The organism is Aminobacter anthyllidis, from assembly GCF_018555685.1.
In the GTDB taxonomy this organism is placed as follows: domain Bacteria; phylum Pseudomonadota; class Alphaproteobacteria; order Rhizobiales; family Rhizobiaceae; genus Aminobacter; species Aminobacter anthyllidis.
On sequence record NZ_JAFLWW010000003.1, the window covers coordinates 1 to 55,669 of the forward strand.

Below are 55,669 nucleotides of genomic sequence, written 5' to 3' on the forward strand. Positions count from 1 at the left end.
TGGGTAGCTCCTCTCTTTGATGGTCGTTCCCTGGCGCCTTGAAACTTCCGCTGCGGAAATTAGCGCTCACTTGTATAGACATATCATTCTAGGCATGTATACAATGTTACGTCAATATCGTATTTTTTGAAAGGAAATTTCGCGGGAACATAGGGCTGCATCGCACGCCTAATGGAGGGGCCCCGATTCATCACTGAGACGGACCCAACAGAGCATGGAGGAATGGCCGCCTCCGGGCTGGTGCCAATACTTGGCCTGAACTCGGCCGAATTCGTGCGCGTTGCCGTGTCCGAATAGAGCCGGGCTCAGCCCCGAAAGTGAATTCGAAAGCGAACACTCTCATGCCGATATGAATCCATATCGTTCGCAATTTTGTATACTTTAATGGAGGAAATAATGCGAATTAAGCTGATAAATCCCAATACCACTGCATCAATGACCGAGCTTATGGGCGAAGCGGCCCGTGCGGTCGCTGCGCCCGGTACTGAGGTTGTTCTTGCGACGTCTCGATCCGGCGCGGCATCGATCGAAGGGCACTACGACGAAGCTTTGAGCGTCCTGGGCACCATTGACGAGATACTCGAAGGCAGTGTTGCCGACGCATATGTGATCGGTTGCTTCGGCGATCCGGGACTTCTCGCCGCGCGGGAGATTACGGGTGCTCCCGTGCTTGGGATTGCCGAGGCCGCGATGCATGCCGCGACATTCGTCGCCACCAGCTTCTCGATCGTCACGACACTTGAACGCACGCGCGTGATTTCAGAGCAGTTGGTGAACAACTATGGGATGCAAAATCATTGCCGTCGGGTCAGGGCTACCAACGTGCCGGTGCTGGAACTTGAAAAGCCAGGGTCAAGCGCCCGCGCAATCATCCTCGATGAGTGCGAGGAAGCGCTTCGCGACGATCGCGCAGAAGCGATCGTGCTTGGCTGTGCCGGCATGGCGGATCTGGCGAAGTACCTCGAAGAGAGGCTGCACGTGCCGGTGATCGACGGTGTGGCCGCTGCGATCAAGTTTGCCGAGGCAATCGTCGGCATGCGGCTGCGCACGTCCAAGGTTGGCGATCTGGCATATCCGCTTCCCAAACCTTACCTGGGCAAGCTCTCTGGCTATGCGCCGGCCAAACTGTTTCCAGCCAGTGAGCGCGAGCGCACCGCCTGCATGGCGATCCGGCGGAGCTGATCATGGATTTCGATTTCGCCGAACTGCCCGAGAAAGACCGCTACCGCCTGCTCTCCAACTTCGTCGGGCCGCGCCCGATCGCGCTCGTCACCACCATCGACGAGCACGGTTGCAACAATGCCGCCCCGATGAGCTTCTTCAACGTCTTCTCGCACGAGCCGCCGCTGCTCATCTTGGGCATGCAGACCCGCCCCGACGGCACTGCCAAGGACACCGTCGCCAACATCCGCCGCTCCGGCGAATTCGTCGTCCACATGGTCGACATGGCGATCGCCAAAGAGATGATCGTCACCGGCATCAACTTCCCCAGCGACGTCGACGAGATCGAGGTCGCCGGGCTGACCAGCACGCCATCGGTCAAGGTTGCGGCGCCCCGCATCGAGGAATCGCCCTGCGCGATGGAGTGCCAGGTGTCGCAGATCCTCGACTATGGCCGCCGCACCATCGTCATCGGCGAGGTTGTGCAGATGTATGTCCGCGACGAATGCTTGGACGAGCGCGGCCGCTACGTCCGGCCGGAGGTCTATCAGCCGATCGCCCGCCTGCATGCCGACAACTACATCGTCGCCGACAACCAGTTCGTGCTGAAGAAGCCAGATGAACTGCTGCAACACGAGACCTGGGTGCACGGCGGCCGCCGCCGACCCGCATAGGGAGGGTGACTGATCGTGTGGCTGGTAAGAATCCTCGACGATTTCGGCCAATTCATCTTTGCTTCACCAAAGTCTGGTTTACTTGAACGCGATGATGCGGATCGTACTGGCTCTACTGCTGGCGGTGTTACTGGCCACTCACGTGGCAACGCCTTTGTTTGCCTGGGTGGACGACGCTTCGTTTGAAATCGCAGACTTGGGCGTGACAGCTCAGCCCGGCGACGCTGACAGCAGCGATGGCAGCACCGGTCCGGCGCTCCAACATATTCCGGCCTGCCAGGATCATTGCGCAGGATCGCTTGTCGGGGTCGCCGCACAAAACGTCCCGTCGCATGACCGAGGCAAGATCGTAGTTGCTCAGGTTCGACACGCATCCACCTGCCTGGCGGTTTCTGTACCTCCTCCCCAATCCACCTGATCAGCGGCGTAGCGGTACAGCGGTAGCCTAGCGCTCCCGACTGTCGGGCTACTTAGGCAAATTCGCGTTGAATGCAGCGTCAGTCGAACGCGCGGCACGCGAGAATATCCGCCATTCGCCACCCTATTCATGATCGCTTCCCAAGTGAAGCGACTGTCGTCATCCTTGTTTTAGAGTTTCGCCTTGAGCACGAATTTTCGTCCACAGTTCGCCATACACCGCAGAGACTTATTGGCGATGGCCGCAACCGCTGGAGCTTTCGCTCTCGCGGGATGCACCACGGTTAGAACTGATGATCCCGAGCCCGCAGAACGTGCGCCCGAGCCGTCATTCATCTCTATGTATGGCGCGATGCCAAATGAGGATTTTCCGATTCCGCCGGTCGATCTGACGAAGGTGGACGAGAAGTTCTACCGCCGGCTCGTCGACGATCCGACTGGAGCGGCGCCGGGTACGATCGTTGTCGATACGAGCAAATATTTCCTCTATCTCGTGCGTCCCGGGGGCAAGGCGATGCGCTATGGCGTGGGTCTTGGCCGCCAAGGTTTCACATGGTCTGGCGAGGGTGTGATTGCTTGGAAACAGCGCTGGCCGAAATGGACGCCACCAGCGGAGATGATCGCCCGTCAGCCAAAACTGGCAAAATACGGCGCGGAAAATGGTGGCATGCCACCCGGACTCGACAATCCGCTTGGCTCCCGGGCTCTTTACATCTTCCAGAATGGTCAAGACACGCTTTTTCGCCTGCACGGGACGCCGGAGTACGCGACGATTGGTAAAGCGGTATCCAGCGGATGCGTCCGCTTGATGAATCAAGACATCATCGATCTATACGACCGCGTGCCAAGCCAAACTCCCATTATCGTCCGCAGGGGAGTTGGCCTTGATGTCTGACACGAAAATCCCGCTGTCTCTCCATCCCCTAGAGATCCTATCCCTCGCCTTTGGCAAACGGAGCCGCCCCGCTCCAGCCTTCGACACCGTCTCCGATCAGATCCGGCAATCACTTCAAGCCGCGGAAGAGAAGCGGGTCGTTGATACTCTACGCGCCAATGCCAAGGTCGAAAAACTAGTGCCGGACGTGGCGCCACCTGCGGGCGCCGACGACGGACACGACCACTGAGACCATCATGATGATCAAATTGATCGACCGCCGTTCGTTGCTTCTTTCATTCGTCGGCACACTCGCGGCGGGGAGATTAGCGTCCGCTCAGACGGCAAAGCCCGGCAAGAAGCCTTTCCAGATCGACCCGCGCTTCCTGCCCCAGGTCGTCGCGTTTCCATATGAATATGCTGTTGGCACAGTCGTGGTCGATCCGGCAAACCGTTTCCTCTATCTCGTTGAAGCCGCTGGGTTAGCCCGCCGCTACGGCATAGGTGTCGGGAAGGCTGGGCTGGCCTTCCGCGGGACCGCGGAAGTGGGGCGCAAGGCAAAGTGGCCAAGCTGGCGACCGACGGACAACATGATCCGACGCGACCCCAAGAAATATGCCAAGTATGCTGGTGGCGTGCATGGCGGTCGAAACAACCCTCTCGGCGCCCGGGCACTTTATCTCTATCGGAATGGGCAGGATACGCTTTACCGCATTCACGGAACGACCGAGCCATGGACGATCGGAAAAGCGGTCTCCAACGGCTGCGTACGCATGGTGAATGATCATGTGACGGACTTGTACGAGCGCGTCCCAGTCGGCGCGCGGGTCGTCGTGATCGGCTGATGACCTTCGTTCTCGTCATCGGTGCCGGTCAGGCGGGACTTGCGACCGGCTGTCATCTGCGCCGGTCCAGTCTCGACTTTCTTATCGTCGACAGTGCCTGCCATGTTGGAAACAGCTGGCGCAAACGCTACGAATCTCTGACTCTTTTCACGCCACGGCAGTTCAGCGCCCTCCCCGGGCTTCCACTGGTGGGAAATCGGGAGCTCTACGCCACTCGGGAAGAATTTGCGGACTATCTCCAGACCTACGCGACACGCTGCGGCCTTCCGGTACGCCTGAATTCTCGTGTGGTTCGCCTCGCCCGGATCGGCGGCAACGCTTTCGAGGCGACGCTGCAGAACGGTAAACGGCTCCAGGCTACGCATGTTGTTGTCGCGACCGGCGGCTTTCAGAAGTCAGTGGTTCCACCCATCTCGGCGAAATTCGATGCGGAGGTGGTTCAGCTAAACGCGGAAACGTACCGCAACATCCACCAGATTCCGGGAGGGCGTGCGCTTGTGGTCGGCGATGGGGCGAGCGGCCGCGACATCGCGGTCGAACTTTCTTCGCGCGGTCCGACCGCACTGGCCGCCGGCAAACCACGACGGCTGTTTCCGGAGCGAGTACTCGGCAAGAGCGTGTGGTGGTGGCTGAGCAAATCGGGTGTGTTGAAGGCGCCGCCTAACTCGACAATGGGGCAGTTCCTCAGGCGCTCCGATGCATTTCCTGATCGTGATCGAAGCATTGGTAGTTTGACACGTAAAAACATCGCGATCATGCCGCGGCTGGTCGACGCCGCAGGCGACAAGGCAATTTTCTCGGACGGTTCCAGCATCCCCGTAGCGGCGGTGATCTGGGCCGTTGGCTACGTCGACGACAGTTCGTGGCTCGGCGTGCCTGAAGCCACGGCAGCTGATGGATCATTTCTCCACACCGAGGGCGTGTCGCCGGTCCATGGATTGTTTTTCGTTGGAAAACCGTGGCAACGCAATCGTACATCGGCCCTCATTATGGGTGTAGGGGACGACGCACGGTTGATTGTGCAGCGGATCGCAGCAGAAGGATCAGGTCAGACAGCAAGAGGTTGATAGGCTTCCTGCTTGCGAAGCGATCGGCCCTCTCGGGCCTGTCTACGCTGAACAGGCCTCCGCACGTCCGAACATCACGACCAACATCGATCCCATGACCATCCGAGCCCCCAAGCGCTGGCCGGATCGGGCTCTACGGCGCTTCTATGGGTTCATTCGTCGCTGGAAGCGGGAGCGGAGCCAGAAAACATCAAAGAACGCCCCCACCAATGCCGCCGCGAACAGCGCTGCGGCGATGGTCGAGATTTCTCCAATTGCTATCATCATGCGGGGCATGAAATAGAAAGCGAGACCGAAGCCGGCCATGATTGCGAAAGCCGCGATCATGGACGGGCCAGACTTCCGATCGATCATCTGAGCCGCCGTTCCCTACCTTGATAGGCCATCAGCACAATAACTGCTCCATCGCAGTCGCGTGCGGTCTTGATTGCGTCTTGCAACGCGGAAACACCGACCGCGCCTTTGATGATGTTGCTGCCGATGACAATGGATGGTGCTCCATCGGTCCCAACTCCTGGGCGAGTGCAGGATCCTGTCGATTACCGCCTGAACCAAGGGATCTTCCAAAGCTATTACGAGCTTTTGATGTCGAAGCCCATCTCCTGAGCGATCTTCAGTGCCCTGCTACATTGACCTGACCTTGCGTTTCGAGCACGGCGATGCTGGTGGATGATAGGAATCCGTCGCCGCGTAAGCGGTGGCAAGAATATCGGCCCCGTCATTGGTCACAAGTTCCGCAAGAGCCGACGGTACACCCACCAACCGATCATCTTCCTTGCTATGGCATGGTGCCGCGACCTGAGGTTCGTCATTCCATCGACCGGCAGGAATGAATGAACCTGCGCCGTCGAGCGATAACCGCAACGAAGCCATTTGAAGGCTTAGTCAGGAAGGTAGCCCGCCCTGCGCTATCGGCCTTATCAGATACGGCGCCTGCACTGCGGTCGGCGACGCTGCCCCGATGACACCCCACAACGCCAAGAATAGCGGAGCGATCGAAAAACGTCGCGCACGAGTCGATAGCGCTGGTAGGCTTCGGCCCATCCCTCTCACTTTCCCCAAGTTCGTTCTGAAATGAACGTTAATCGTTAACCTTGATGAATGGTTAACTCAAAACGGCCATCTCGCCGCGCGTCGAAAAGCCACGTTAGCCGCACAAAAAGCCTCTTGCCTCTCTAGCCACTAGAGGAATTATGATGCTTCATTGATTTGAGCGAAAGGCACCATTGATGAGCACGTCTATGTTGCAAAGCCGTTTCCGCGTCGAGGGGATGGATTGCGCCGGCTGCGCCAAAAAGATTGATACGGCTGCCAGACGCGTCGACGGCGTCGATGACGTTTCCGTGTCCGTAACCGCCGGAACGATGACCGTGACGCATCAACCCGCCACCGACCTTGCAAGCCTGTCGAAGCGTATCGAAAGCCTTGGCTATAAGGTCACTCCTGCCGCGGCGAGATCGTCGGCGGCAGCGTTGACGGGGCGGGCCGAGGCTGTTTCTCAGGATCACTCCGGGCATGACCATTCAGGGCATGACCACGCAGGACACGATCACTCCGGGCACGAACACTCGGGGCATGACCATTCAAAGCACGATCACTCGGGGCATGATCATGGCGATGACGCGCAGGATCAAATACCGGGTCGCGATGAGAGTCTCGCGCAAAGCCGATATCGCGTCGAAGGGATGGATTGCGCGAGTTGCGCGCAGAAGATCGACACGGCGGTAAGGCGGATCGAAGGGATCAAAGAGGTTTCGGTTTCGGCGACCGCCGGAACGATGACCGTGACGCATGGAACGGACGTCGATTTGTCCGAGATCAAGAAGCGCGTTGAAAGCCTAGGGTACAAGGTTTCGCCCGCTGCGGCGACCAGAAGCAAGGCTGCTGTGGGAGCCGCCTCCCACGAGGACCACGATCACAAGGACAAAAAGGGCGTTGCTGGGCTTCATGGTCATGACCACGGCAATGAGGAAGGACCGTGGTGGAAGTCGAAAAAGGCAAAGCTAACGATTGTTTGCGGCCTTGCGCTGGTGGCTGCATTCATCGTCGGCAAGCTTGTGCCTGCTTACGAGACATGGGCATTCATTGCTGCAATGGCTGTCGGCCTCATTCCGATTGCGCGACGCGCGATGATGGCCGCAGTCAATGGCTCTCCCTTCACCATAGAAACGTTGATGACAGTCGCCGCGGTCGGCGCCGTCATCATCGACGCCAGCGAGGAAGCGGCAGCCGTTGTTTTCCTGTTCCTGGTCGGCGAGTTGTTGGAAGGTGTCGCCGCGGGTCGCGCGCGTGCCAGTATCAAGGCCCTGGCCACGCTTGTTCCGAAAACCGCTCTGGTTGAAGACGGTGGCAAGACGACGGAGGTGGCTGCGGAAAGCCTCGCCGTTGGATCGACCATTCTGGTGCGGCCCGGCGACCGTGTACCGGCGGATGGCGTCATCCTCTCAGGCAACACGTCCATCGATGAAGCCCCGGTAACTGGCGAGTCCGTTCCCAAGGCGAAGGGCCCTGAGGATCAGGTCTTTGCGGGCACCATCAACCAGGACGCCGCCATTCGCGTCAAGGTTACGGCAGCAGCAGCCGACAATACCATCTCTAGAATTATTGAATTGGTGGAACAGGCGCAGGAATCCAAGGCGCCGACCGAGCGCTTCATCGACCGGTTCTCTACCTACTACACGCCTGGGGTGATGGTCGTGGCCACCCTTGTCGCAGTTGTTCCGCCGCTGGCTTTCGGGGGCGACTGGTCGGAGTGGATCTACAAGGGCTTGGCGATCCTACTCATCGGCTGCCCATGTGCACTCGTTATCTCCACGCCCGCAGCAATCGCTGCCAGCCTGTCGGCAGGCGCGCGCAGGGGCCTGCTCATGAAGGGCGGCGCGGTTCTGGAATCCTTCAGAAAAGTGACCAAGGTGGCTTTCGACAAGACGGGCACTCTCACCGAAGGAAAACCAAAGGTCACGGACGTGGTTGGCGCATCCCGTTCGGAAAAAGAAACCATGGAACTGGCAGCCAACCTCGAAATCGGCTCAAGCCACCCACTCGCCGTAGCCATTCTGGCGAAGGCACGAGAGAACGGATATGAGCCGACGTCGGCGAATGACGCGAAGGCAATAGGCGGCGAAGGAGTCATCGGCACGGTGAACGGCGCTTCGCTGTTTCTGGGCTCGCCGCAAGCCGCTGAGAAGCGAGTTCCCCTCAGTCAGGAGCTCCGCGAACAGATCACTCGCTTCAACGATAAGGGGAAGACCGTTTCGGTGCTGCTTGTCGGCAACGAGGTCGCAGGCTTGCTAGCGATGCGTGACGAACCGCGAGCTGACGCGGCGGCGGGCATTGCCGCGCTCAAGGAACTCGGCATTTCTGCTGTTATGCTTACGGGTGACAACAAGAGGACAGCCGCGGCTATCGCGGCATCGCTCGGAATAGAGCCGCGCGCGGAGTTGATGCCTCAGGACAAGCAGCGGATCGTCGGCGAGATGCAGAAGGCTGGCGAGATCGTCGCAAAAGTCGGTGATGGCATCAACGACGCGCCTGCCTTGGCGGCCGCGGACGTCGGCATTGCCATGGGCGGCGGTACCGATGTCGCTCTCGAGACCGCCGACGCGGCGGTTCTTCATGGGCGGGTGATGGACGTGGCCAACATGGTCGCATTGTCGCGCGCTACGATGAGCAACATCTTCCAGAACATAACTATCTCGCTCGGGTTGAAGGCCGTCTTCCTGGTGACCACAGTTCTCGGCATCACCGGACTCTGGCCAGCGATCCTTGCCGATACCGGGGCCACTGTTCTCGTGACAGCGAATGCGATGCGCCTGCTCGGCTGGCGCGGCATCAAATAGCGCTTTTGCATTCAAGGCAATCTGCCATATGAGTGTTGGCTGGAGAAATGATGTTGATTGAAATGTCGGCAGTCGGATTGGCGACTGCTGTGGTAGCGGGCGCCATTTCGTTTGTATCGCCATGCGTTCTTCCCTTGGTGCCCGGATACCTTTCCTTCGTCTCGAGCGGAATTGACCCGGCTTCGACACGCATGATCGACCGTCTGCGCGTTGCATGGCCCGCTTTGTTCTTCGTTCTGGGCTTCACAACAGTCTTCGTGATGCTGGGCCTCGGCGCGCAGGCGCTTGGTGGGCTCCTCCTGAGATACAGTTTCGAGGCGAACCTCATCGGTGGGCTGCTGGTTGCGGCCTTCGGCCTCATAATGACTGGCTTGGTACGCTTACCGTTCCTCATGCAGGAGTTCCGGACGATGGGGCCAACTTCGGTGTCGGGTCCCACCGGAGCCTATCTCCTTGGTCTAGCCTTTGCCTTCGGTTGGACGCCCTGCATCGGACCGGTGCTTGGATCGATCCTCACAGTATCCGCCCTCTCGGCTGGAAGCGGCGCCATTCTGCTCGCCGCCTACGGACTAGGACTGGGTGTGCCATTCCTGGTGGTGGCTTTGACGTTCGGACATTTCGCCGGTTCCCTGAAGCGCCTCCGCTATGTGGGTCACATCCTCAACGTCGTTGCCGGTAGCATCATGATCGTGATGGGCGTTCTGATGATGACCGGCCGCTTGCAGCTCATCGCTTTTTGGCTGCTGGAGCGCTTTCCTGGACTTGGGACAATCGGGTGAATGCCGGCTGACGTTTCAGCAGGCCAGCCCGCTCCGAGTCCGAGAATCTTGAAGCCCTGCGATGCAGGGGTGCCGTCTCCATCCGGTCGATTCTGAAGCTACGTTGTTTCCGTCGCATTGGCTGCTGGCTTGGGAAGTCTGGCGGCACTCGCCTTCGCGCCATATTTCATTCTGCCCTTCACGTTCGTAGATTTCGCAGGCTTCCTGATCTTGCTTCGGCGCGCCAGGTCCTGGCGATCGGGCTTTCTCCTCGGCTAGAGCGCCGGACGCTCAGATTGACTCAAGAGGGATTCCGGTGAGGCAAGGTTCGTGATTCACTTCCGGCAGGAGGTGATTTGCGATGCCCAAGCCCTATTCGATCGATCTGCGTGAACGCGTTGTCGGTTATGTCGAAGCTGGCCGTTCCCGCCGCGCGGCCGCTGCCCATTTTGGAGTATCGGTGTCGTTCGTGGTGATCCTGATGAGGAACTATCGTCGGACCGAGAGCCTGGCGCCCAAGGCCAGCGGTGGCCGGCGCCATTCCAAGCTTGACCCGCATCGTGCATTTCTGCTTGGCCATGTGGTCGAGAAGGACGACATCACCATGCCGGAGCTTGCCGCCGAACTGCTCGCGGCTGCAGGCGTCCAGGTCGCTCCCGCCTCGATCTCGCGTTGGCTCATCAGGAACGGCTACCGTTTTAAAAAAAACGCTGCTGGCCAGCGAGCAAGATCGTCCCGACGTCTCCAAGGCGCGGCAGGAGTGGCAGGCCAAGCGCCAGCCGCGGATGCGACTTGAGCCGCATCGGCTGGTGTTCATCGACGAGACCGGAACCACGACGAAGATGACACGCTTGCGTGGCCGCTGCCTGAAGGGCAAACGGTTGCGCTCAAAGGCGCCGTTCGGGCATTGGAAGACGCAGACCTTCATCGCCGGGCTGCGGTGTCACGGGCTCACCGCCCCTTTCGTCGTCGACACGCCGATGAACCGGCGCATCTTCGAGACCTATGTCGAAACCCAACTCGCTCCGACGCTGGCAAAGGGCGATGTCGTCATTCTCGACAATCTCGCTGCCCACAAGAGCCCAGCCGCCGAGGCAGCGGTCCGGGCCAAAGGCGCATGGCTCCTCTTCCTGCCGCCCTACAGCCCGGACCTCAACCCGATCGAAATGGCCTTCGCCAAGCTCAAGGCGCATCTGCGCGCAAGGGCCATCAGAACCGTTGACGCTCTCTGGCAAGCCATCGGCGATATCTGCAATCTCTTCTCTCCAACAGAATGCAGAAACTACTTCAAAGCCGCAGGATATGGACTCACGTGAACGTCCGACGCTCTAGGCATTCGGCCTTGGAAATTCCCTGGTCGGCCTCAATTGGATCACTGAAAGTTCCAAAGTCGAGGCTGGGACAATTGGCGCTTTGGCGTGGCCGGCCGTTGTTGGTCTATGTGAATTCCTGACGATCTTCCCCGCCGCCGCATCAACAACGCGCGCCTTTAGCGCGGCAGGTCCAGCCCCCGTTGTCGCTTTGCAACATTGTGGGCTCTCGCCGAGATGGCCCGTGGACGGTTCTGTCGGGTCTCCGTGGCATCTCGTCGGGTCTATGTGGGGTATCTCGGACGATACGCTGCAGCTCGCCTCGCTGCTTGGCATCTATGGCTCAGCCTCATTGCGGTGAGCCTCTTCGGCTTCCGTTGCCTCCGTAAGGCGCGCTTGCTGTCGGCGCGGTTAGACAGGCGCAAGGACGGCCGGACCAGGAACCGGCCCTACTCAACAGTCACTCGTGCTCGACCAGGAGGGAAGGCTTTCGGCTGCCTATGACAAGATCAGGCTGGTCCCATTTGGTGATATTATGCCGACGGCAGGCTCAATCGATTTCGTTCCGGGTGAAGGTCCGCAGCTGCTCGACATTCCGGGACTTCCCGCAGCGATACCTTTTGATCTGCTATGAAGCAATCTTCCCGGATCCAGGTGACCGGCGTGCACAATGGATCCTGAATGCAACGACGCCTGGTTTGGAACATCCTCGGGCCCTATCAGCACTTCCTCAGGGCGATCGAGCTGCCTGCCGTGCGCATGGCGAACATTGGAATAAATGCCGTCGTGGACGCCTACGGACGCACCGTGGACTCGCGGCTTTGGGCACAGCAGGCGTGAGCTCGACGTTCACCTCGCGGCGTCGATCAGGTTACTGAACCGACCCGACCAGCGGCTCCTGTGCGCCCTCGAGGATTGTAACCCAACGTCCGGTGTGATCGTTTGCCTGTCTTTTCAAGAATGTATAGCCAGTTTCGTCCCAAGGCACGACGGAGTCGCTCAGGTTATCTAGAACGAAATCGCCCTGGTCTGTTCTCACCGAGAGAACAGCGTGGCCCTCACCATCAGGCTTTCTTAAAACAGTAATCAAGAGGTTGGACGGAGATATTCCTTCCTGCATCAGCACACGCCGCTTGCGAAGGACATAGTCTTCGCAGTCGCCTAGCTTATCAGGATAGGCCCAGTATTCGTCCTTACCGTATATGTCGATATCGTTCATTGGCTTCACAGCCTGGTTGACCGAAACGGTGAGTTTTTCAAGCCGCTGCAAAAGCTGCTTCGACAGTTTTAACGGAGTCTGATCAGATGATCGAATTGCGCACTCCTCTGGCAGGCGTTTGCAAAGTTCGTAGTGTCCGATCGGTTGAGAAGTACGTGATGCCGTGAGCATCAGGCTCGGGTGGGCGGCGGCCGATCCAGCCAACAAACACGCTGAAATTGCAGCGGGCGCACACGCCAGCCATGTCGATGTCCTTAACAACAACCCGCCCCCGCTCCCCGCACTCTTTCGTTAATAAAAAGCTAACAGCGAACGTCGAAAACGTCCATTGCATTTCGGCAACAGTCGGGGTTCGCGAAAGATACGGTTAACGGGGATTCGGGACCGAAGGACCGCAGTCTACGCGATCCGGTCCCGTTGCCAGCCACATGCGCGGCAGCGGTGGAACCAAATTTCGCGGGCCAACCGACAGGAACCGAACGAAAGGGGCTTGAACCCCACCCTGCTGGAGAAGCGACGCTATCGATCAGTGTCAATGTCTATGGACTGCAATGAGTAGTCGCTTCAGCTCGTCAAATTTATTCCTAGGATCGCTATTTGTCCTGGCGGCGTTTACATTCGACCAATCACCAAAACGATCATCGCCGACATTGCCATGCAACCCCCTCGGGGGATCTTCATCACCGGATTCCTCAATAGCATCCTGAGCTGGACTTTTCTCGGAGACCCTCAGGGGTCGACCGGAGACCCGTGTTGTTACATCCTCCGTGATCGTAACCGGGTTGTTGGTATGGATGGCCATCGCGGGTGACCGATTGGAAGCTGTCGGCGTCAGCCTCATGGCAGGAGGAGCTTCCGGGAACATTTTCGACCGTATGCAACGTGGCAAGATCACCGACTTTTTCGACTTCCATCTAGCCGAGTGGAATTGGCCAGCCTCAATCTAGCCGATGTCGCGATCGTCATTGGCGCGCTCATTCTTGTGGGCGGCTCATTCATACGCCCGAGGCCAGTCGTTATAGAGAAATCACCGCCCGGTCGTCGTTAGCCCGATCAGTCGAGAAAGACCCAGCTTCGGCTGGCGGCGCGCCCTGGCAAACTGCTTGTTTGGTTGCGATGAAAGATAAGTTCGGCCTCGAACACGTCACAGTTCAGATCGAAGATGAGAAACTGCGCGGCCAGGAACCGCCCTCCCATATCTAGAGGACATAGGTGCTCAAGGTCCCGAACGCATTGTTTGTGGTTACAGTCATCGCTGCGACATCAGGCGCGTCTTCAATTGTCGATGCACAAATCAGCGCATCTAGAGAAAGAGCGCCGGTTGGCACGTATCTCTGGTTTCCGGACTCAGCCGGACCCAAGTCCGAAGACGAATGTCGGGCTCTTGTCGCAAGCGTCAAGCCATCACGAAAAAGGGTCGAACAGTGGCTTTGGGGCAGGATGCCAAACAGCGACCCAGGAACTGACGACTTTTATCTTGTGCTGACAGAAACCCGGATGGACCCAACTTTTTCGGCCGAGGGCGACTATGATGCCGGCGAGGTGGCACTCGGACCGACGATGAATGGTGAAACTCCATTCACACTCGTTCCTGATGATCATCCTGACACGACCATCAAGGGGACGATCGTTGCGAATCCGAACAGCCAGATTGTGGCAGTAACGCTCCGCGATATCCCTCTCGATGACGGGCAGACCGACCGAACAGTGTACTACTGTCGTTTCGATGAGCCGATGACGGAAACCTGAGGCGCCGGGTCGGTACAGGCTAGCAGAACGATCTGCTACTCAGACGGACGAAACTTCTGATCGCAGCTTGAGCAGGACCGCCCGACATCCTTGAAGCGCACCCTCATTCCGTCAAGACTCCCGGCTTGGGACGCCGCGACCAGAGCCTTGACCGCGGCATCGAACCGCTCCATCTGCAGCTACGCCGGCGCGGGTAGTGGTCGGGTCGAAATCCCGGCGTCCTGTCAGCATCTCGCCGACCGTCTTCATGCTGTCGGCCATCAGTTTCATGGCCGACATGCGTTCGGCCACAACACCCATGGTGCCTTCATGCGCGACAGCGGGGGCGCCGGTAGTGAAAACCGCGATGACAGGGGCAGATAGTCGATATGTGGGCACTGCGCAGCTATCGTCTTCTAGAGGGTGGGAATGCGAGAAACTGAAGCCCCTATCCATACCGATGGACATGATCTATAGCTTTGGCTATGAAATTTCGCGGCCGGTCGCCAAGTTCTATGGATGAAGAGATTGTGCCTACAGGAAACCCCGACGAAAGCCGTCCGCCCGCTCTCGTAGATGCTGACAGCCAGGTCGAGAGCTTTCGCCAGGCGCGCAATAACCGGCGAACCGAACTCGTCGAGGATTATGTCGAATTGATCGCGGACTTGATCGATCATGATGGCGAAGCGCGGCAGGTCGAGATCGCACAAAGACTGGGCGTCGCTCAGCCCACGGTGGCCAAGATGCTCAAGAGGCTTGCGTCCGACGGACTGATCCAGCAGCGACGCTACCGAGGCGTATTTCTAACGGACGAAGGCAAGGAACTGGCGCGCTTGAGCCGAGAGCGCCATCGGATTGTCGAAGCTTTTCTCTGCGCCCTCGGCATAAGTCCTGAGACGGCGCGCATCGACGCCGAGGGAATGGAACATCACGTCAGTGCAGAGACGCTCGATGCGTTTCGGGTTTTCGTCGGGAACGTTGCCCTCTCCTAAGTCAAATAGTGGCGGAATTTGAGTGAGGCCTGGCTACAACGTTGTCTTTGCGACGCGAGGAAAAACTCTCAGCCCGTAGATCCGGCCGCTCATATCTGCTGTTGAAGTTCTCTTAGTCTGTGCGCCGAGGACTGTACGGACTTGCGAGATATCCTTTCTTCAAGGCGTCATGGGCAGAAGGGCGAAAGACGATGCACAAGTTCAGGCGCGATGTAGATCACAAGCTCCGGGTTCCAAGGCACGCGGATCAGATCGGCGAACTCGGGAAGGCTTGCCGATATTTCGGTGTGGGCCGCGCCAGTTTCTATCACGCAGGGTGTGTTGGGCCTTGAGAACCGAAAGACAGCGCCGAAGAACCAATCGCCCCCCCCCGAAATCGTCGAGAAGGTCCTGCATCCGCGCAAGACCTATCATCTGGGACGATGCGCATCGTTTGGTATCTGGCGCGATATCACGCCATCACCATTTCGGATGCGGGTGTGTATCGCATCCTAAAACGCTGCGGTCTCAGCCGACTGCCGGGCGGCACGCGTGTCCGAAATACCCACACCAAGCGCTATGAGAAGCAGGTGCCAGGCCACCAGACACAGGTGGACGTCAAATTCCTGAAATTCAATGGCAAAGGCGGCAAACCCGTCAAGCGCTATCAGTACGCGCAATCGGCGATGCCACGCGCATCCGCGCCCTGAATTCTACGATCGGCACCATCAGGCAAACGCGATCGACTTCATCAATACCGTCATCGCCAGGTTCCCGTTCCGCATCCGCGAAGTTCGCACGGACAATGGGCATGAATTCCAGGCGAAGTTCCATTGGCATGTCGAGGACCAGGGTATCAGACACGCCTACATCAAGCCCGCGTCGCCGCAGCTCAATGGCAAACTCGAACGATCACATCGGACAGATGAGCAGGAGTTCTATCAACTGCTCACCTACACCGACGATATCGACCTTGGCGCAAAACTCTCCCAATGGGAGAACTTCTACAACCTGTCGCGACCCTCATGGGTGCATTCAATGGAAAAGCACCTTACGAGGCCCCCCCCGCGAACGGCTATAAATGGGTGCCTGGATGTCTCACAACCGCGCCCGCATTACAGGCAGATCAGGGAAAATCCGGCTATCCATATTACTCAGAAGTCGAAAAGCTCGCCCAGAAGCGATTTCTTCTTCCTATAGGGCTGCTGCGCGCCGTAGTGGCGCTGATCGCCATGTTTGTCGTCACCATCGCGGTAACGCGGCGGCTCTGCTTCCCGGGGGGCTGTATCCCCTGCTGAGCGTTCAATGATCTTGTCGAGTTCGCCGCGATCCAGCCAGACGCCGCGACATTTTGGGCAATAGTCAACCTCGATACCCTGACGGTCCGCCATGGCAAGTTCGGTATTGTCGATTGGACATTTCATGTTCGTATGCTCCTTTTGAGTGCGCTGCCGGCAACAAGCCACCGCAAATTATCGGACCGCCGCAACTTCGTCATCGACAAGCTTCTTGAGTTCGTCCGTGCCGAAATTCGGCAAGGGCTTTCCATTGACGAAGAATGTTGGCGTCCCCGAAACTCCGACAGACTTTCCGTCGGCGACATCGAGGTTCAGGGTTGCCATGATATGAGGCGCAAGCCTTTCTTCCTTCGCTTTCGCAACGTCGAGACCCGCTACACCCGCCGCCGCCCAAGCCTTGTCGAGTTGCGGCCCATCATGAGGAGCCCATTCCGATTGCTGGGTCAGAAGAGCTTCCAGCACCGGTACAAACAGGTTCTGCATGCGTGCCGTTTCCAGGATCCGCACGGCTTCGTCCGAGCCGTCATGGAACGGGGCATACCGCAGGACCACCCGCACATCCTGCGGGTATCGCGCCATGATCTCCTTCACGATCGGATAAAAGGCGCGGCATGCTTCGCAAGATGGATCGAAGAACTCGACGATGGTAACTCGCGCATCTGCCGGACCGAGGACCGGCGAATGAGGCCGCACAAGAGTGCTCGACTCTTGCGGTGGCGCTACGGGCGCTTCTTTTGGACGATTGGTGTAGGAATATCCCGCAATCCCGAAGCCAATTACGGCGACAGCGGCGACAATGGCGACAATTGTGCGTCGGTTCATGCGATAGACCTCCGGCGGACGATGACGAGGAGAATGGTGATTGCCGTAAAAGCGGCGAGTGAGAGCACTGGAAGGGGGACCCATCCAAAGATGTCCATGTTCGAACCTGAACATGAAGGACCGGCACTGCAAGGCTCAATGCTTTCGGGGATGATGCCGCCGTACAGGAGGCTGTGATAGAGAGCTATCAACCAACCGATCACTGCGAGGGGGAGCGCATAGCGCCATATGGTCGAGTCCGACACAAAGCATGCGACTGCCAGGATAATGGCGAGGGGAAACATGAATGCGCGCTGGAACCAGCATAAGACGCAAGGCGCCTGCCCCATGATTTCTCCGATGAACAGCGCGCTAAGTGTGGAGGAAAGAGCTATGAGCCAAGCAACAAGCAGTGGGCCCCATGCACGTTCTTTCTGAGGGTCAGCATTAACAGTCATCGCGAAACTTCCGTGTCCGGCAGTGGCAGACCATCTGGGTCCATTTTGGGGTGTTCGCGCGGATAGCGCGGATCATTCTTCTCGATCAAGCGACGCAGTTTCGCGATCCGGGTTTCTCGTGCCTCGTCCATGTCCATCATCCCGATATAACGGCCATTGGCTCCCATGAGCAACACGCCAGCAGTATGATCCATCGTGTAATCGCCGCCATCCAGAGGTACCTTCTTATAGTAGGCCTTGAAGGTCCTCGCGGCGGCGGCAGTCTGTTCGGGCGTGCCGCGCAGCCCGACGATGCGGCTGTCGAATGCCGACATGTATTCTGCGAGCATTTCCTGGTTGTCCCGCTCCGGATCGACCGTGATCAGCAGCGGGGTGAAGCGGTCGGCGTCCGCACCGAGTTCACTCATCATTATGGTCAGCTCGGAAAGTGTCGTGGGGCAAATATCCGGACAGAACGTAAATCCGAAGAACACGAGGTAAGGTTTCCCAGCGACGTCCGCATCGGTGAACCTTTGCCCTTTGTGCGTGGTCAGCTCAAATGATCCACCGACCGCGGCCACCCCGGAACTCGACACCGTGCCCGATCTGGGAAGTTGCGGTGCGCCTGGCAAGATGCCGCTGAAACCGATGAGAACTCCGCCAGCGATAGCGACTGCGCTCCAGGCGAAGACCCGGAATATCTTTACGGCGTTCATTGAGGCATCGATCCGTGACCGCCGTGATTTTCAGGCGGCGCCGACGCACCCATACCTTGGATGGCAAAATCGACAGTAACCGGTCCCGCCTTCTCGAAAATCAACGTCGCCGGAAACTTCTCCCCCTCTACGAATCTCTTCGCGGGCTTGATGAACATGATGTGAGCTCCGCCTGACTTGAGAGCAACGGTAGCGCCGGGCGCAATCTCAACGCCCCCAACGACAGGCCGCATGCTGGCGACGCCATCGACAACCTTCGACTCGTGTATCTCGAACTTCTGCGAAATCGATGATGAGCCGGACACGAGACGATCGGGTTCCGTTCCCGAGTTCGTGATTGTGATGTAACCGCCAGCAACAGGGGCCGCTGGTGGGGTAACTCGCGCCCAGGGGTGGTCGATCTTGATCGTCCCTATGGTATATTCGTGTGCGGTTGCTTTCAGCGGCATCACCAGAATAGCGAGCGCTATCGCTGTTCCGGCAATTGTATTCGATCGCATTGATGTCTTCCTTTGATGCGGGGAAATCAAAGAGCCGGTCGCTTTACTTATGACTCACCAGACTTATTTGCCCCCCGCATTTTGATCTTTAGCCCCTCGATGGCGCGCCTTGCCGCCGGAGTTTCTAAACCCTCTAGCTACCTGAGGTTCAACTAGCTTGGACGAGGCGAATTGCCGCGACCGTTGCTGGGCCCACAACAAGCCCTTAGAATCGTCCTTAAGACAGGAGGCTGGTCGCAGGTGCCGCCAAAGGGCGCGCGGGCGCCCCAGAACACTGTGCACGGCGCCAGGATAGGATATGGTCAAGCTGATAGCTGACCCTGTTTGACGGGTCAGTAGCCAACAATCGGCCGATTGTTGGCAATGCTGGCCTTCTACGTCCAGCTCAGAATAATTGTCGCAAGCACAATATAGCGGAGCTCCTTGGCATAGTGACGATTGCCAAGGAGCTCCAGACTGGCTCGCGCAAAACGCCGGCAACAACAGTCAGCGGATCGCCTATGACGGGAAGCCAGCTTAATAGTAGGCTCCACCGGCCGTAACGTTGGTACCGCCGGGTGGCGCGATCGAGCGCCTTAGGACTTACCGGGAACCATCTCCGATCCTGAAATCTGTCAAACGGCCCCAAAACTGCCCCCCGATTTGGAGTGCGCCCCTGAGGGTGGACACATCGGGATTGAAGGATTGACCAACTGTCGGGTTTTCGGAGAGAGAACCCACGGCAAACTACCGCAGTCACAGAATTGAATTCAACCGTCAGGTCGCTCAGGAGTTCATCGCCGCTTTGTCCGGCCCAGGATCGTTCTGGGCAATAAAGTCTTCTGGCGCGCCCGGCACACTATAGTCATAGGCCCAGCGATAGACGACCGGCAGTTCCTTGCCGAAATTGCCATGCGGCGGCGGTGTTCCCGCCGTCTGCCATTCCAGCGTCGTCGCCCGCCACGGATTGTCGCCCGCTTCCTTGCCGTGGCGGATGCTCCAGAACAGATTGAACAGGAACACCATCTGCGCGAAGCCGACGGTGAGAGCGGCGACGGTGATGAACTCGTTCAGCGTATGCACCGACGGCGGGATGAAGGCCGTGTCGCCGAGCTCGGGATAACGCCTGGGGACGCCGACCAGTCCGACATAATGCATCGGGAAGAAGATCAGATAGGCGCCGATGAAGGTGACCCAGAAATGGAACCGGCCCATCCACTCGTTGAGCATCCGGCCGGTCATCTTGGGATACCAGTGATAGACCGCGCCGAAGACGACAAGGATCGGCGCCACACCCATCACCATGTGGAAGTGTGCGACCACGAACATCGTGTCCGACAGCGGCACGTCGACAACCACATTGCCGAGGAACAGGCCTGTCAGCCCGCCATTGACGAAGGTGACGATGAAGGCGAGCGCAAACAGCATCGGGATGGTCAGGTGGATGTCGCCGCGCCACAGCGTCAGCACCCAATTGTAGACCTTGATGGCGGTGGGCACCGCGATGATCAGCGTAGTGGTGGCGAAGAAGAAGCCGAAATAGGGATGCATGCCCGAGACATACATGTGGTGCGCCCAGACGACGAAGCTGAGCGCGCCGATGCCGATGATCGCCCACACCATCATGCGGTAGCCGAAGATGTTCTTGCGCGCATGGGTGCTGATCAGGTCGGAGACGATGCCGAAAGCGGGCAGCGCAACGATGTAAACCTCGGGGTGGCCGAAGAACCAGAACAGGTGCTGGAACATGATCGGGCTGCCGCCGGAGAGCGGCTTTAATTCGCCCATCTCGACGATTGCCGGCATGAAAAAGCTGGTGCCAAGCACGCGGTCAAATAGCATCATCACGGAGGCGACGAACAGTGCCGGAAAGGCCAGCAGCGCCATGACGGTGGCGGTGAAGATGCCCCACACCGTCAGCGGCAGCCGCATCAGCGTCATGCCGCGCGTGCGCCCCTGCAGCACGGTCACGACATAGTTGAGGCCACCCATGGTGAAGCCGATGATGAACAGGATCAGCGACACCAGCATCAGGATGATGCCTGGGCCCGTGCCGCCAGGCGTGCCCGAAAGGATCGCCTGCGGCGGGTAGAGCGTCCAGCCCGCTCCGGTCGGCCCGCCGGGCGCGAAGAAGCTCGCGACCAGCACCAGCACGGCAAGCAGGTAGATCCAGTAGCTCAGCATGTTGACGTAGGGAAACACCATGTCCCGCGCGCCGACCATCAGCGGGATGAGGTAGTTGCCTAAACCGCCGAGGAACAAGGCAGTCAAAAAGTAGATCACCATGATCATGCCGTGCATGGTCATGAACTGGTAGTAGGCCTCGGGCGTGATGAAGTCGAAGGTGCCGGGAAAACCGAGTTGCAGCCGCATCAGCCAGGACAGCACCAGTGCGACGAGCCCGATGGCAAGTGCGGTGCACGAATACTGGATCGCGATAACCTTGGCGTCCTGCGAGAAGACGTATTTCGTCCACCAGCTGTGCGGATGGTAGAGCTCGACCTCCGGAACTTCCGCAGGCTGATCGGTTTCGGCCGTGCGCGCTGGGACATCAACCATCACTTCACATCCTTCCGATGAGGCTTAAAGCGCTCAGACCTCATTGTGCCAAAGCTTTGCCGTCTCGTCACCATGCTCAGACTCGGCCGCGCCGACCTTGGTCTCCTCGTTGAGATCCGTTCTGGTGCGCTTCTGCGCTACGCATCGTCCTCCGTCGGTCACGCGTTGTCGAGATAGTTCAGCATGATGACAACTTTTAAAAGGTCAAACCGATTTCTCGCCTGACCTGCCAGGATCGTATCGGTGCGCCCGCGAATTGCGATTTGGATGCTACAGCGATAATAGAGACCCTTCTCGCGCAAGCAATGTATGTGTGCTTTGTCTTCGGGTATTTCGTGCCGGTGAACTCGAAAAAACCGGAGGCCGGAATGAGGCAGCGTTTGCTGTTGGAAAAGCTGCGACCATCGGAGCGGAAGTTGAACACCGGACCGCGCTTGGGCTGTTCCGACGGCAGCCCGAAATTCATCGGCGTCAGCTCGATCTCATTGTCGTTCGCCGTCGCTCGCATCACCGGTGCCATATCACTGATGCGGATGTCGTCAGCCTGACGAAGATCGAGGCCGGTCTGCTGCGTTGGAATGTTCAATTCCAGCGCCTGCATCATCTGGACGTATTCGACCCACTTCACGTGCTGTTCGTAAGCATTGCACATGTGGCCAGCTTATCTGGGAACACGGATGAATTCGAGGTGGGCGTCACCCTTCGGGTCGGGCTCTCGACGCGCTCAGCCCCGCTGCGCGGGTCTTCTCCCTGCGGGCTTCGATCCCTGACGCAATCAGGCAGGCGCCAGGTCTCCCCACCATGGCCGGCTCCAGCCCCGAGAGTGAGAGGTCCGACTGGAAGTCCATGACGGGTTTGAGGCTGAGAGAGAGGTTCTCGCGGCGCCTGTCATGGAGAAGTCTCATGACCAATACAGTGACTATCGATGCCGGCCGCGACGAACGCAGCGGCTACAAGGTGGATGTGGCCCGGGGTCAGAGGGTCGCCCGCGTATCGTCGGAGTGGTTCAACCGCCCCGCCGACGAACGCTACCTGTCCTTGTCGGACCTCATGGCGTCGGTGCGAAGCCGTTCGGAACGCAGCCGGACCCGCACGGTGGAAACCGCCGCAATCCGTGTCGAGGCCAGTCGTGACGATGCCGAGCGGCTGACCCTTGCTCTGCCCGGCGCCGACAAGCCCGTCGCACCGACACATTGGAGCTTCGGCCAACTCGCGAGCATCGTGGGCGCGCCCGCCACCTATCTGCGCCAGCTCCCGGCGCCACTCGCCGGCATCAACCTGCAATATGGCCTGACATCGCACCGTGCCGAACAGGTGAAGACGCTCGAAGTCGAGGATGGCCGTGTAGAGCTCCGTGCCGTCACTGGTCCGGACTATGGCCGCATCTATGATCACGAGCTTGTGGCGGCAGTGCAGAAGATCGCCGGCAACGGCACCGGCGATACGCGCTGGAAGATCCCGGGCGTGCTCGACTGGTCCACCGGCATCTACAATCCCCGTGTCGGCATCACGTCGGACACCACCACGCTCTACGCGTCCGATCGGGACGTCTTCCTCTTCCTGGTCGATGACCTCAACCCGATCGAAGCCGGACGGCTGTCGGACGGCTCGCCCGATCTCTATTTCCGGGGCTTTTATTGCTGGAATTCGGAAGTTGGGGCGAAGACACTTGGCATGGCCAGCTTCTATCTCCGTGCCGTGTGCCAGAACCGCAATCTCTGGGGCGTGGAAGATTTCGAGGAAATCACCATCCGGCATTCCAAAAACGCTGCCTCGCGTTTCGCGCATCAGGCGGCGCCTGCGCTGACCCGCTTCGCCAATTCCTCGCCCATGCCCTTCATCAACGGCATCCGGGCTGCGCGGGAGAAGATCGTCGCCCGCACCGATGACGATCGCGCGGACTTCCTGCGTAAGCGCGGGTTCTCGAAGGCCGAGACGGCCAAGATCGTCGACATCGTGCTCGCCGAAGAGGGGCACAAGCCCGAAAGTGTGTTCGACTTCGTCCAGGGCATCACCGCCGTGGCGCGCGACAAGCCGCATCAGGATGCCCGTCTCGACCTGGAGGCCAAGGCCAAGAAGTTGCTCGATCGGGCAGCCTGAATTCCGCAAAGCCGGCAATGCGGTTCTCCGTGTTTCCGGCTCTGTGCCTTTCCGGATAGTCGAGTGTGCGGCGCCGTCCCCAGAGTGAGAGGGCGGTGCCGATCTTCGTGACGGGTTAGGAGGTCGAGAGAGGTTCCCGGCCGCCCGTCGCGGAGTAAATCCCCATGGCTACCGCCAAGAAGAAGCCCACCATCGTCCTGTCGCCCTCGCGCGATATTCCCTTCAACCAGCTCGTGCTCAGCCAGTCGAACGTCCGGCGCATCAAGGCCGGGGTCTCGATCGAAGAACTGGCCGAGGATATCGCCCGCCGCGGCATCCTGCAGGGTCTCACCGTTCGGCCCGTCATCGACGAGGCTGGGGCCGAGACCGGCATGTTCGAGGTCCCGGCCGGCGGCCGACGCTTCCGGGCACTCGAACTGCTCGTCAAGCAGAAGCGCCTAGCGAAGAGTGCGCCGGTCCCCTGTGTCGTCCGCGAGGGCGGCATCGCCGAGGAAGATTCGCTGGCCGAGAACGTTCAGCGTGCGCCGCTGCACCCGCTCGACCAGTTCCGGGCCTTCCTCACCCTGCGGGAGAAAGGCCAAGCCGAGGAGGAAATCGCGGCGACCTTCTTCGTCTCGGTCAATGTGGTCAAGCAGCGCCTGAAACTCGCGTCGGTCTCACCTGCGCTCTTGGATGTCTATGCCGAAGACGGCATGACGCTCGCTCAGCTCGAGGCGTTCACCGTCTCGGGTGACCATGAGCGCCAGGAGCAGGTGTTCGAGCGCCTCAAGACCTCCTACGACAAATCGGCCCATACCATCCGGCGTATGCTCACAGAAGGCGCCATCCGCGGCTCCGACAAGCGGGCGCAGTTCATCGGCATCGACGCCTATGTTGAAGCCGGCGGCACCGTGTTGCGCGACCTCTTCGAAGGTGATGATGGCGGCTGGCTGCAGCATGTCCCACTGGTCGAACAAATGGTGGCCAGCAAGCTCAGGACCGAGTCCGAGGCCATCGCCACAGAAGGCTGGAAGTGGACCGAGGTGGCGCCCGATTTCGCCTATGGCCACACCTATGGTCTCCGCCGCCTGCATGGCGAACCCGTACCCCTGACGGCCGAGGAGGAAGCCACGCGCGACGCCCTCAAGGCCGAGTTCGACCGCATGGTCGCGGAGCACGAGGGCGCCGACGAGTTGCCGGACGAGGTCGACGAGCGGCTCGGCGAACTTGAGACTGCGTTGGAGGCGTTCGGCGAACGACCACTTTCCTTCGATCTCGAGGAAATCGCTCGCGCCGGCGCGTTCATCAGCATCGCCGGCGACGGCCGCTTGCGCGTGGATCGCGGCTACGTCCGGCCCGAAGACGAAGCGCCGCTCGCGTCCGAGGCCGATGCGTCCGACGGCAAGCTAACGAGCGAAGGATCGCCGACCGGTGTGGTTCCCGACGCCGCTGACGGTGCCAACGATGAAGCCACCACCGAGCCTGAGGAGGACGAAGGTCTGTCGCCCATCTCCGACCGCCTGATGACGGAGTTGACGGCACATCGGACACTCGGGCTTCGGCACGCCCTCGGCGAGCATCCCGATGTTGCCTTTCGTGCGGCTCTGCACGCTCTGACGCTCAAGGTCTTCTACCAGTATGGCTCGGATAGTTGCCTTGAGCTGGACCTGAAGACCGTCAGCTTTGGGACCCAGGCGCCGGGGCTGAACGACAGCGTCTCGGCCGAGGCCATCCGCGCCCGACACGAAAACTGGGCCAAGGCGTTGCCGAAGGCCTCCACTAACTTATGGGACGCGCTCGGCGACTGGGACACTGACAGCCGTGCGGCGCTCTTCGCCCATGTCGTCAGCTTATCGGTGAACGCGGTCCACGAAGCCTGGAACCGCCGGCCCCGTGCACTTGCGCATGCCGATAAGCTGGCGGAGGCCGTCGACCTCGACATGGCTCCACGATGGAAACCGACAGTCGACACTTTCCTTGGTCGCGTGACGAAGGCGCGTATCCTCCAAGCGGTTGTCGAGGCGAAGGGCCAGCGCGTCGCCGACAGGATCGGTCACCTGAAGAAGGGCGACATGGCGACGGAAGCCGAGACCCTGCTCGCCGATATCGGTTGGCTGCCCGAACCGCTCCGCGCCCCGGTTCAGGCGACCGAACTCGCCGTGGCGCCGTCCGACGCTGACGTCGAAGAAACGGCGGGCGCAGAGGGCGAAACGACTGTGGCCGAAGATGATAGGGTCGCCGATGATGACGATGTCGCGAAAATGACCATCGCGGCCGAATAGCCTCCCATGACCCTCACAACTGGCTCGCCGGCAACGGCGGGCCTTTTTCTCTGCAGGAGGTCATCATGCGAGAACCTGGGCATGAACTGGCGCGTCGCCTCGCCGACCAGGCCGAAGCGGTATGCCGGCACTATCTTCCCAATGGCCGCCGCCAGGCCAACTATTGGACCGTTGGCGATGTCCGCAATACACCGGGCCGGTCGATGTTCGTCCGGCTCAGGGACTCCTCCAAGGGACCGCCCGGGAAGTGGACCGAATATGGTGTGCCGAGTGTTATGTTGCGCCCCTGCGATGGGGCGCTGTCCTACAGGCGATCGAAGGCTTCTACGCAACATAATGTCAGCGCGCGGGAGGTCTCGTGATGCCCCGCGACGCTTCCGAACTGTCTCGCCGCCTGGCTCGGCATGCCGAGGCGGTCTGCCGGCACTATCTGTCGAATGGTCGACGCCGGGGCCACTACTGGACGGTGGGCGATGTGCGCAATACGCCCGGCCGGTCGATGTTCGTGCGGCTCAGTGGGCCGGAATCCGGTCCCGGTGCCGCCGGGCATTGGACCGACGCCGCCTCAGCCGAGTATGGCGATCTCCTCGACGTCATCCGCAAGAGCTGCGGGCTCCTCGATTTCCGCGATGTCGCCGATGAGGCGCGGCGCTTTCTGAGCCTGCCGCAGCCCGAACTCCGCCAGGCTCCGACATCTGTTCGCACACCTGTCCCCGCCGGATCGCCCGAAGCGGCGCGGCGGCTACTCGCCATGTCGCAGCCGATCAATGGCACGCTGGTCGACACCTATTTGCGCAACCGCGGCATCAGGACCCTGCGCGGCACGGACAGCCTGCGATTCCATCCGCGCTGCTACTATCGACCTGAGGGCGACGGCCCGACCGAGACATGGCCAGCGATGGCCGCCGCTGTCACCGATCTCGAAGGGACGATCACCGGCGCGCATCGCACCTGGCTTGCCCGCGACGGTTCCGGGAAGGCGCCGATCGACACGCCGCGCCGAGCCATGGGCGGTCTCCTCGGCTATGCCGTCCGCTTTGGTGCGGCCGACGACGTACTCGCTGTCGGCGAAGGCATCGAGACGATGCTGTCGCTGCACTGTGCGTTGCCGGCCATGCCGATGGCGGCCGCGCTCTCGGCCAACCACCTTGCAGCCCTTCTGCTCCCGCCGACGCTGCGTCGGCTCTACATCGCCCGTGACGCCGACGCCGCAGGCGACACGGCGCTCGCGGCATTGACCGAACGCGCCGAAGCTGCGGGCATTGAGCCGCTCCCCCTGTCTCCGCGGATGAGCGACTTCAATGAGGATCTGCGCACATTCGGCGTCCGCGCGCTTCGACGGACACTGCGCACCCAGCTCGCACCGCAGGATGGCGATTGTTTCACTTTCAAGGGAATGGGCAGGTAGGCGATAGACTCCGAAGCGAGTAAAGGGCGCTCCGAGCCTACTGACAAATACGGCGTCATCGACCGAGCGACCGAGGATCTCGTCTGCCAGAACTCGTTTGGTTTCCGGCCACAGTGGGCACTGGCGGGTCTTGCCGCCTGTGGCCGGCGAAGGCATCGAAACGGCATTGTCTGTCAGATCCGCCATGCCTCAAGTGGCTTCGATGGCGGCGCTTCAGCCGCACACCTATCTGCGATCATCTTTCCGCACAGGCTACGCCGGCTCTACATCGCGCGCGACAACGATCCGGCAGGCGACAAAGCGATAGCAACACTGCTCGAGCGCACCGGGGTGGTCGGCATCGAGACTATCATCCTCACGCCACGGCTTGGCGATTTCAACGAAGATCTCAGGCTGCTCGGTCTCGACGCATTGACCGCGAGGTTGAAGCTGCAGGTCGCTCCACAGGACGTCGCACGCTTCATGTCCTCGGCGGCCGTTTGACCGGTAGGGGATCGAGGGCGGTACCGCAGCATCGTGAGCTGTCGCGTGACGGAGGCCAGCCTTCACCGCGAGGCCACATCCACGGCCTTCGAGAGGGCGATCGGGCGTCAGACGTGCCGGACAGGCAATGGCGTCGTCCGACGATTTTCCGGAGCGCCTCGATGAGGCGCTTTCCATCGCGAAACAAAATCGTCGGCCGTCACCATCCTCCACTGCGTTCCGGCCTTCCGCTGCGCTCCAGGTGCAGGTCCATCCCGGCCGACGCCTTCGTCGCCAAGAAGGCCGCGCTGGGTGTGGCCACGAGCGAAGGAAGACTTCCATGACCGAAGAGCACGACACGGCGAACGAACCGCACCACACCTCCCCGACCGAACATGTCCTCCAGGAACTCCAGCTCTACGGCTACCGCCCTTTCGAGGATGAACCTGACCCACGCCCACTTCCCGAAGGCCACGTCGTCTCTGGCAGCATTGCCGACATCTTCGACGCCCTCGTGGTTTCACTTTCCGATACCCGCCTCGAACCTGACCTCGAAGAACTACTCTGGGGCACGGTCAACCTCTTTCATCGCGCCGTCGGTCGAATTGAACGCGAGCTCGACGACAACGAAGTCGCCCAGCACCGCCTCCAGCGCGAACAGGATGGGTCCGAGGTGAAATCGGTCGAACTCGAACGCCTGACAGCACAGGGTCAAACCGTTCTAGAGAGGCGCAATGTTTTCGAGCTGATGCGCGACCAGGCAGCCGAACAGTTCGAACGCTCCACCCACTCGATCTGGCGGCCGCGCACTGGCTCGATGGTCAATCATCGCAACCTTACTGCAGCGCTGATTGACAGCCGGGACTTCATTGCCGCCAAGCGGCGCAGCGAGAACGAGACGCTCCTGCCACCCGGCCCCAAAATTGCCTTCTCTGGCGGGCTCGACTTCAACGACCATCACCTGATCTGGACCAAACTCGACCAGATCCATGCCAAGCACCCTGACATGGTGCTGTTGCACGGCGGAAGCCCGAAAGGCGCCGAGCTCATTGCCGCCAAATGGGCCAGCCATCGCAAGGTTCCGCAGATCGCCTTCAAGCCTGACTGGACCAAGCATGCCAAGGCAGCGCCGTTCAGACGCAACGACGCAATGCTCGAGGCGATGCCGATCGGCGTGGTCTGGTTTCCCGGCACCGGAATTCAGGACAATCTCGCAGACAAGGCTCGCAAGCTCGGGATCCCCGTCATGAGACCCAGTGGCACATGAGCGCCGCTCTTAGCTTCCCGGCTAACAAGATAAGTCCCATCTTGTTAGCCGCTCGACTGGCCAGCTTCCTGGCCCCGCTATCATTTGGATGAATCTCATCATGCCAAAGTCGGCCGATGGTGTTTCGGAAATCCACGACCAGCGCCCGCCCTCCGCTCCCGTTGGCAACGCTTAGTAGCGCATCGTAGAAGCGGTCCACGAGAACCTTGACTATTTCGCGGGGCAAACGAGTGACGGTGTCAAACCCCAACTCCTCAAACCTTCGCCCTAGATACTGCCCCCCGGGTTTTGGGATGAAATAGTCGTATCCATGCATGACAAGCTTGGTACGCTTCGGTGCACTTCACGTTATCGTCTCGCGAAGAACGGTGCGATAATCGCGGGCTACTCCACGGAGAAAGTAATCGAACTCATCCTTGACATAAGTTTTGGCGTCTTTGGAGCCGCCCCTTCGCTATATGGGCGCGCAAAATTCTTCATGGCGTCGCCGCCAAAGAAGTCGACCCCGCCACCCGAAAAGACGAAGAAATCGAACGTTCCCGCGCTCAGCGGCTGCTTGTACTGCTTAGCCCCGAACGTCTCTCGAAACGTATCTCCAGGCCAGCCAATATTGTTCACATAGTACTTTCTGGCGATCACATCGACGAAGGTGTCAGGCTGCCCTGGGATATCTGTAAATATATTTACCCATGAATCTCCCTCCGCCAAGATCTTCTTCTTGGTCGAATACGCGCGATCAGGCTTGTCACTGAACGCTCTCTCGAAAATGGCTTGATCAGAGGCATCTTGATGCTCTTTGCTGACATCCTTCTTGCGTCGGATGGTCAACATGAATGCGCGATCTGGATGTGAAACTACCTCAATCCCTGATGCGATTATCTTCGCACGCACTTCGTCGTAAGCAGCCATTGTGTATCCGCCACATTGTGAAACTCACGGCAAGTATATTGTCCAAAACAATTTCGAATGTGAAGCACCCATTAGCAGCCGATCTGCACGTTGCTGGGCAATGGCGCCAGTTCAACGACACGGTGGCCAGAACACTCTGGGCGAGACGTCACCACCCTTCATCGTCATAGGTTTGCGCAAAGAGAGCAGCATGTAAGTCCGGCCATCAGCTGGAGTTCTGGAGGAGCCCCAGCCTCACCGGGCCTTCTCGGCCATATCGAGCGACGGCAGCAGCGGCAGCCATAGACCCCAGAGACTCGAGTGGTGTTGGCACGTGGCGCGAACGCATTTGACGAAGCTTTGAAATGGCCGGTCATGCAGAGTTCGAACGATGCGCACGGGGCGCAGTGTTGGCGACGCGAGATCAGGATGGCACGAGGTTGCCGGAGCTGCCCCTTGATCCATCACACTGACGTGCACCAAAGCGGTCTCATCGATGGGTGCTTTTTGCCTGGGGCCGGCTTCGCCTGATCGCCTTCGGCGCAATGGCTTATCGCGACTTTCTTCCCCTGCCGCTGCGCGCCATTCCTCGCGGGCAACAAAGTCGCGCCAGCGCCATCCTCCGCTTACGCTTCGGTCCCATGGGTGCGCCGCCGATCGCCTCCAGCCTGTCGATCACCATCGAGACCGCAATGGTGCGGACTCGAAACAGACTGGATCAAGGAGAACTACCATGGCTACCATCGGCACCTTCAAGAAGTCCGCCAACAACGAGTTCACCGGCGAAATCGTCACCCTCAGCGTTCAGGCCCGCAGCGTCCGCATCGTCCCCGAAACCCGCACCACCGGCGACAACGCTCCCAGCCACCGGGTCTTCGTCGGCCGCGCCGACATCGGTGCCGCCTGGACCAAGCGCTCCAACGAGGGCCGCGACTATCTGGGCCTCAAGCTCGATGACCCGAGCTTCAATGCTCCCATCTTCGCCAACCTCTTCAACGACGAGGACGGTGACGGCTACAGCCTCATCTGGTCTCGCCCGGGTCGCCGCAAAGGCGAGTAAGCCCTGCCGGCCCCGCCCGGATAATCCAGGCGGGGCCCTTTCCCCGACAGACAATGGCAACATGGTCGCCTGCCCCGGGGAAGACAGGTACGTCTCGGCTAATGCCGACCAGCAACATACTTCTTCAAAAGCTCGGACACATCACACGACAAGACGAGTTCCGTCCCCAACCGCCCCACGAAATGACCAGAAGTCTCAAAACCACAGCGGCGGTAAAGGCGGAGCGCGCTCGAATTATCCTCATTTACGCTTAGTGTCAGGGAAGAGCTTCCTGGACGATGCACAGCTATCCAAACCGCGGCAAGTGCCATGGCCGCGGTGCCAAAGCCCCTCCCCTGTGCCTTTCGGCTGATGCGGAAGTTGTGCAGGCTGATTGCACCCGGTTTTGCCCAGTACGGCAACGCTGGTCCCTCGCGCAGCATCACGAAACCCACTGTCGTGCATTCCACCGTCACGATGAATGGATGGCACGAACTCAGTTCGGGCCGCCTCCTCAGCCTCTCGTAGATCGTCGTCATGCTGCCGCCAGCGAGGTCTTCGTCGTGTTCGTCCAGCTCGATGCCTGTCACCGAAGCAATCTCATCGATATGGAGCAGTTTGAGAGCGATCTTCATGCGCCCGCACCGACAGGGCTGTTTCGCTGTAGTGGTTGCAGCGTGATTTCTGGGTCCAGACGCATACTATTCAGTCCCCACCAGCGCGCTGGTGTCCCCAAGACCGTAGAAGACACGTGTGGACTGCAACGCGTCTGAGCTAATTTGGATGAGAAGAGCGACGATCCTGCCGTCAGGATGATCAAGGACCTCGCCAAGGCGAGTAACCGACCAGCCAAGCTGTTCCAGCCGTGCAGGCCAGAAGTCCTCACACACGACGCTCAGCTTGCCTACCCCCAACCTCAGGCATGCTTCGAGAAGCCCGCATAATACGATGCCGGCCGCTTGTGACGATCGAGCGGTCATTCGCAAAGATGGCGCGATGAAAAATCGCGTCCATTCATAGAGATCGGCGTCCCTCGGCGGTGCACCTCTGGCAAGCATTGGGAAAACATCCGAAAGCAAATGCGGTTTCGTCGTCGGCACCAGACGAGACCCACCGGCTATGTTTCCGCTGCCGTCTATTCCAAGCAGGTAGATTGCGTCCCTGGTATCGAACGCGTCGATCTCCAATGGAACTGGCCTGTCGATTTGCTGCCATTTTCGGCCAATGACGTAGATTTCATGTCGAATGCGAAAATAGCGTTCGAGATGATCCTGATAAGTCCGGCGGTTCGACCAATCGACGATATGAAGCTTGAACATGGTACGCACCAGAGGACGCGTACCCTAGCTGCCCAGGCCGGACTATTCCGGTTTTCTGGTATTGTCAGGGATAGATTTCCCCTCGCCGCACGGCTTCCATAGCCGCCTGGATCGTATTTACCGCGTCGCACTTATCTCTGACGTTGCTCAGATGTCGCTCGACCGTGAACCTCGAAATCCCAAGAATGCAAGCTACATCCTCAGCTGCCTTGCCGGCTGCTATCCATGTCAGAACTTCTCGCTCTCGATCAGTCAGGTTGATCTGACGTGATTGCTCACCTTGGTCACGCAGCCGACGAAGCGCTCGGTAGGCATGCACGCATACCGTTTCAAGCATTGGAATGTCTTCGGGCAAAACCTCGACACGTTCGCCCGCAGCGGTCACGACCGAAGGAGCTCTTCGAGGCTCATGGACAGGAACACACAAACCATTCCTCAGTCCGAACTCTGCGGCCTCGCCCATAACGCGCAACTGCCCACCGGTCATGCCCTTGGGCGACAAGTCTTGCCAGACAAAGGGCTGGCCAACCAAGCGGCTGCGCGAAGCACAAGGATCTTGAGAGAAATGCTCGCTGGCAAGGTAATGCTTGAGCCATTCCACTGGCCAACCGTCATAAAGGATTTCGCGCTGCCACGGTCCAATCTGCGGTGAAGGCAGGCCCGTTATGAGCAGATGACGAAAGCCGAAGGGACGCAGGATGCCAAGCAGTTCTTTCAAAACGTCCGCTGGTGCAACTGCGGCGTCTATTCTCGCGAGCGCACCTGTGAGCCTTGCGAACACATCGGGGTTCATCACCCACGCTCCAAAACCGCTGAATATGCAACCAGCCCGCATCGATGATGGCAGGGCAGTTCAGCCTCGTCAGGCGAATTCAGCGTTTTGCATGCAGATTGCTAACTCTAGTTTTCATTTGCCGGCGCTTGAAAGCATTTCGCTTGAATGCCCGCCACAGCAGCGCGCTACCTTGTTTCCGGCCTGGTTCCCGGATCCTTCAGAAGGTCCGCAGGCTCCACCTCCAGCACCGTGGCCAGCGCCTCCAAAATGTCGAGTGTCGCATTGCGGCGCCCGGCTTCAGCACCGCTGAGATAGGCACGGGCGCATCCGGCGAGATGAGCCAATTGCTCTTGCGACAAGCGCCGTTCCCGGCGCAGCCGTTGGAGATTCAGACCGAATATTTTGCGAAGGTTCATCGCGTGAATTTGCCGAATGTGCACTATAATGCAACGCACTATAGTGCACATTTTCGTTGACACGCGCGGAATATGCTGTTTGATCGGCTGCGAGATTCAGACCCGAGACAAGGCCCCAGAGGCGTCTGGACAGTCGCTAGCAGCCTGATGCTGCAAGCAGCGTTCGGAGCGCCTTTCCTCATGCCACCCGACAGCGAATTATTGTCGTAGACGGAGCTTTCGACCACATGGCGACTATTTCCGGATACAGGTGCATCCGATGTGGCTCCGAACATGCAAGCGACATCAGAATAGATTCCAGAGGCTGTCCCAGGTGCGTTGAACAAGCCCCTGCAAACCTCCAACCGATCTATTCGCGCGGCGCCGATGCGGTTGACGACCATGCCGTGGGGAGCGTTCTCCACAGTTCGCTTTGGCGTTACGGATCATATCTGCCGCGCCCGAGCGGTCCGGTGGTGTCCTTGGGAGAAGGTTTGACCCCACTGCTGCCAGCAGAACGACTCGGTGAAGCTTTGGGCGTCCCACAGCTCTTCATCAAGGATGAGGGACGCAATCCGACCGGCTCACACAAGGATCGATTTTCCACAGTCGCAGTGTCGATGGCGCGCGATCAAGGGGCAAGGGTGCTGGCGACGGCGTCATCAGGCAATGCCGGGGCATCGCTGGCGGCCTACGCAGCCAAATCTGGGCTCGGCTGTGTTGTCGCGACATTTGCCGGAGCCGCTGGCCCGATGTTGTCGCAGATCCATGCCTATGGGGCTTCCGTGATCCCGATGGCCCACAAAAACGACAGGTGGAAACTTCTTGAGCGGGCTGCTGATCGTCTTGGCTGGTTTGTCACCTCCCCCTATCAGCACCCCGTCGTCGGCAGTCACCCGCTTGGCATCGAAGGATACAAAACGATCGCCTATGAGATTGCGGAGCAGGCGGACGGTCATCTGCCTGACTGGTGCGTGCTTCCAGTGTGCTATGGGGACGCCCTCGCAGGAGTAGCGGCCGGCTTCCACGACCTGCGTAGCAGGGGAAAGATCGCAAGAGTACCAAGGCTGGTTGCCGCTGAAGTGCATGGCTCGCTTTCAAAAGCCATCGAGAATGGCTTTGACCGCATCGAAGAACAGGAACCGTCTTTCGAAACAATCGCTCTATCGATTGGCACGACGCGCAGCACATACCAGGCGGTGAAGGCGCTTCGTGAAACAGGGGGCCACGCCGTCTGCGTTTCCAACCAGGCGCTGATCCGCATGCAAAAGACGCTGGCTGCCAGAGAAGGTCTTTTCGTGGAATTGGCTTCGGTTGCACCTCTGGTCGCAATCCGGGATTTGCGTGATCGGCAGATCATAACGCCAGGGGATCGGGTGGTGGCAGTTGTGACTGCCACCGGTCTCAAGGACCTCGACATTTCAGCCAATCCGGCCGCCACCCCAGCTCCATTTGAGAGTGTCGAGGCCGCGTGGCAGTGGGCAACCGGGAGACACGGCGCAGAACCGGCTGCTGCCTGAGACTTGATAGACGTCCTATTACAGATGTTCAGCCGTGCCCGAGTGGCGTTGGCAAAGTGTCTTCCAGCAATCTCCTTGACCAGTCGAACCGCGTCCTTTCCATTCCCCGCGAGGTTCGATTGTGACTGCTGCTCAACAACTATCTCGTTTCCCGCCCCACTGCCGGATCCTTCAGCAAGTCCGCAGGTTTCACCTCCAGCACCATCGCCAGCGCCTCTACCATGTCGAGGGTTGCATTGCGGCGCCCAGCTTCAGCCCCGCTGAGATAGGCCCGGGCGCAACCGGCAAGATGAGCCAGTTGCTCTTGCGACAACCGGCGCTCGCGACGCAGGCGCTGCAGATTCAGACCAAATACATTACGAAGGTTCATCGCGCGAACTTGCCGAATGTACATTGAGCGGAGATGGCAACAGATAGTTCGTCGGCAATAATCCCCAGCAGCCACGACATATGGCTTCCGGGCAGCTTCAACTGCCCCCTCGGAATGTTCCATCCGGCAGCCACCAAGCTCCAGCTGGATCGCACTGGTTAAGTGGAACAGCTCCTGGCGAGCGGAACACGGCTGAGACTTTCCGTTGCGTTGATTTAGCTTGTTGCTACTGGCCGCGGAACTTCGTCCAGCAATCTTCTCGACCACGCGAACCTTGTCCATTCCCATTCGTCACGCGGCTCGATCGTGACAAGGGTTTCGGGTCCGCGAACGGGGGCACACGGCCAACCTGGGAGTGCAGCCAACCATTTGTCGTCATAGACCGTGTTGGAATGACGATGTCCTTCGTCGGGCATGATGACCGCGACGACTGAATCCGGGTTGGTTCGGCCGATCCATTCGCCGACGAGCCCCGCGGCTCCGCTCGTCGGCCCCATAAATATCCCCTGATTGCGAAAGAGCGAATGAGCGGAATGATAGGCGGCATAGGCACCAACCCAGTGTACTTCGTCGACCAGATGATGCCGGACATTTGCCGGAATGACACTGTTGCCTAGCCCGCGCAGCATTCGCTTGCCCAAGGGCTGCCCGAACAGCACGCTGCGATGCGTGTCGACAGCGGCAATCTTCAGATGCGGATAAACCTGGCGCAGGAAAGTGCCGGTCCCGCACAGCGAGCCTCCGGTGCCAATGCAACCGACAAGCCAATCAACCTGGCCTACTGAACGAACGAACAGTTCGGCAAGGCGGGCATAGGATTGCCAGTTGCCCGGACTGTCATACTGGCGCGTCCAGAAAGTGTCCGGCTCATTCTCCATGACCGCCCTGAGATGTGCCAATCTACCAGTCTGGTTCCCATCACCCCGCTCGTCCGCAAGTGCGACGACCTTCGCGCCCAATCGTTCCAGCCTTTCCTGATAAGCTCGGTCGATCAAGGTTGCCGCAGTCACCAAAGTGAGCTGGAATCCACGCGCTGCAGCTAGCAGGGCTACTGCCATGCCGAACGTGCCCGAGGTTGTCTCAACAATGTGGGCGCCGGCCTTCAGCTCTCCCGACTTTTCGGCCTGATCGAGGATGAAGCGAGCTGGCATCAGCTTCATTAGAGGGAATGCCGCCGCAACGACGTTTGGGCCAAGCCGAGCAAGACGGGGAGTTTCCAGCGCCCTGAAGTAGTCCACGTCAAAGGACATGAGTGCCCTCCTCCACATTGATTGGGAAGATGCCGATGTCCTGAAATCCGCGATCTCCCAATGCAGCGATGATTGTATGAATAGTCTCGCGGCTGGCGGATTTGGCATCGAGCATAAGCCCGAAAAGGGACCCGCTATGCGCCACCTGGATCCCGTAAGCTTGATAGTGAGCTGCGATATCGACGACGACATCGAAATATGGCTTGGGGAGGTGCCGCTGGCTGATACGGGCGCTCATTGTCGCCGCCTGGCCAAGCAGGTGCGCATCCTGATAGTGCACAGAACGTGCGACCATTGCTCGAAGAACGCGGAAGAGCTGGATTTCCTCACGGCTGTACCTTGCCGGCACTAGTTCGAGCGTATCGATCCTAGCAGTAGTATCTCCCTTGAAACCTACGAGGACAAACGGCGGCAACGAACCGCCGAAGTGCTCGAGCACCCCCCCTTCCCGCTGCGCGAATAGCAACGCCTCAGTTTCAAACGCGATCGCATCTGAAGCGACTTCAGCGGCGACCGCCAACCGACTGCTCGTCGAGGGTAGCAATCTCGCGCCCAAGGCGGCTGCCACCGCTCGCACTGAAGCAATGACATCGGCCGTGGACGAGCCATAGCCATGCCCCACCGGAATATCGCTCTCGATCTTGAGACGCCCGCCAAGGGATGGATACCCGAGATGCGCCAACGCCAGTTGCGCAGCACGTAACGCCTTTACCCGGCTGGGCGGCTCGACACAAAAATCGCCGCTCTCATCGAGCACGATCCATGCAGTGGACCGAAGGCTATCAATTGGGAGAGTTACAAGGCCGCGGTGGAAGCGGCCATGATCGTCCTCAAATACCCCCTGAAGGAGTTCGCCGTGATGCGCGATCGCATGCCCATCGGCCAGCGTTCCCAGCCCCAATCGGCGATCGTCGCCGGCGTCTGCCATAGCCCTGTCTCCGAACAACCAGACTCTGTTCGAATGATGGGACTGCCGCTCCAGTACGTCACTTCCAGGATACTGGTATTGACTTGGAAAGCTCCGGCCTTACGCCGGGACTCTCAGTAAATGTGAAGGCCTTGCTTATGCAAGCTGACCATTCGTCGGAGGCGATCAGTCCCGGTTCCTCCTGCGTGGCGCATGCTGAACCTCCTTAGGTCGCCTTGCTAACCGATCGAAGTGGCCGCGAATTTGCTCCGACATCATCCCGGCATTGTTGTCCTGTCAGACGTGCCGATGTCTTCGCTTTATGCGCTGCTTCCTTTTGCGCCGGCACCGTACAGGCGTACCGGCCGTTGGTCCTCAAATCCGCGACGCTTCGCGGACTGGGATGTCCGTCTAGGGGCCGGGAACGGTCCGTCGGCTTCGCGGATGAGGTTATGGAATAGCGGCCGTTCCGGTCGCGACCCCCGTTGCGGTCTTTCTGCCCAATTTGCCGCGACCCGAAACCCGCCATTCGAAAGTTACCTGGCATTCGGCTTGCCGGGGCCGCTTGTAGCGTGGCGGCTGTTGAGCGGACACTAGCTACAATCGGATTCTCAGCGCGTTGAGCGTAAGTGATCGTCGGACACGGTCAGCCTGAAGTTAATGGGATACGTTCCAAAAAAGGACGACGAGTTTGACCTCCGGTCCCGGTGAGGTCGCCGTTCCCCGGTTCAGCCTAGACTGTGACCAGTTCGGCCAGCTTCGCCGCTACATCTGCCATCGTGGACTCCGCCGTGTTTAGCCCGTTTCGCGAGGCCAGTAGCGGACTTACTTCGCGGAGAGCGTCATACGTTGTCTGATGCACGATGGGCACAAGTCGCTCGCCCGCCAGTAGTGCCGAAAGTTCCCTGTCGGCGACACCCCCTTTAGGGAGGGTACTCAGCATAGCGGGAGTCACCAACACAATCCCCACTCGCGAACTCGCCAATCCCTTGTCAATAGAGCGCATGAACGGCTCGCCTAAGCCAATGTCCTTCTCGCTGAACCAGACCCGGACTCCGCGTGCCTCAAGAAGGTCGTTCAGTTCTTTGGCAGCTTTCTGTCGATCGTCCCAAGCATGGCAGAGGAAGACGTCACGGAGTTCCGGTCGCGTGGAGGCTAGTTCTTCAACGTTGGCCCGGACGGGGGTGAGCTCCCGCACTTCCGCAGGGGTGTAGAATACAACCGAACCGGGCTTCGCCCAACTCGCTTTTACACGGCCAGTCCCACCTCCGCTGCTTCGACCGCCTCCACCGCTTGCCGGTGAGGAGTAGTCGGAAGGCGACGAATAGGACGGGGACGAGTACCCGCTACTGTAGCCATAGCCGTAGCGCGAGCGGCCACGACATGCAGGACAGTTTGCCGCTGCGCTCGCTGACCGATGGCCTTCTCTCGGTGCCGTGCATCTTGCCATGTGATCGATAACTTCCTCAGGCCCACGCGGGCGAATCTAGCCAGCCTCGCAAAGAATATGATTCGCAGATTATCCGTTTTAGATCATTAGCGAAGATGCGAACTATATTTAGAACCGCTTTAATAATCTCTCGGCGCCTGAGGCGGCTTGGAGGAATGATTGCAGCTCGTTCGATCGATCGAGACGAGGCGCCTTGCTGTCCGACTGAAGCGGGCCAAAAGCGGAAAGTCTTCTTTGCCGAGAAGAGCGAAAGTCTGCCGCTAAAGCGTAGGAGAAATTTCACTGTGATGGGTCTGGAGGTTCAGCCGTTGTTTGCTGGATCAGTTTGGACGGTCACGGGTCTGGCGTAAGTTCACCCCAGACCGCAATACCTGCTTGCAAGATGGTTAGGACAATCAGCGCTGCGGTCAGCCAACCGATGCGACTCTGCTGTCGGATATTGTCGTCGTGACGTTCCTTCTCGGCCTCCATGTTCTCCAGCGTCGCCACCGCCAAGTCTTTCATAGAGTAGGTGGCACCGTTTCGAGCGAGGTCGCCGGAATGAACCAGCGAGTCGAGTATCATCGAATAGTGACTCTCGGTCTGGTCGTACCGAGGGTGTAGGACCGACCGGCTGGTGTAGATGTCGGCGATCACCGTCACGACGCTGGCGTGATAGTCCGGTTTTTCAATGTTCTTCTGAACGAAGTGCCTGAGCACTCTCATACGATCACCGCGCACCAGTTCCGTCTGGTTGAACTGGCGCTGAAGCATATTGTCCCACCAGACCGAGCGGGCGGGGTAGAACGTCCACAAAGCCCGGAATAACGATAGTGGTGTGGTGTAGGTGAAGCGGGCAGAGTGGTAAGTGTGCAGGAACGATACCGCCATCCCCTTCAACTCATCATTGGTGACGAGACGCTCCTGAGGCTGTCCTCGCGGGTCGTCAAACCAAAGCCCCGGAACGCCTTCATTGTTCATTTCTCGAACGATGAAGCGCCTCACGCCTGCCCGGTCGTGCAGGTAGATGTGGAAGAAGTCCTGATCGCGCGGTGCCTCAGCAAAGATATCCTGCTGCTGCGGCGGTCGACTACGAAGCGCTACCCGAATTGCAGCTCTTTTCCACCAAGGTCGAGTAAAATAGCCCATGAGCCCTCACGGGCATAATATAGGCTCTGATTTTCGGACGCGCTATCCAAGGAAGCGAAGCGACTGGGCAATTTAGAAAGAAACCGCGAACGACGCTATTTGTGGAGCATTGGAGCGCGCCTCGGACCCCTCACACTAAGCGAAACCGCAGCCAGTCAGGAGACTTCCAAGTTGGGGCCGACAGGAGACCGACAGCTTCGGCGCTCAGATCTTAGATAGCGAGCCTTTCCGATGACGGTTCACACGAACATCATGATCACCGCATAGCCCACGGTCACCAGCACCAGGCCAGCGACCAGCATCGGCACGAGAGTACTGCCCGAATGTTGATCGTTCATGATTTCATTTCCTGCTTGTAGGTGAACGGACTTTGATTGGCGCCGCGGAAGAGATTGGTGGTGTCAGTTTGCCACCGCCGAAGCTTGTCCCAATTCGAAGGACTCCTCACTGACGATACGGTTGTCGGCATCGACGATGGCACGCCAGACCGAGTTTCGATTGCGCACGGTCAGGCGCTTTCGGCCCTTGTCGCCGTCGATGCCGCACTCCACCCGGCTGGTTACGAGGCCGAGGCGCATTCGTCGTTGAAGTTCGTTCTCTTTAATGGAAAGCCGCTGCGCCAGGAATGCTGGCTCCAGGACATAGTCTCCGGTCTGGTCAGGCTCGAGCTTCATCCGGGTTCCTTCATCGCCTGCGACAGCTGTGCGACATAAACATATATTGACGATATATGTTTTAATCTGCATCGTGAAGCCTGCACAGCCGTCAAAAATGGACGACAAAGGGCCGCATCGGGCCCGCTGACGCTGGGAGCCGGCATGAGCGAAGACACAAAACGTGAAACAACGATCGTCATCGACGGTCGCGTGCTGCCCGGACAACTGGATGAGCAGATAATCCGCGACGTGGTTCATGGTTTCTACGCCAAGATCCGGAGCGATGTCCTGCTCGGACCGCTGTTCAACAAGGCGATTGCGCCGCATGACTGGCCACCACACCTGACGACAATGTGTGACTTCTGGTCATCCTTGATGCTTCGCACCGGCCGTTACGACGGCCTCCCGCTACCACCACACCTGACCCTTCCTGGCCTGGGCGAACAGCATTTCCGGCGATGGCTTGGTCTGTTTCGGGCAACCGTCAACAATCTCTGTCCGCCGGAGATCGCGGCGCTATTCATGGAACGGGCTTTGCGTATCGCGCATTCCTTCCGCCTTGCGTTGGCCCACAATCGCGGTGAAAGCACCTTGACCATAGAGCCGATCACGGCCGAAAGCCTGTAACCTGCCGGACAACCGGCAAGCAGGCATGCGGAAGGTTGGATCGAAATGAGACTGACGAATTTTTCCGACTACGCGCTCAGAATGCTTATGTTCGCGGCATCCGCGGGGGATCACCTGTTCACCATCAAAGAGACAGCGCGCGCCTTCGGTGTGTCGAAAACGCATCTCAACAAGGTGGCCAACACGCTGACCCGCGCAGGCTATCTTGTCGCGGTTCGCGGCAGGTCTGGTGGGTTGAAACTCGGTCGCCGGCCAGAAGACATCCGGATCGGCGACGTCATCCGGTTGACAGAGCCGGATTTCGCACTGGTCGAGTGCTTCGCTACCGGGAACCAGTGCACAATCACGCGGTGCTGCAAACTTTCCACCATGCTGCACGACGCGCTGTCGTCGTTCCAGAGCATCCTTGATCGATACACGCTCGCCGACATCGCACTGAAGCCCACCGATTTCCTGGGCGACACATCCCGCGCCTAGCGACGTGCCGGCCGACATGGGCAGCGCCAGTGATTGGCGGAGCCCAGTGTTCGCCGTTGCTACCGGCGCGGTACGCCCGATGCCAAGAGTTCGCCCAGCAATAAGGGGTGAGGAACGATCGACTGCTGGTGCGGGCCAAGGTCGTGCACGTCAGCCGTTACCGGCTGGTGCGTGGCCGCTCCGGTCGGAAGATGTGATTTGCCACCAGATTGGTGCGGAGAAGGCTGAGAGCCAGGGCAAGTCCTTTGGCTGGTCGCTGTCCCAGGCGTGGCTGAACGATGTGCTGCCGAGCGACTTCGATGCAGAGGCGCAAGCCTTCTTTGCTGATGCTGGCCGGCGCAAGGAACCTGAATGCCGTACGCGCCAATGGTCCTCGGGCTGTGCATGGGAGGCGGACAGCCGTTGCAGAGTAAACGCGTTTCACGATAACCGTCTTTTCCGGATTGCGAGGGGGCGGATGGTATGGATCGGGAGTTGTGGGATACGGGTTTTTCATCGCTGCCGAAGTGGACGTGCCCCCACTGCGAAAAGGGCACTCTGCTTACAATGCCCAACTTCCCTCGAAGCGAAGAAACCGAATATTCGAAGGAAGAGCAAAACCACCCCGATTCCGAGCCGGACTGGACCGTGGAGCGCTTCGTCGCCCTGATGAAGTGCGAGATTCCGTCCTGCGGTGAGGTTGTCGTCGTCGGCGGCAATCGTGCTGTCTGGCATCAGGAGGACTACGAATACCAACGGCAGTCATGGGAGACGATGCTGGTCTGCGGCTTCCTCCGGCCCGCTCCACATATCATCCCCGTTTCGAAAAAGCTTCCCCATGAATGCGAGGCGCAGCTCAAGAAAGCATTCGAGCTGTACTGGGTGGACAAAGCGGCTGCGGCGAACCGCCTCCGGATTTTTGTAGAGCGTCTGATGGACCATTTTCAGGTGCCGACCAAGGGGAAGGGGAATAAGATGAAGACTCACACACTCGACCTTTCCGAACGCATTGACGAGTTCGAAAAAATGAAGCCGGGGCACAAAGATGCTCTCGATGCGCTGCGCCATGTCGGGAATTACGGAAGCCATGAGGGGCAGGCCAACAAAGAGGCGCTTCTGGATTGTTTTGAGCTGCTGGAAGACGCACTGAGCGAGCTGATTGACGAAAAGAAAGCCATGCTTGCGGCAAAGGCCCAGAAGCTTATCCAGAACAAGGGCAAGAGCGGATTCTGACGGCGCACGCAATTTGTCTTCGGGCAGCTGGGGAATCAGGGGGAAGGAAGCATATGCTCACCGACGCGTTGCTTGAGGAGTTACACTATAGGGGCGAAGGTTCCGATCTGGACTACAAGGCTGAGCGCTATCCGTTTGCCAAGGCCAGCGATGAAGAGAAGTCGGAGCTGTTGAAGGACATCCTCGCGCTAGCCAACACACATCGGGATCGCACCGCCTATATCCTGATGGGCTTCAAGGAGAACCCACCCCATCCGGCGGAAGTGGTCGGGCTGTCTCCAGAAGGCGCAATCGATGATGCCCGTCTTCAAGAGTTCGTGAATGGGAAGTTGGAGACCAAGCTGGTCTTCCGTTACGAGGAACGGTTGTTCAATGGCCAACATATCGCCGTGATTTCTATTCCAAAACAGCAACGGCCTTTCTACCTCAAGAAAGACTACGGCAAATTGGCTAAGGACCTGGTCTACGTGCGGCGGGGAAGCGCCACTGGGATCGCGTCTCCCCGAGAGATCGCGATGATGGGAGCAGCCAATTTGGCGCGAGGTGAAGCCCAGGTTTTGCTATCGTTCCAGACGCCGGAGAACCAGCCCCTGCCACATATCTTCGAAAGGGAGTTCCTAATTTTCCCAACGGACTTGCCCGACCTCGTGGCAGATCGAAGCAACATATTCTTCGCTTCAAGCCTGCGCGTCAACGAAGACTACTGGCGAGAGGGTGCTTACTACCAATCAAGCTGGAGGCGGGTAATATTCGCTAGATTATTGCTGGCCAACCAATCGGATTTCTCCCTCGGAGACGCGCATCTAGAAGTGACATGCCGTTGCCCGGAAGGTGAATCCGTGTCGCTGCTTCGCGCCGACTGCATGCCTGACGAACCAGACTCCTCCCATTTGGCCCACATCGCCAGATTGCCCATCAACTTTGAGCATGCCAATCAGCGCGTGAGCATTGACGAGCGAGCTAGCGAGCCAATGGCGCACGTCACGTTGGGAACGATACGGCCAAGTCAAACGATTCGCGCCGAGGAGGATCTGGCATTCCTACCATCAGGCCCGGGTAGTTACCTTCTTCAGGTCCGCATCCTGGCCAATGAAATTCCAAACCCGCTACTGATCGCACACCCGTTTGACGTTGCTGGTCCGGTGAGGAACGTTAGTGAGTCGTACCTCCATGAGTTGATGTAGACGGCCTCAGACGAGAGCGAGGACTAAGCGCGTCTTGTTTTCAACCAGGGTGCCATCAAGGCCAGTACGCCCGTGCCCAGCGATGCCCATCCCTCCAGTGGGGAAGGCGATCCCGTCAAGCGCCTATCCACTTTGTCCGGAATGACGACCCACCGGGCGAGTCGTAGGCGATGTCTGCTTTCAGGCACCGGCAGAGTTGCCATCTACGGCTGACATTGGGCGCATTGCTGACTGACCGCTTTGAGCGCGCTGGTGGCCGGAGAGTGTAGACTATGCGCCAACTCTTCCAACCCGAAGCGGGGTTAAGGAGTCACCGTTCCAGCGCTAAGTTCTAAAACGAACACCCACGCCGCCGCCGTTTTTAGAAACGAACTCAACGCCGGCGGCTTCCAATGCCTGTCGAATGGCCCTCACGTTCGCCGCAGTGAGGGATGTGGTGCCATCTTCAACTTCCGCTCGACTCACAGTTGCAACGCCAATACCAGCAGTCTTCGCAAGCTCTTTTGCGCTCCAATTCACCAGCGCCCGGGCCGCACGGATTTGGGCTCCCGTGATTTCGTTGGCATCATATGATTTCGAATTGATCAATCTAAACTCGTGTGCTACCTAGCTGTTACTTGAGACTGCAGTTCACTCTCGCGGTATCAAAGGAACTGCGGCTGTATCCGGTGCAGGAACACCGAATACAGCCTGACCAAACCTAAGCTGGTTGGAGCTCGGATCATGGCTGATTCCGACAATACCACAGCTTTGCCTTTCGTCATCCAAGGGGGACGAAGGAAGAGCTGTGCTGTGCATGACGATGGGGCAGTTAGCGATGTTGTACATGCTGTGCGCTTGCTTGCGCCCATCGACCCATGCGTGGTCCTTCTGCAGGAATGGGAACAAGCACACCACATGGCCGTGGTTTTGTGCCGGCTGCAGCAGCGCCTCGAGATAAGGATCAGGAATGCCCTGAGGGCTTCTGAAGCAAGCGGTCGAACTGAGAACGACCAGCAGAGCGCACCGCAGCCAGCAGATCACCAGACACGTTGGGACGAGATCGACCAGGAGGTCGGCTACTCACGAGCCCGAGCAGCCGAGGCACAAGCCGTTGAGGCCGAAGACGAGATCCTCGACGCTGTTGCCACCACACCCTCCCAATCATTCGCTGGGGTGATCGCCAAGCTGAAGATCATCGTCGGCGGTGGCGAGAACATGGACGACACATCGGCCTTTCCCTGGCCGCAAATTCAGTCAGTCCTGGCGGATCTCCAGGCACTGGGTGACCGCGGCGCGGACGCGCTGCCGGCGGATAGCCGGCGCCAGCCCACTGAGGATCGCGGCCTGGACGGCGAGACGAACCGCCTTCGCGCATCCAAGTCAGACGGCACCATAGCCCGCGAAAGCCATCCACGGCGAAGCTGAACGCATAGCAGGATCGGGAGGCGAGGCAGGCGATGCCACGCGGCCACGCATCAGACGTGCCCTGGATCGGCGGTCGGGCAAGCACCTTTTACAACAATGGGAGAGAGAGAAATGACCTTCAGAAGTTCTGTACGCCTGCGGCTTGCATTCATGTGGTGCGTTTTGCTTGCTTTGATCGTCGCCTTGCCAGGTGGTCCGGCCCTTGCCGAGACGACGAAGGAGCGCATCCTGCGCGAGGGCAAGATTGTCATCGGCATTCACAACCGGACGCCATGGGGTTTTCGCGATGAAGCCACTGGCGAGGCAAAGGGATGGCACCCCGACCTGCTCAGGGCCGCCTTTGCCGAACTTGGCGTCAAGGAGATCGACATCAGGGTCACCGAATTCGGCGCCCTGATCCCGGGTCTGCTGGCCGGCCGCTTCGATGCGGTGGCGTCCGGTCTTTCCATCACGCCGGAGCGCTGCCTCCAGGTTGCCTTCGGTGCACCCGATCTCAAGGTCCATGACGCAGCCATCGTGCTCACTGGCAATCCAAAACAAATCCATGGCTTCGACGATATCGTCAGCAAGCAGATCATCATGGGTGCCGGCCGCGGCAGCGTGTCAGTCAGGAATGCGACTGTAGCCGGCGTGCCGGAAAGCAACATGCTGCTGTTCCCCGACATCGAGGCCAACATCTCGGCCCTGCGCTCCGGCCGCATCGATGTGACGGTCTTGTCGTCTCCCACAGCGATTGGGCTGCTTGCCAGCGGCAAGCTGAAGGGACTGGAGAGCGCGACACCCTTCGTGACGACGGACGAACAGGCAACTTATGCCGCTGTCGCGTTCCGCAGCGAAGACCAGGATCTGCGGGCGCTGTGGGATGAAAGGCTTGTCGCCCTGACAAAGGATGGAACGGTGACCAAGGTCATGGCCAGATATGGCTTTGGCGAGACCGAGATCGTGCCTGATACCGTCACCGTCGAGAAGCTCTGTGGCACGGCTGGTGCCGGCAAATGACCATCCTCGAGATCTGGCTCGGCATTCTTCAGGGCTTTCGCGTCACCGCATTGGTGACGCTCTATGGCCTGGTCTTTGCCATTCCCTTTGGGCTCGTCTTTGGTGTCGCCCAATACCTGACCACGGGCCCGGCGCGGTTCGTGGTGACGTCGATCATCGAGTTCTGGCGCAGCTCCGCCGTCATCATCCTGCTGTTCGTCTTCTATTACGCCCTGCCCCTGGCCGGACTGGCACTGTCGGCAATGACGGTCAGTGCCATGGTGCTGGGGCTCAACATTGGCGGTTATGCCAGCCAGGCCGTCAGAGCCGGCCTGCAGGCACTCGACCGTGGCCAGAAAGAGGCTGGCCACGCGCTTGGACTGTCGCGTTCCACCATCCTGTTGCGCATTGAACTGCCCCAGGCGCTGGTGGCGATGAGCCCGACCTTCATCAACCAGCTTATCCAGCTGGTGAAGGCGACATCGCTTGTCTCGCTGGTGACGCTCACCGACATGACCTTCCGCGCCAAGGAGATCTCGCAGATCGAATACGATCCGGTACCGATCTACACCTCCCTGCTGCTGGCCTATTTCATCGTCTGCTATCCGGTCGCACTTTTCGGCCGTTGGGTGGAACGGCGCATCAACCCGGCAAGGGAGGCGTATCGTGCAGTTTGATCTCGCCTTTGCCCTTTCGACGGTGCCACCGATCCTTGGCGCCATTGGCATGACGTTGCTGGTGGCGGCCGTCAGCTGCGTTGGTGCCTCCGCAATCGGTTTCGGCTTCGAGCTTGTTCGCCGCTCTGGTGGCTGGGGCGGTCTGTTCGTCCGCTTCCTGATCGACTTTATCAGGGCAACGCCGGTGCTGGTCTGGCTTTACTGCCTGTATTTCATTCTGCCCTTTTACGGCATTCGCCTTGGTGCGCTTGCCACAGGCATGATCGGGCTCAGCCTCTATTACAGCGGTTATCTCGCGGAGGTGTTCAAGGCCGGCATCGATGCCATTCCCAATGGCCAGGCGGAAGCCGCCAGAGCACTAGGCCTTGGCAGGATGGATATGACCATCTTTGTCATCGCCCCGCAGATGCTGCGCAACATCGCGGCACCCATGGGCAACTACTTCGTCTCGATCCTCAAGGCGACGCCTTATCTGGCCGTGCTTGCCGTGCCGGAGATGCTGGGCCGTGCCTTCGACATTGCATCCGACACCTACCGCTATGCCGAGCCTTTGACGGTCGCCGGCCTGATCTTCCTCGGTCTCGCACTCCTCATCTCATACGCCATCAAACGGCTCGAAACCCGGCTGCTTGGGCCGACAGCGAGGTAGGCGGCCGGCTGCTCACCCAACGGCTGATCACGTCCTCACAGAACCAAACACTTAGCTCGCTATCTTCAAGCATATGTAGAGATACTCCATGACCCACACAGACGACAAACCAGCCGTCCAGATCGCCTCGCTCAACAAGTGGTATGGCGCCTTCCATGTGTTGAAGGAGGTCAACCTCACCATCCCAAGCGGATCCCGCGTCGTGATCTGCGGACCTTCTGGTTCAGGCAAATCAACGCTGATCCGCTGCCTCAACGGACTTGAAGCCTACCAGCAGGGGACCGTCACACTTGGCACGATCCGCCTGGGCGACAATGCCAGGGAGACGGCACTGGCCCGCCGGCAGACCGGCATGGTGTTCCAGAGCTTCAACCTGTTTCCGCATCTGTCTGTATTGTCGAACTGCACGCTTGCGCTGCGCAGGGTTCTTTCCATGCCGCGCAACGAAGCCGAAAGCCTGGCGCGGCATTTCCTGGAAAAGGTCCGCATTCCCGAACAGGCCGACAAATACCCAGCACAACTGTCAGGCGGACAGCAGCAGCGGGTGGCGATTGCGCGAGCGCTGTGCATGAACCCGCGCCTGATGCTGTTCGACGAACCAACCTCCGCACTCGATCCCGAAATGGTCAAGGAGGTGCTCGACGTCATGACCGGGCTGGCCCACGAGGGCATGACCATGATCTGCGTCACCCATGAGATGGGCTTTGCCCGCGAGGTTGCCGACCAGGTGGTGTTCATGGATCAGGGCAGCATTGTCGAACAGGCCTCGCCGCTGACGTTCTTTACAACGCCCAGTCATCCCCGCGCCCAGTCTTTCCTCAACACGCTGCTGCATTGACATGAAGATGTCGCCGGCGGGCGAGACGCGCATCTGGACAACTCTTGATTTTGACCGGGACGGCAAGCAGCACGATTGGCTGAGACTGCCGTTCTCGACTGACCAGACCGCCTATGGCGTCATTCCGATCCCGATCACCTGCATCAGGAACGGCGCCGGGCCGACCGCACTTTTGATCGCCGGCAATCACGGCGATGAGTATGAGGGCCAGGTGGCACTGGGCAAGCTGGCTCGGCAGGTCGAACCCCACGACGTGCGCGGTCGTATCCTCATTCTGCCTGCGCTCAACTATCCCGCCGTCGTTGCGGGGCGACGTCTCTCCCCCCTCGACGAAGGCAATCTCAACCGCCTGTTCCCAGGCGAGGCGAACGGCACTCCAACCCAGATGATCGCCCACTATGTCAGCTCGGTTCTGCTTGCGATGGCCGACATTGTCATTGACCTGCATTCAGGTGGCAGATCCCTGTCATATCTTGCCTGCTGCCTGATACGCGTTGGCAAAACGGGAGCCGAAACAGCAAGACTCATGGAACTCTTGCAGGTCTTCGGCGCTCCCATCGGATCCATCAGCGACGGCAGCGGTGGCGGAGGGGCGACCACTCTTTCTGCAGTTGCCCAGGCTCTTGGCGTTCCAACCCTCACAACCGAGTTGGGAGGAGGCGGTACCTTCTCAACGACAGGCGAGGCCATCGCCAGCCAGGGCATCTACCGCGTCCTCAAGCACATCGGCGTCTTGCCCAATGCCGAAACCAAACCGGCACCGCCTGTCCGATTGATGCGGGTCGCCGGGAGGGGCGCGTTCACCTATGCCCCCATTCATGGCATCTTCGAACCTGCTGTCGAACTCGGCGACTCTGTCGACACCGGTCAAACCGCAGGCTTGATTTTCCCTGTCGAAGGCTCCCAGAAGCCGCCCGAAGAAGTCTGCTTTTCTCAGCCAGGCCTCGTGGCCTGCCGCCGCGCGCCAGCCCTTGCTGCCCCCGGAGACTGCCTGTTCAAGCTCGTGACCGATGTCGGGGCGATGTGAGCGGCCAGCACATGACAAAGCCTCAAGAGAAAACGTGATGGTCGGGCGCCGACTTCATCACACGGCCTGAATAGGCGCGCAGCCCATCAATCACTTCCGGTCAATCCCGGTTTTTTGGGATTCTCTCTGCTTTTCCACTGCTTTACGCGGATGGTCCGCAAATCGCAGGAGGATGCATGAAGCCGGATTCGTCTGAGTGGCGTAGCTCGCAGGCCTACGATTTCATAAGCAACGTGCCTCCAGATGCCCTCGCCTGGGAATTCCTCCGCCGCAATCCAGCCTATCAGCGTGAATTCGCAGACATGCAGCAAATCAACCCCACGCCGAATGCCATCTCCCCGAATGAGCTGCAGTCGCAGTGGGGGCTTCGATTTTCCAGCAAATCCTGATCGCCCGGCAACCAAGCAGCCGGTTTACTGGACACCCGAGGTAGATCCGGGTGTTGTCCTGCTCATCAACACGCCGCCGCTGCTGGCAGACGATGCGGACGTCGTCGCCGCTTTGCCGCCGGCGGTTTCAAAGCGTGATGAGCTAGGTGAGCACCTGCGCACCCTGTCGGCGGCAAATAGCTGTCAGATTGCGCTGCTTTACGGCACCGATAGCGCGCGTCCCCTCGCCGCGATAGTACCTCTCGACGCCAAGGCGCCCGAACGACTGTCGTCCCTGGATAGATTTCTCAGATCGTCCAAGGGAAGCGGCGTGCCCGATAAACGCCTGACATCATCGCAACGCACTCGCCTCGGCCATATGCTTCGCGCTCTCGACGGCCGAATCGAAGGGGCTTCCCATTTCGAGATAGCCCACGCCCTGTTCGGTCCTCGCTTCATTGTCGCTGAAGAATGGCAGGATTCGCCATTTCGTTACACAACGCTGCGCCTGGTTCGCGATGGCCACAGAATGATTGACGGCGGCTACCGCCAGCTCCTGCGGTTCCGGCGGCGCGAAGCCTGACTGCTCGTTGCCAAAGTCCGGTGGCAATGCCTGTCCGTGCGAAATAGGCTCCATCCATTCCGCACCTGAACAACGCCGGAGCCCTTCTCCATCATAGCCCATGTCCGCCGCTCGATCTCAGCGGCTTTCACAAGTGCGATGGAGATGACCCGATGAACGGTCGAAACGCCGGCTTGCCGCCACGCTTTCTGCGCACCAAGGAAGCGGCTACGTTTCTGAGCCTGTCGGCCAGGACGCTCGAAAAGCACCGCACCTACGGGACAGGCCCCGACTATCGCAAGCTCGGCGGCCGGGTCGTCTATGCCATCGACGATCTCCAGGCCTGGGCCAATCGCGGAGCCATGACCTCGACCTCCGACCCACGGGGCACCGTGCTTCCGGCCAAACGCCATTCCCTTATGCCTGCGGCACATGCCGACCGCTTGGCCCGCTGATCGCTCGGCTGTTCCCCTTGTCGGCGCGGACTCGCCCACCTTCAGAGCGCGGACAGCTTGATCTGTTCCATGCGCTCCCCGGCGACTTCGCTCCTCGCGATGCACAGGACCTCATGGCCTATCCATTCTTTTCCCTCGCAAAATCCAGACGCACGGCACCCATCGATTTCAAGGCCGGTGGCGTAACGATCAGGGTGGAAGCCATACCGGATCATGGCATGGCGACGATCTGGGACGCAGACATCCTAATCTGGGCCGCCAGCCAGATCGTCAACGCCCGCGATGCCGGACTACGGACATCACGGCTGATGGCTGCGACGCCCTACGAGATCCTAACCTTTACCGGGCGCGGCGTCAGCTCACGCGACTATCAGCGCCTGAAAGCCGCGCTTGATCGTCTCCAGTCGACCACGATCGCGACCTCCATCCGCCAGCCAGCCGAGGGCCGGCGCCATCGCTTCTCCTGGCTCAACGAATGGCAAGAGCGGACCGACCGCGATGGACGGCCAGTCGGCGTCGAACTGATCCTGCCGGATTGGTTCTATCGCGCGGTCCTCGATGACGCGCTCGTGCTGACCATCGACCGGACATATTTCGAACTGACCGGGGGCCTCGAGCGTTGGCTTTACCGCATCGTGCGCAAGCATGGCGGACACCAGCAATACGGCTGGAGGTTCGGCTTCGCCCATCTGCACCATAAGTCCGGCAGCCTCTCGCCGCTCAAGCACTTTGCATATGACCTGCGCGACATCGCCCGACGACAACCCCTGCCTGGCTACCGCCTCGGCATCGAACACCAGGTTGACGGTCCTGATGTCCTCACCTTCGTCACCACCACTCCGGCCGCTTTCACTTCGCCACGCCTGGAGCGGAAACCATCCACGCGATTCGGGGATAAGCTGTGAATACGCTCGTGCTATCGGGGACCACCCCTGTCGTGCCATCGGGGACCCGACCTTCGTGCTATCGGGGACCGGAATTGACGATTCCTCGTCGGATTCCAGTGCCTTGCGGCCACCGTAACGTCTCTAACCCAGATTCTTTCAGAATCTTTCTAACGCACCCCTGCCTTCGCCGGCATGAGGATGACTGCCCCATAATTGCGGAGAGCTCGTCATGAACGCAGCACTCCTCACCCATGTCGAACTGACCTTTGTCGAAAAGAGGATCGAGCACTGGATCCGCTTCGGTCGGGCAGCGCACGAACAACGTATCGATCGCCGCCGTCGCATCCTTTCCTTCCAGCCCGGCACGATCTTCGCCTTTGTCCGTTGGGCTTCCAATGACTTCGGCACAGTGATCTCACGGATCGACATTGTGCGTGCGGTCGCCCGCGGCGAAGCCTATCAGACGCTGCCTTTCGTCCGTCCAGGCGGCGACATCCTGCTCAAGATCGATAGCTGGCCCAAAGTCGAGCGCGTGCTTCAGGTGATCGATGCGATTGAACGTCTCGGTATCGATCCCGAAGCCGTATCGCCCGATCACTGGCGACACATCCACAACCGAATGACAGCTAGCCAAGAGCCACGGGCGTACACGCTCGACCAGCATCGCGGCTTCCTTCTGCGCCTGAAGGCGAAGCCATGAGCCGCCTCAGCACCGTCCTGACGACGGTACTCGCTGCGACAGGCGTCGGCTATCCGGCGCTCACACCGATGCCGATCAGGCTGATCTGGAATGTTTCGGCCAGTGCACCGATCGGCCTTTACTCGATCGACTTCGACAGTCCGCTCGAAGTCACTGATCTTGTCGCCGTCGACGCGCCGGAGCCGCTCGCGATCTTCTTCGCCGCGCGCAACTACCTGGCCAAAGGCGTTCCGCTCCTGAAGCGCGTTCGCGCAGTCTCCGGGCAAACCGTCTGCCGTTCGAACGTTCTCATCACAGTCGACGGCATCGAGGCTGGCACCGCGCTCGAGCACGATCGCGCGGGCGGTACACTGCCGGCCTGGAGTGGATGCCTGCGCATCCCCGCTGACGAAATCTTCCTCATGAACTGGGAGGTCCGCGACAGCCTCGACGGTCGCTACTTCGGCCCCATTTCCATCGACCGCATCATTGGCCGCGCCATCCCTCTTTGGACCGACGAGGAGGGTGACGGCCGCTTCGAATGGCGCGCTTCAACGCGGTGAGCGCGCCAGCGGCAGCGTCCGTCTCGCCGCCGCCCCCATCACCGCCGAACCAGAAAAGGAGCTAGCCATGCCACAGATCGGACTGTTCACGCGCGAAGGAGACAGCTACTCGGGCCGCATCCACACATTCACGCTCGACCTCGAACTCACCATCGTACCGGTCGAACCGGGCGACGGTGACAACACACCCGACTATCGCGTGCTGCGCGGCACCGACGACGGGCCGGAGGTCGGCGCAGGCTGGACACGCACCAGCGAGAAGGCCGGGGAGTATATTTCGTTGCAGCTCGACGACCCGACCTTCCACGAACCGATCCGCGCACGCCTGTTCCGGAATAGTGACGACGCGACCACATGGTCGTTGCACTGGAGCCGTCCACGCGACCGCGGCGAGACGGCTTGAGCGATGCCCTGCCGCAACGTTCCAATCGCTTCTCGGCTGCGCCCAACGCGCAGCCGATCGGCCGCCGGACAGCGACAGCCGGTTCGCCGGTTCGCGCTTCGTCTTCTTTCCGGCCTCCTTTTGTCGGCCTGCTCGGTCGGCCCGTCCATTGCGAAAGCCAATGCAATACATCAATCGGAGCCTAGTGATCCTTATGCCGCCCACATAGCCGAAGCTTCTCGACGCTTCGCAGTTCCGGCTGCCTGGATACGCGCCGTCATACGCAAGGAAAGTGCAGGCGACGCGCGCGCCGTGTCCAGCGCCGGCGCGCTTGGCCTGATGCAGATCATGCCTGGTACCTGGGAGGAGCTACGCGGTCGATGGCCGCTCGGACAGGACCCGTTCGAGCCGCGCGACAACATCCTGGCGGGCACCGCCTATCTGCATGAGATGCACGATCGCTTCGGATCGCCGGGTTTCCTCGCGGCGTATAATGCGGGCCCGACACGCTACGAAGCCTATCTCGCCGGCCACCCTTTACCGGCCGAAACCCTTGCCTATGTCGAAACTCTTTCCCCTCTGATCAATGGCGGTTCACTCACCGAGCCGGCGTCGACGCCGGTGGCAACTAGTGGCCCGGAAGCGCTGCCGTGGCGCCGCTCGCCGCTTTTCGTTCGAGCCCCCGTGGGCACTGAGCCGACGCTGTCCGAGCGCGAGAATAGTGCAGCCGCGGAGCGCTCCGTTATGCCCGATGCCGTTGCCATCACGCCGCGCTCAAACGGCCTCTTCGCCGCGCGCACCGGCATGGGAGACCAGTTTTGACTGTCGTCGCAGGATGGCGGTGTGTGGCGGGCATCCGGCAGCGATGGGGAAGGTACGGCGTTAGTGCTGGAGAAACGACAGAGGACGGCGAGATAAAAGCGCCTGCCCGAAACGCGTTAAGCCATTGGCATGGCTTGCGTTTTCCGGTGCATGCCGGTCGGTCGAGGGCATATAGCCCGAATTTTTCCAATGCTTTCAATGTTTGGACATGCACGACCAGCCTTCGGTCACGACTTGGACACGGCCATGAACGAGGGTGACCGCGACTTCCTCATCAAGCCAGGCCGCATTCGTTCGACGAAGTCGCCGAAGTCCAAGAGCTTCGTCAATCAGGTGCTCGCCGCGGCCAAACGCACCGGCCACACCACTGGCGGCGCTACACCAGGCAAGCCGGGACGCCGGCTCGGCCACTCGACCTTCGGACGCGGACGCAATGTCTTCGGACGATCCCGCATCTTCTCATCGCATCGCCGCGTCGTCATCAAGGCGCGTATCGCCCGCCATCAGGGGCGGGCATTCCGTTCAGCACCGCTCACCGCCCACGTCTCCTATCTCAAGCGCGAGGGCGTCAGCCGAGATGGGGAGAAGGGTGTGATGTTCGACGCCAGCACCGACCGTGCCGACGACCTCGGCTTCGCCGATCGCTGCAAGGACGACCGGCATCACTTCCGCTTCATCATCTCGCCAGAAGACGCAGCCGAGATGACCGATCTCAAAGCGTTCACCCGAGATCTTGCGCGCCAGATGGAAGCCGATCTTGGTACGCGCCTCGACTGGATCGCCGTCGACCACTGGAACACAGACAACCCGCATGTGCATGTGCTCATGCGCGGCGTCGACGACGTCGGCGCCGACCTCGTCATCTCTCGCGACTACATCAGCCGCGGCCTGCGCTCCCGCGCCGACGATCTCGTCGACATCGAGCTCGGTCCGAAGCCGGAGCACGAAATCCGAAGCGCACTTGAAAAAGAAATCACTGCCGAACGTTGGACGCGGATCGACCAAGAGATCCAGCGCGCCGCCGATGAGACCGGCTATGTCGATCTCAGGCCAGACCGATCCGCCCCAGCTGATCCGGCACTTCGCCGCCTCATGGTCGGCCGGCTCCAGCATATCGAGAAGCTGGGGCTCGCCATCCAGGGTAAATCAGGACAATGGGTCGTTAGTCTCGAAGCCGAACGCACATTGCGCGATCTCGGCATGCGCGGCGATATCATCAAGACGATGCACCGCGCCTTCACGGAGCGCGGCCAGGATCGCGGCGTTGGCGATTATGTGGTCGACGGCGGAACCTCTGGCTCGCCAATCGTTGGGCGCCTAGTCGGTCGCGGCCTTCACAACGAGCTGACCGGCGAGGCCTACGCCGTCATCGACGGGGTTGACGGTCGTGCCCACCATGTCCGTTTCCGGGGCGTCGAAGCTTTCGACCAGGCTCCCGCAAATGGCGGCATTGTCGAAGTCCGTCGGCTCAATGGCACGGACGACCGCCGCCCGACTTTGGTGCTTGCGATGCGATCTGACCTCGAC

60 protein-coding genes and 2 pseudogenes (1 of these 62 cut by a window edge) are annotated in these 55,669 nt (G+C 59.7%); 40 read left to right on the forward strand and 22 right to left on the reverse strand.

Annotation, left to right across the window (positions count from 1 at the left end):
• The first annotated feature begins 396 nt into the window (after nt 1-396).
• The 6 genes from J1C56_RS09590 (at nt 397) to J1C56_RS09615 (ending at nt 5,038) form a co-directional block, all read left to right on the forward strand.
• A complete protein-coding gene (locus tag J1C56_RS09590; RefSeq protein ID WP_214388382.1) occupies nt 397-1,182 on the forward strand; it encodes an aspartate/glutamate racemase family protein in 786 nt (261 codons plus the stop codon).
• Between the two features lie 2 nt (nt 1,183-1,184).
• Nucleotides 1,185-1,835 carry a flavin reductase family protein gene (locus J1C56_RS09595; RefSeq protein ID WP_214388385.1) on the forward strand — a complete coding sequence of 217 codons (651 nt, stop codon included), beginning with the start codon at nt 1,185-1,187 and terminating at the stop codon, nt 1,833-1,835.
• A 601-nt stretch (nt 1,836-2,436) separates the two neighbouring features.
• Complete coding sequence (locus J1C56_RS09600; protein WP_246591289.1) at nt 2,437-3,147, forward strand: L,D-transpeptidase; 711 nt, start codon at nt 2,437-2,439, stop codon at nt 3,145-3,147.
• Nucleotides 3,140-3,376 carry a hypothetical protein gene (locus J1C56_RS09605; RefSeq protein WP_214388387.1) on the forward strand — a complete coding sequence of 79 codons (237 nt, stop codon included), beginning with the start codon at nt 3,140-3,142 and terminating at the stop codon, nt 3,374-3,376. The genes J1C56_RS09600 and J1C56_RS09605 overlap by 8 nt, the downstream gene beginning before the upstream one ends.
• 10 nt (nt 3,377-3,386) lie before the next feature.
• Nucleotides 3,387-3,971 carry a L,D-transpeptidase gene (locus J1C56_RS09610; RefSeq protein WP_214390164.1) on the forward strand — a complete coding sequence of 195 codons (585 nt, stop codon included), beginning with the start codon at nt 3,387-3,389 and terminating at the stop codon, nt 3,969-3,971.
• Nucleotides 3,971-5,038 (forward strand): flavin-containing monooxygenase, encoded by a 1,068-nt coding sequence (locus J1C56_RS09615; RefSeq protein ID WP_246591291.1) that lies wholly within the window; start codon nt 3,971-3,973, stop codon nt 5,036-5,038. The genes J1C56_RS09610 and J1C56_RS09615 overlap by 1 nt, the downstream gene beginning before the upstream one ends.
• A 144-nt stretch (nt 5,039-5,182) precedes the next feature.
• On the opposite strand, the gene J1C56_RS09620 is transcribed toward J1C56_RS09615, so the two are convergent.
• On the reverse strand, nt 5,183-5,392 hold the full coding sequence (locus J1C56_RS09620; protein ID WP_214388389.1) for a hypothetical protein: 210 nt from the start codon (nt 5,390-5,392) through the stop codon (nt 5,183-5,185).
• A gap of 875 nt (nt 5,393-6,267) precedes the next feature.
• Here J1C56_RS09620 and J1C56_RS09625 point away from each other — a divergent pair.
• The 4 genes from J1C56_RS09625 (at nt 6,268) to J1C56_RS09640 (ending at nt 11,785) form a co-directional block, all read left to right on the forward strand.
• Nucleotides 6,268-8,877 carry a heavy metal translocating P-type ATPase gene (locus tag J1C56_RS09625; RefSeq protein ID WP_214388391.1) on the forward strand — a complete coding sequence of 870 codons (2,610 nt, stop codon included), beginning with the start codon at nt 6,268-6,270 and terminating at the stop codon, nt 8,875-8,877.
• A gap of 47 nt (nt 8,878-8,924) precedes the next feature.
• Nucleotides 8,925-9,656, forward strand: a complete 732-nt coding sequence (locus J1C56_RS09630; RefSeq protein ID WP_214388393.1) for a cytochrome c biogenesis CcdA family protein — start codon at nt 8,925-8,927, stop codon at nt 9,654-9,656.
• 340 nt (nt 9,657-9,996) lie between these two features.
• Nucleotides 9,997-10,951, forward strand: a protein-coding gene (locus J1C56_RS09635; protein WP_420797377.1) for an IS630 family transposase whose coding sequence is annotated in 2 segments (ribosomal slippage) — nt 9,997-10,325 and nt 10,324-10,951 — 957 coding nt in all. Because the reading frame shifts where the segments join, the coding sequence is not laid out codon by codon here.
• 675 nt (nt 10,952-11,626) lie between these two features.
• Nucleotides 11,627-11,785 carry a hypothetical protein gene (locus J1C56_RS09640; RefSeq protein WP_214388395.1) on the forward strand — a complete coding sequence of 53 codons (159 nt, stop codon included), beginning with the start codon at nt 11,627-11,629 and terminating at the stop codon, nt 11,783-11,785.
• A gap of 31 nt (nt 11,786-11,816) precedes the next feature.
• Here J1C56_RS09640 and J1C56_RS09645 read toward each other — a convergent pair whose 3' ends face one another.
• Complete coding sequence (locus J1C56_RS09645; protein ID WP_420797378.1) at nt 11,817-12,368, reverse strand: transglutaminase-like cysteine peptidase; 552 nt, start codon at nt 12,366-12,368, stop codon at nt 11,817-11,819.
• Between the two features lie 557 nt (nt 12,369-12,925).
• Here J1C56_RS09645 and J1C56_RS33615 point away from each other — a divergent pair.
• Together J1C56_RS33615 and J1C56_RS09655 are read left to right on the forward strand one after the other, a co-directional pair.
• Nucleotides 12,926-13,111: pseudogene (locus J1C56_RS33615) on the forward strand (signal peptidase II); the annotation flags it as partial.
• A gap of 265 nt (nt 13,112-13,376) precedes the next feature.
• Nucleotides 13,377-13,913, forward strand: a complete 537-nt coding sequence (locus tag J1C56_RS09655) for a hypothetical protein (RefSeq protein WP_214388399.1) — start codon at nt 13,377-13,379, stop codon at nt 13,911-13,913.
• A gap of 35 nt (nt 13,914-13,948) precedes the next feature.
• On the opposite strand, the gene J1C56_RS33620 is transcribed toward J1C56_RS09655, so the two are convergent.
• Complete coding sequence (locus J1C56_RS33620) at nt 13,949-14,086, reverse strand: cytochrome c (RefSeq protein WP_214388401.1); 138 nt, start codon at nt 14,084-14,086, stop codon at nt 13,949-13,951.
• Between the two features lie 321 nt (nt 14,087-14,407).
• Between J1C56_RS33620 and mntR the strand changes: the two genes are divergently transcribed.
• Nucleotides 14,408-14,884: a manganese-binding transcriptional regulator MntR gene (gene mntR / locus J1C56_RS09665; RefSeq protein ID WP_214388403.1), complete on the forward strand. Its 477-nt coding sequence runs from the start codon at nt 14,408-14,410 to the stop codon at nt 14,882-14,884.
• A 371-nt stretch (nt 14,885-15,255) separates the two neighbouring features.
• A pseudogene (locus J1C56_RS09670) lies at nt 15,256-15,924 on the forward strand (integrase core domain-containing protein); the annotation flags it as partial.
• 93 nt (nt 15,925-16,017) lie between these two features.
• Here J1C56_RS09670 and J1C56_RS09675 read toward each other — a convergent pair.
• The 7 genes from J1C56_RS09675 to J1C56_RS09705 all read right to left on the reverse strand — a co-directional run bounded on the left by J1C56_RS09675 (nt 16,018) and on the right by J1C56_RS09705 (nt 21,805).
• Entirely contained in the window at nt 16,018-16,287 is a 270-nt protein-coding gene (locus tag J1C56_RS09675) for a TFIIB-type zinc ribbon-containing protein (protein WP_214388405.1), read from the reverse strand.
• Nucleotides 16,288-16,335: 48 nt separating this feature from the next.
• A complete protein-coding gene (locus J1C56_RS09680) occupies nt 16,336-16,983 on the reverse strand; it encodes a DsbA family protein (RefSeq protein ID WP_214388407.1) in 648 nt (215 codons plus the stop codon).
• Nucleotides 16,980-17,420: a disulfide bond formation protein B gene (locus tag J1C56_RS09685; RefSeq protein ID WP_214388409.1), complete on the reverse strand. Its 441-nt coding sequence runs from the start codon at nt 17,418-17,420 to the stop codon at nt 16,980-16,982. The genes J1C56_RS09680 and J1C56_RS09685 overlap by 4 nt, the downstream gene beginning before the upstream one ends.
• The gene (locus J1C56_RS09690) at nt 17,417-18,115 is read right to left on the reverse strand and encodes an SCO family protein (RefSeq protein ID WP_214388411.1); all 699 of its coding nucleotides are present in this window, start codon (nt 18,113-18,115) and stop codon (nt 17,417-17,419) included. Before J1C56_RS09690 ends, J1C56_RS09685 begins: the two co-directional genes overlap by 4 nt.
• Entirely contained in the window at nt 18,112-18,615 is a 504-nt protein-coding gene (locus J1C56_RS09695) for a copper chaperone PCu(A)C (protein WP_214388413.1), read from the reverse strand. Before J1C56_RS09695 ends, J1C56_RS09690 begins: the two co-directional genes overlap by 4 nt.
• Before the next feature lie 765 nt (nt 18,616-19,380).
• Entirely contained in the window at nt 19,381-21,153 is a 1,773-nt protein-coding gene (gene ctaD, locus J1C56_RS09700; RefSeq protein WP_214388415.1) for a cytochrome c oxidase subunit I, read from the reverse strand.
• A 196-nt stretch (nt 21,154-21,349) separates the two neighbouring features.
• Nucleotides 21,350-21,805: an SOS response-associated peptidase family protein gene (locus tag J1C56_RS09705; RefSeq protein WP_214388417.1), complete on the reverse strand. Its 456-nt coding sequence runs from the start codon at nt 21,803-21,805 to the stop codon at nt 21,350-21,352.
• A gap of 251 nt (nt 21,806-22,056) precedes the next feature.
• On the opposite strand from J1C56_RS09705, the gene J1C56_RS09710 reads away from it, so the two are divergent.
• From J1C56_RS09710 to J1C56_RS09730, 5 genes are all read left to right on the forward strand, one after another.
• Nucleotides 22,057-23,253: a DUF932 domain-containing protein gene (locus tag J1C56_RS09710; protein ID WP_214388419.1), complete on the forward strand. Its 1,197-nt coding sequence runs from the start codon at nt 22,057-22,059 to the stop codon at nt 23,251-23,253.
• Between the two features lie 164 nt (nt 23,254-23,417).
• Nucleotides 23,418-25,514, forward strand: a complete 2,097-nt coding sequence (locus J1C56_RS09715) for a ParB/RepB/Spo0J family partition protein (RefSeq protein WP_214388421.1) — start codon at nt 23,418-23,420, stop codon at nt 25,512-25,514.
• Nucleotides 25,515-25,875: 361 nt separating this feature from the next.
• Nucleotides 25,876-26,922, forward strand: coding sequence for a DUF7146 domain-containing protein (locus tag J1C56_RS09720; RefSeq protein ID WP_214388423.1), 1,047 nt, complete (start codon nt 25,876-25,878; stop codon nt 26,920-26,922).
• Between the two features lie 267 nt (nt 26,923-27,189).
• Nucleotides 27,190-27,405, forward strand: coding sequence for a hypothetical protein (locus J1C56_RS33625; protein ID WP_420797388.1), 216 nt, complete (start codon nt 27,190-27,192; stop codon nt 27,403-27,405).
• 319 nt (nt 27,406-27,724) lie between these two features.
• A complete protein-coding gene (locus tag J1C56_RS09730) occupies nt 27,725-28,651 on the forward strand; it encodes a DUF2493 domain-containing protein (RefSeq protein WP_214390176.1) in 927 nt (308 codons plus the stop codon).
• Between the two features lie 384 nt (nt 28,652-29,035).
• Here the strand turns inward: J1C56_RS09730 and J1C56_RS09735 are convergent, their stop codons facing one another.
• Nucleotides 29,036-29,560, reverse strand: a complete 525-nt coding sequence (locus J1C56_RS09735; RefSeq protein WP_214388425.1) for a hypothetical protein — start codon at nt 29,558-29,560, stop codon at nt 29,036-29,038.
• 712 nt (nt 29,561-30,272) lie between these two features.
• Here J1C56_RS09735 and J1C56_RS09740 point away from each other — a divergent pair.
• Nucleotides 30,273-30,599, forward strand: a complete 327-nt coding sequence (locus J1C56_RS09740) for a DUF736 domain-containing protein (RefSeq protein ID WP_184771220.1) — start codon at nt 30,273-30,275, stop codon at nt 30,597-30,599.
• Between the two features lie 98 nt (nt 30,600-30,697).
• Here the strand turns inward: J1C56_RS09740 and J1C56_RS09745 are convergent, their stop codons facing one another.
• From J1C56_RS09745 to J1C56_RS09760, 4 genes are all read right to left on the reverse strand, one after another.
• Entirely contained in the window at nt 30,698-31,213 is a 516-nt protein-coding gene (locus J1C56_RS09745; protein ID WP_214388433.1) for a GNAT family N-acetyltransferase, read from the reverse strand.
• Nucleotides 31,214-31,279: 66 nt separating this feature from the next.
• The gene (locus J1C56_RS09750) at nt 31,280-31,897 is read right to left on the reverse strand and encodes an acyl-homoserine-lactone synthase (RefSeq protein ID WP_214388435.1); all 618 of its coding nucleotides are present in this window, start codon (nt 31,895-31,897) and stop codon (nt 31,280-31,282) included.
• 64 nt (nt 31,898-31,961) lie between these two features.
• Entirely contained in the window at nt 31,962-32,690 is a 729-nt protein-coding gene (locus tag J1C56_RS09755; RefSeq protein ID WP_214388437.1) for a helix-turn-helix transcriptional regulator, read from the reverse strand.
• 167 nt (nt 32,691-32,857) lie between these two features.
• The gene (locus J1C56_RS09760; protein ID WP_214388439.1) at nt 32,858-33,088 is read right to left on the reverse strand and encodes a helix-turn-helix domain-containing protein; all 231 of its coding nucleotides are present in this window, start codon (nt 33,086-33,088) and stop codon (nt 32,858-32,860) included.
• 227 nt (nt 33,089-33,315) lie between these two features.
• On the opposite strand from J1C56_RS09760, the gene J1C56_RS09765 reads away from it, so the two are divergent.
• On the forward strand, nt 33,316-34,587 hold the full coding sequence (locus J1C56_RS09765) for a threonine synthase (protein ID WP_214388441.1): 1,272 nt from the start codon (nt 33,316-33,318) through the stop codon (nt 34,585-34,587).
• 139 nt (nt 34,588-34,726) lie between these two features.
• On the opposite strand, the gene J1C56_RS32850 is transcribed toward J1C56_RS09765, so the two are convergent.
• The 6 genes from J1C56_RS32850 to J1C56_RS09795 all read right to left on the reverse strand — a co-directional run bounded on the left by J1C56_RS32850 (nt 34,727) and on the right by J1C56_RS09795 (nt 40,366).
• Complete coding sequence (locus J1C56_RS32850) at nt 34,727-35,239, reverse strand: helix-turn-helix domain-containing protein (protein ID WP_246591293.1); 513 nt, start codon at nt 35,237-35,239, stop codon at nt 34,727-34,729.
• Nucleotides 35,173-36,207: a PLP-dependent cysteine synthase family protein gene (locus J1C56_RS09775; RefSeq protein ID WP_214388448.1), complete on the reverse strand. Its 1,035-nt coding sequence runs from the start codon at nt 36,205-36,207 to the stop codon at nt 35,173-35,175. The genes J1C56_RS32850 and J1C56_RS09775 overlap by 67 nt, the downstream gene beginning before the upstream one ends.
• Nucleotides 36,197-37,135, reverse strand: a complete 939-nt coding sequence (locus J1C56_RS09780) for a GHMP family kinase ATP-binding protein (protein WP_214388450.1) — start codon at nt 37,133-37,135, stop codon at nt 36,197-36,199. Before J1C56_RS09780 ends, J1C56_RS09775 begins: the two co-directional genes overlap by 11 nt.
• 712 nt (nt 37,136-37,847) lie before the next feature.
• On the reverse strand, nt 37,848-38,564 hold the full coding sequence (locus tag J1C56_RS09785) for a toll/interleukin-1 receptor domain-containing protein (protein WP_214388451.1): 717 nt from the start codon (nt 38,562-38,564) through the stop codon (nt 37,848-37,850).
• Between the two features lie 333 nt (nt 38,565-38,897).
• Entirely contained in the window at nt 38,898-39,692 is a 795-nt protein-coding gene (locus J1C56_RS09790; protein ID WP_214388453.1) for a hypothetical protein, read from the reverse strand.
• Nucleotides 39,693-40,093: 401 nt separating this feature from the next.
• A complete protein-coding gene (locus J1C56_RS09795; protein ID WP_214388455.1) occupies nt 40,094-40,366 on the reverse strand; it encodes a DUF6522 family protein in 273 nt (90 codons plus the stop codon).
• A gap of 144 nt (nt 40,367-40,510) precedes the next feature.
• Here J1C56_RS09795 and J1C56_RS09800 point away from each other — a divergent pair, with 144 nt between their 5' ends.
• The 4 genes from J1C56_RS09800 (at nt 40,511) to J1C56_RS09815 (ending at nt 43,848) form a co-directional block, all read left to right on the forward strand.
• Complete coding sequence (locus J1C56_RS09800; RefSeq protein ID WP_214388457.1) at nt 40,511-40,975, forward strand: group III truncated hemoglobin; 465 nt, start codon at nt 40,511-40,513, stop codon at nt 40,973-40,975.
• 45 nt (nt 40,976-41,020) lie between these two features.
• A complete protein-coding gene (locus J1C56_RS09805) occupies nt 41,021-41,452 on the forward strand; it encodes an RrF2 family transcriptional regulator (protein WP_214388459.1) in 432 nt (143 codons plus the stop codon).
• Between the two features lie 462 nt (nt 41,453-41,914).
• Nucleotides 41,915-42,664, forward strand: a complete 750-nt coding sequence (locus tag J1C56_RS09810; RefSeq protein ID WP_214388461.1) for a DUF4145 domain-containing protein — start codon at nt 41,915-41,917, stop codon at nt 42,662-42,664.
• Between the two features lie 53 nt (nt 42,665-42,717).
• Nucleotides 42,718-43,848: an AlbA family DNA-binding domain-containing protein gene (locus J1C56_RS09815; protein ID WP_214388463.1), complete on the forward strand. Its 1,131-nt coding sequence runs from the start codon at nt 42,718-42,720 to the stop codon at nt 43,846-43,848.
• A 324-nt stretch (nt 43,849-44,172) separates the two neighbouring features.
• On the opposite strand, the gene J1C56_RS09820 is transcribed toward J1C56_RS09815, so the two are convergent.
• Entirely contained in the window at nt 44,173-44,436 is a 264-nt protein-coding gene (locus J1C56_RS09820) for a helix-turn-helix domain-containing protein (RefSeq protein WP_214388465.1), read from the reverse strand.
• A gap of 135 nt (nt 44,437-44,571) precedes the next feature.
• Here J1C56_RS09820 and J1C56_RS09825 point away from each other — a divergent pair, with 135 nt between their 5' ends.
• The 15 genes from J1C56_RS09825 to J1C56_RS09895 form a co-directional block, all read left to right on the forward strand.
• The gene (locus J1C56_RS09825; RefSeq protein WP_214388467.1) at nt 44,572-45,255 is read left to right on the forward strand and encodes a hypothetical protein; all 684 of its coding nucleotides are present in this window, start codon (nt 44,572-44,574) and stop codon (nt 45,253-45,255) included.
• A 111-nt stretch (nt 45,256-45,366) separates the two neighbouring features.
• Nucleotides 45,367-46,254 carry a transporter substrate-binding domain-containing protein gene (locus J1C56_RS09830; RefSeq protein WP_214388469.1) on the forward strand — a complete coding sequence of 296 codons (888 nt, stop codon included), beginning with the start codon at nt 45,367-45,369 and terminating at the stop codon, nt 46,252-46,254.
• On the forward strand, nt 46,251-46,910 hold the full coding sequence (locus tag J1C56_RS09835) for an amino acid ABC transporter permease (RefSeq protein ID WP_214388471.1): 660 nt from the start codon (nt 46,251-46,253) through the stop codon (nt 46,908-46,910). Before J1C56_RS09830 ends, J1C56_RS09835 begins: the two co-directional genes overlap by 4 nt.
• Nucleotides 46,900-47,559 carry an amino acid ABC transporter permease gene (locus J1C56_RS09840; protein WP_214388473.1) on the forward strand — a complete coding sequence of 220 codons (660 nt, stop codon included), beginning with the start codon at nt 46,900-46,902 and terminating at the stop codon, nt 47,557-47,559. The genes J1C56_RS09835 and J1C56_RS09840 overlap by 11 nt, the downstream gene beginning before the upstream one ends.
• Nucleotides 47,560-47,647: 88 nt before the next feature.
• On the forward strand, nt 47,648-48,397 hold the full coding sequence (locus J1C56_RS09845) for an amino acid ABC transporter ATP-binding protein (protein ID WP_214388475.1): 750 nt from the start codon (nt 47,648-47,650) through the stop codon (nt 48,395-48,397).
• 1 nt (nt 48,398) lies between these two features.
• Nucleotides 48,399-49,424: a succinylglutamate desuccinylase/aspartoacylase family protein gene (locus J1C56_RS09850; RefSeq protein WP_214388477.1), complete on the forward strand. Its 1,026-nt coding sequence runs from the start codon at nt 48,399-48,401 to the stop codon at nt 49,422-49,424.
• A 176-nt stretch (nt 49,425-49,600) separates the two neighbouring features.
• Nucleotides 49,601-49,813, forward strand: coding sequence for a transcriptional regulator domain-containing protein (locus J1C56_RS09855; protein WP_214388479.1), 213 nt, complete (start codon nt 49,601-49,603; stop codon nt 49,811-49,813).
• A complete protein-coding gene (locus J1C56_RS09860) occupies nt 49,767-50,375 on the forward strand; it encodes a DUF2285 domain-containing protein (protein WP_214388481.1) in 609 nt (202 codons plus the stop codon). The genes J1C56_RS09855 and J1C56_RS09860 overlap by 47 nt, the downstream gene beginning before the upstream one ends.
• Nucleotides 50,376-50,527: 152 nt before the next feature.
• Nucleotides 50,528-50,809, forward strand: a complete 282-nt coding sequence (locus J1C56_RS09865) for a helix-turn-helix transcriptional regulator (RefSeq protein WP_055977808.1) — start codon at nt 50,528-50,530, stop codon at nt 50,807-50,809.
• Between the two features lie 17 nt (nt 50,810-50,826).
• Nucleotides 50,827-51,714, forward strand: a complete 888-nt coding sequence (locus tag J1C56_RS09870; protein WP_214388490.1) for a replication initiator protein A — start codon at nt 50,827-50,829, stop codon at nt 51,712-51,714.
• A 211-nt stretch (nt 51,715-51,925) separates the two neighbouring features.
• Nucleotides 51,926-52,396: a DUF2840 domain-containing protein gene (locus J1C56_RS09875; protein ID WP_214388492.1), complete on the forward strand. Its 471-nt coding sequence runs from the start codon at nt 51,926-51,928 to the stop codon at nt 52,394-52,396.
• Complete coding sequence (locus J1C56_RS09880) at nt 52,393-52,938, forward strand: S26 family signal peptidase (protein WP_214388494.1); 546 nt, start codon at nt 52,393-52,395, stop codon at nt 52,936-52,938. Before J1C56_RS09875 ends, J1C56_RS09880 begins: the two co-directional genes overlap by 4 nt.
• Before the next feature lie 67 nt (nt 52,939-53,005).
• On the forward strand, nt 53,006-53,341 hold the full coding sequence (locus J1C56_RS09885; protein ID WP_214388496.1) for a DUF736 domain-containing protein: 336 nt from the start codon (nt 53,006-53,008) through the stop codon (nt 53,339-53,341).
• A 3-nt stretch (nt 53,342-53,344) separates the two neighbouring features.
• Nucleotides 53,345-54,142 (forward strand): lytic transglycosylase domain-containing protein, encoded by a 798-nt coding sequence (locus tag J1C56_RS09890; protein WP_214388498.1) that lies wholly within the window; start codon nt 53,345-53,347, stop codon nt 54,140-54,142.
• 246 nt (nt 54,143-54,388) lie between these two features.
• Nucleotides 54,389-55,669, forward strand: the 5' portion of a protein-coding gene (locus J1C56_RS09895) for a relaxase/mobilization nuclease domain-containing protein (protein ID WP_214388500.1). It continues 480 nt past the right edge of the window; 1,281 of the gene's 1,761 nt are visible here — the first part of the coding sequence; its start codon is at nt 54,389-54,391; its stop codon lies beyond the right edge, outside the window.

Bases quoted from the DNA above. Each gene is read 5' to 3' on its own strand.
- J1C56_RS09590 (WP_214388382.1), top strand. From the start codon at position 397: ATGCGAATTAAGCTGATAAATCCCAATACCACTGCATCAATGACCGAG.
- J1C56_RS09595 (WP_214388385.1), top strand. From the start codon at position 1,185: ATGGATTTCGATTTCGCCGAACTGCCCGAGAAAGACCGCTACCGCCTG.
- J1C56_RS09605 (WP_214388387.1), top strand. From the start codon at position 3,140: ATGTCTGACACGAAAATCCCGCTGTCTCTCCATCCCCTAGAGATCCTA.
- J1C56_RS09610 (WP_214390164.1), top strand. From the start codon at position 3,387: ATGATCAAATTGATCGACCGCCGTTCGTTGCTTCTTTCATTCGTCGGC.
- J1C56_RS09615 (WP_246591291.1), top strand. From the start codon at position 3,971: ATGACCTTCGTTCTCGTCATCGGTGCCGGTCAGGCGGGACTTGCGACC.
- J1C56_RS09620 (WP_214388389.1), bottom strand. From the start codon at position 5,392: ATGATCGATCGGAAGTCTGGCCCGTCCATGATCGCGGCTTTCGCAATC.
- J1C56_RS09625 (WP_214388391.1), top strand. From the start codon at position 6,268: ATGAGCACGTCTATGTTGCAAAGCCGTTTCCGCGTCGAGGGGATGGAT.
- J1C56_RS09630 (WP_214388393.1), top strand. From the start codon at position 8,925: ATGATGTTGATTGAAATGTCGGCAGTCGGATTGGCGACTGCTGTGGTA.
- J1C56_RS09640 (WP_214388395.1), top strand. From the start codon at position 11,627: ATGCAACGACGCCTGGTTTGGAACATCCTCGGGCCCTATCAGCACTTC.
- J1C56_RS33620 (WP_214388401.1), bottom strand. From the start codon at position 14,086: ATGGAGCGGTTCGATGCCGCGGTCAAGGCTCTGGTCGCGGCGTCCCAA.
- mntR (WP_214388403.1), top strand. From the start codon at position 14,408: ATGGATGAAGAGATTGTGCCTACAGGAAACCCCGACGAAAGCCGTCCG.
- J1C56_RS09675 (WP_214388405.1), bottom strand. From the start codon at position 16,287: ATGAAATGTCCAATCGACAATACCGAACTTGCCATGGCGGACCGTCAG.
- J1C56_RS09680 (WP_214388407.1), bottom strand. From the start codon at position 16,983: ATGAACCGACGCACAATTGTCGCCATTGTCGCCGCTGTCGCCGTAATT.
- J1C56_RS09685 (WP_214388409.1), bottom strand. From the start codon at position 17,420: ATGACTGTTAATGCTGACCCTCAGAAAGAACGTGCATGGGGCCCACTG.
- J1C56_RS09690 (WP_214388411.1), bottom strand. From the start codon at position 18,115: ATGAACGCCGTAAAGATATTCCGGGTCTTCGCCTGGAGCGCAGTCGCT.
- J1C56_RS09695 (WP_214388413.1), bottom strand. From the start codon at position 18,615: ATGCGATCGAATACAATTGCCGGAACAGCGATAGCGCTCGCTATTCTG.
- ctaD (WP_214388415.1), bottom strand. From the start codon at position 21,153: ATGGTTGATGTCCCAGCGCGCACGGCCGAAACCGATCAGCCTGCGGAA.
- J1C56_RS09705 (WP_214388417.1), bottom strand. From the start codon at position 21,805: ATGTGCAATGCTTACGAACAGCACGTGAAGTGGGTCGAATACGTCCAG.
- J1C56_RS09710 (WP_214388419.1), top strand. From the start codon at position 22,057: ATGACCAATACAGTGACTATCGATGCCGGCCGCGACGAACGCAGCGGC.
- J1C56_RS09715 (WP_214388421.1), top strand. From the start codon at position 23,418: ATGGCTACCGCCAAGAAGAAGCCCACCATCGTCCTGTCGCCCTCGCGC.
- J1C56_RS09720 (WP_214388423.1), top strand. From the start codon at position 25,876: ATGCCCCGCGACGCTTCCGAACTGTCTCGCCGCCTGGCTCGGCATGCC.
- J1C56_RS09730 (WP_214390176.1), top strand. From the start codon at position 27,725: ATGACCGAAGAGCACGACACGGCGAACGAACCGCACCACACCTCCCCG.
- J1C56_RS09735 (WP_214388425.1), bottom strand. From the start codon at position 29,560: ATGGCTGCTTACGACGAAGTGCGTGCGAAGATAATCGCATCAGGGATT.
- J1C56_RS09740 (WP_184771220.1), top strand. From the start codon at position 30,273: ATGGCTACCATCGGCACCTTCAAGAAGTCCGCCAACAACGAGTTCACC.
- J1C56_RS09745 (WP_214388433.1), bottom strand. From the start codon at position 31,213: ATGAAGATCGCTCTCAAACTGCTCCATATCGATGAGATTGCTTCGGTG.
- J1C56_RS09750 (WP_214388435.1), bottom strand. From the start codon at position 31,897: ATGTTCAAGCTTCATATCGTCGATTGGTCGAACCGCCGGACTTATCAG.
- J1C56_RS09755 (WP_214388437.1), bottom strand. From the start codon at position 32,690: ATGAACCCCGATGTGTTCGCAAGGCTCACAGGTGCGCTCGCGAGAATA.
- J1C56_RS09760 (WP_214388439.1), bottom strand. From the start codon at position 33,088: ATGAACCTTCGCAAAATATTCGGTCTGAATCTCCAACGGCTGCGCCGG.
- J1C56_RS09765 (WP_214388441.1), top strand. From the start codon at position 33,316: ATGGCGACTATTTCCGGATACAGGTGCATCCGATGTGGCTCCGAACAT.
- J1C56_RS32850 (WP_246591293.1), bottom strand. From the start codon at position 35,239: ATGGACAAGGTTCGCGTGGTCGAGAAGATTGCTGGACGAAGTTCCGCG.
- J1C56_RS09775 (WP_214388448.1), bottom strand. From the start codon at position 36,207: ATGTCCTTTGACGTGGACTACTTCAGGGCGCTGGAAACTCCCCGTCTT.
- J1C56_RS09780 (WP_214388450.1), bottom strand. From the start codon at position 37,135: ATGGCAGACGCCGGCGACGATCGCCGATTGGGGCTGGGAACGCTGGCC.
- J1C56_RS09785 (WP_214388451.1), bottom strand. From the start codon at position 38,564: ATGGCAAGATGCACGGCACCGAGAGAAGGCCATCGGTCAGCGAGCGCA.
- J1C56_RS09790 (WP_214388453.1), bottom strand. From the start codon at position 39,692: ATGGGCTATTTTACTCGACCTTGGTGGAAAAGAGCTGCAATTCGGGTA.
- J1C56_RS09795 (WP_214388455.1), bottom strand. From the start codon at position 40,366: ATGAAGCTCGAGCCTGACCAGACCGGAGACTATGTCCTGGAGCCAGCA.
- J1C56_RS09800 (WP_214388457.1), top strand. From the start codon at position 40,511: ATGAGCGAAGACACAAAACGTGAAACAACGATCGTCATCGACGGTCGC.
- J1C56_RS09805 (WP_214388459.1), top strand. From the start codon at position 41,021: ATGAGACTGACGAATTTTTCCGACTACGCGCTCAGAATGCTTATGTTC.
- J1C56_RS09810 (WP_214388461.1), top strand. From the start codon at position 41,915: ATGGATCGGGAGTTGTGGGATACGGGTTTTTCATCGCTGCCGAAGTGG.
- J1C56_RS09815 (WP_214388463.1), top strand. From the start codon at position 42,718: ATGCTCACCGACGCGTTGCTTGAGGAGTTACACTATAGGGGCGAAGGT.
- J1C56_RS09825 (WP_214388467.1), top strand. From the start codon at position 44,572: ATGGCTGATTCCGACAATACCACAGCTTTGCCTTTCGTCATCCAAGGG.
- J1C56_RS09830 (WP_214388469.1), top strand. From the start codon at position 45,367: ATGACCTTCAGAAGTTCTGTACGCCTGCGGCTTGCATTCATGTGGTGC.
- J1C56_RS09835 (WP_214388471.1), top strand. From the start codon at position 46,251: ATGACCATCCTCGAGATCTGGCTCGGCATTCTTCAGGGCTTTCGCGTC.
- J1C56_RS09845 (WP_214388475.1), top strand. From the start codon at position 47,648: ATGACCCACACAGACGACAAACCAGCCGTCCAGATCGCCTCGCTCAAC.
- J1C56_RS09850 (WP_214388477.1), top strand. From the start codon at position 48,399: ATGAAGATGTCGCCGGCGGGCGAGACGCGCATCTGGACAACTCTTGAT.
- J1C56_RS09855 (WP_214388479.1), top strand. From the start codon at position 49,601: ATGAAGCCGGATTCGTCTGAGTGGCGTAGCTCGCAGGCCTACGATTTC.
- J1C56_RS09860 (WP_214388481.1), top strand. From the start codon at position 49,767: ATGAGCTGCAGTCGCAGTGGGGGCTTCGATTTTCCAGCAAATCCTGAT.
- J1C56_RS09865 (WP_055977808.1), top strand. From the start codon at position 50,528: ATGAACGGTCGAAACGCCGGCTTGCCGCCACGCTTTCTGCGCACCAAG.
- J1C56_RS09875 (WP_214388492.1), top strand. From the start codon at position 51,926: ATGAACGCAGCACTCCTCACCCATGTCGAACTGACCTTTGTCGAAAAG.
- J1C56_RS09880 (WP_214388494.1), top strand. From the start codon at position 52,393: ATGAGCCGCCTCAGCACCGTCCTGACGACGGTACTCGCTGCGACAGGC.
- J1C56_RS09885 (WP_214388496.1), top strand. From the start codon at position 53,006: ATGCCACAGATCGGACTGTTCACGCGCGAAGGAGACAGCTACTCGGGC.
- J1C56_RS09890 (WP_214388498.1), top strand. From the start codon at position 53,345: ATGCCCTGCCGCAACGTTCCAATCGCTTCTCGGCTGCGCCCAACGCGC.